55 protein-coding genes (2 of these 55 running past the window's edge) are annotated in these 55,734 nt (G+C 63.9%); 35 read left to right on the top strand and 20 right to left on the bottom strand.

Features of this window, described 5'->3' with window-relative positions:
* The 3 genes from RBA41_RS23530 to RBA41_RS23520 all read right to left on the bottom strand — a co-directional run.
* On the bottom strand, positions 1–247 hold the 5' portion of the coding sequence (locus RBA41_RS23530; RefSeq protein ID WP_306626671.1) for a hypothetical protein. 104 nt of this gene lie to the left of the window's left edge; the window shows 247 of its 351 coding nt (coding positions 1–247); it begins with the start codon at positions 245–247; its stop codon lies beyond the left edge, outside the window.
* 19 nt (positions 248–266) lie between these two features.
* Positions 267–1,244: a sensor domain-containing diguanylate cyclase gene (locus tag RBA41_RS23525; protein WP_306626670.1), complete on the bottom strand. Its 978-nt coding sequence runs from the start codon at positions 1,242–1,244 to the stop codon at positions 267–269.
* A 135-nt stretch (positions 1,245–1,379) separates the two neighbouring features.
* Entirely contained in the window at positions 1,380–3,299 is a 1,920-nt protein-coding gene (locus RBA41_RS23520) for a M61 family metallopeptidase (protein ID WP_306626669.1), read from the bottom strand.
* Positions 3,300–3,635: 336 nt separating this feature from the next.
* Here RBA41_RS23520 and RBA41_RS23515 point away from each other — a divergent pair, with 336 nt between their 5' ends.
* The 5 genes from RBA41_RS23515 to RBA41_RS23495 all read left to right on the top strand — a co-directional run bounded on the left by RBA41_RS23515 (position 3,636) and on the right by RBA41_RS23495 (position 8,998).
* Positions 3,636–4,277, top strand: a complete 642-nt coding sequence (locus RBA41_RS23515) for a hypothetical protein (protein ID WP_306626668.1) — start codon at positions 3,636–3,638, stop codon at positions 4,275–4,277.
* 342 nt (positions 4,278–4,619) lie between these two features.
* Positions 4,620–5,075, top strand: a complete 456-nt coding sequence (locus tag RBA41_RS23510; protein WP_306626667.1) for an Hsp20 family protein — start codon at positions 4,620–4,622, stop codon at positions 5,073–5,075.
* Positions 5,076–5,378: 303 nt separating this feature from the next.
* Positions 5,379–6,953, top strand: coding sequence for a DegQ family serine endoprotease (locus RBA41_RS23505; RefSeq protein WP_306626666.1), 1,575 nt, complete (start codon positions 5,379–5,381; stop codon positions 6,951–6,953).
* Between the two features lie 42 nt (positions 6,954–6,995).
* Positions 6,996–7,658: a response regulator gene (locus RBA41_RS23500; RefSeq protein WP_306626665.1), complete on the top strand. Its 663-nt coding sequence runs from the start codon at positions 6,996–6,998 to the stop codon at positions 7,656–7,658.
* On the top strand, positions 7,655–8,998 hold the full coding sequence (locus tag RBA41_RS23495) for an ATP-binding protein (RefSeq protein ID WP_306626664.1): 1,344 nt from the start codon (positions 7,655–7,657) through the stop codon (positions 8,996–8,998). The genes RBA41_RS23500 and RBA41_RS23495 overlap by 4 nt, the downstream gene beginning before the upstream one ends.
* Positions 8,999–9,069: 71 nt before the next feature.
* Here the strand turns inward: RBA41_RS23495 and RBA41_RS23490 are convergent, their stop codons facing one another.
* The 3 genes from RBA41_RS23490 to RBA41_RS23480 form a co-directional block, all read right to left on the bottom strand.
* The gene (locus RBA41_RS23490) at positions 9,070–9,624 is read right to left on the bottom strand and encodes a hypothetical protein (RefSeq protein ID WP_306626663.1); all 555 of its coding nucleotides are present in this window, start codon (positions 9,622–9,624) and stop codon (positions 9,070–9,072) included.
* 144 nt (positions 9,625–9,768) lie between these two features.
* Positions 9,769–12,153 (bottom strand): TonB-dependent receptor plug domain-containing protein, encoded by a 2,385-nt coding sequence (locus RBA41_RS23485; RefSeq protein ID WP_306626662.1) that lies wholly within the window; start codon positions 12,151–12,153, stop codon positions 9,769–9,771.
* A 95-nt stretch (positions 12,154–12,248) separates the two neighbouring features.
* Positions 12,249–13,046 (bottom strand): PhzF family protein, encoded by a 798-nt coding sequence (locus tag RBA41_RS23480; protein WP_306626661.1) that lies wholly within the window; start codon positions 13,044–13,046, stop codon positions 12,249–12,251.
* A gap of 90 nt (positions 13,047–13,136) precedes the next feature.
* Between RBA41_RS23480 and RBA41_RS23475 the strand changes: the two genes are divergently transcribed.
* Entirely contained in the window at positions 13,137–16,301 is a 3,165-nt protein-coding gene (locus RBA41_RS23475; protein ID WP_306626660.1) for an error-prone DNA polymerase, read from the top strand.
* A gap of 273 nt (positions 16,302–16,574) precedes the next feature.
* Here RBA41_RS23475 and RBA41_RS23470 read toward each other — a convergent pair whose 3' ends face one another.
* A complete protein-coding gene (locus tag RBA41_RS23470) occupies positions 16,575–16,976 on the bottom strand; it encodes a PRC-barrel domain-containing protein (protein WP_306626659.1) in 402 nt (133 codons plus the stop codon).
* A gap of 230 nt (positions 16,977–17,206) precedes the next feature.
* Here RBA41_RS23470 and pyrG point away from each other — a divergent pair, with 230 nt between their 5' ends.
* The 9 genes from pyrG (at position 17,207) to RBA41_RS23425 (ending at position 25,437) form a co-directional block, all read left to right on the top strand.
* Positions 17,207–18,886, top strand: coding sequence for a CTP synthase (pyrG, locus tag RBA41_RS23465; RefSeq protein ID WP_306626658.1), 1,680 nt, complete (start codon positions 17,207–17,209; stop codon positions 18,884–18,886).
* Complete coding sequence (gene kdsA, locus RBA41_RS23460) at positions 18,883–19,737, top strand: 3-deoxy-8-phosphooctulonate synthase (protein ID WP_099875778.1); 855 nt, start codon at positions 18,883–18,885, stop codon at positions 19,735–19,737. Before pyrG ends, kdsA begins: the two co-directional genes overlap by 4 nt.
* 103 nt (positions 19,738–19,840) lie before the next feature.
* Positions 19,841–21,124: a phosphopyruvate hydratase gene (gene eno, locus RBA41_RS23455; protein WP_306626657.1), complete on the top strand. Its 1,284-nt coding sequence runs from the start codon at positions 19,841–19,843 to the stop codon at positions 21,122–21,124.
* A gap of 49 nt (positions 21,125–21,173) precedes the next feature.
* Positions 21,174–21,512 carry a cell division protein FtsB gene (ftsB, locus tag RBA41_RS23450; RefSeq protein ID WP_306626656.1) on the top strand — a complete coding sequence of 113 codons (339 nt, stop codon included), beginning with the start codon at positions 21,174–21,176 and terminating at the stop codon, positions 21,510–21,512.
* A 449-nt stretch (positions 21,513–21,961) separates the two neighbouring features.
* Positions 21,962–22,504, top strand: a complete 543-nt coding sequence (locus RBA41_RS23445; RefSeq protein WP_306626655.1) for a GbsR/MarR family transcriptional regulator — start codon at positions 21,962–21,964, stop codon at positions 22,502–22,504.
* Positions 22,501–22,920: a thiol-disulfide oxidoreductase DCC family protein gene (locus tag RBA41_RS23440; protein WP_306626654.1), complete on the top strand. Its 420-nt coding sequence runs from the start codon at positions 22,501–22,503 to the stop codon at positions 22,918–22,920. The genes RBA41_RS23445 and RBA41_RS23440 overlap by 4 nt, the downstream gene beginning before the upstream one ends.
* A gap of 8 nt (positions 22,921–22,928) precedes the next feature.
* Complete coding sequence (locus RBA41_RS23435; RefSeq protein ID WP_306626653.1) at positions 22,929–23,381, top strand: cell division protein; 453 nt, start codon at positions 22,929–22,931, stop codon at positions 23,379–23,381.
* A complete protein-coding gene (locus tag RBA41_RS23430) occupies positions 23,378–23,995 on the top strand; it encodes a DUF4166 domain-containing protein (RefSeq protein WP_306626652.1) in 618 nt (205 codons plus the stop codon). Before RBA41_RS23435 ends, RBA41_RS23430 begins: the two co-directional genes overlap by 4 nt.
* Positions 23,992–25,437, top strand: a complete 1,446-nt coding sequence (locus tag RBA41_RS23425) for a TIGR01777 family oxidoreductase (RefSeq protein WP_306626651.1) — start codon at positions 23,992–23,994, stop codon at positions 25,435–25,437. Before RBA41_RS23430 ends, RBA41_RS23425 begins: the two co-directional genes overlap by 4 nt.
* A gap of 42 nt (positions 25,438–25,479) precedes the next feature.
* On the opposite strand, the gene RBA41_RS23420 is transcribed toward RBA41_RS23425, so the two are convergent.
* The 3 genes from RBA41_RS23420 to RBA41_RS23410 form a co-directional block, all read right to left on the bottom strand.
* A complete protein-coding gene (locus RBA41_RS23420) occupies positions 25,480–26,193 on the bottom strand; it encodes a LytR/AlgR family response regulator transcription factor (RefSeq protein WP_306626650.1) in 714 nt (237 codons plus the stop codon).
* Positions 26,190–27,284 carry a sensor histidine kinase gene (locus RBA41_RS23415; RefSeq protein WP_306626649.1) on the bottom strand — a complete coding sequence of 365 codons (1,095 nt, stop codon included), beginning with the start codon at positions 27,282–27,284 and terminating at the stop codon, positions 26,190–26,192. The genes RBA41_RS23420 and RBA41_RS23415 overlap by 4 nt, the downstream gene beginning before the upstream one ends.
* Positions 27,285–27,345: 61 nt before the next feature.
* Positions 27,346–28,341 carry a formylglycine-generating enzyme family protein gene (locus RBA41_RS23410; RefSeq protein WP_306626648.1) on the bottom strand — a complete coding sequence of 332 codons (996 nt, stop codon included), beginning with the start codon at positions 28,339–28,341 and terminating at the stop codon, positions 27,346–27,348.
* Between the two features lie 296 nt (positions 28,342–28,637).
* Between RBA41_RS23410 and RBA41_RS23405 the strand changes: the two genes are divergently transcribed.
* On the top strand, positions 28,638–29,066 hold the full coding sequence (locus RBA41_RS23405; RefSeq protein ID WP_306626647.1) for an RcnB family protein: 429 nt from the start codon (positions 28,638–28,640) through the stop codon (positions 29,064–29,066).
* Positions 29,067–29,139: 73 nt separating this feature from the next.
* Entirely contained in the window at positions 29,140–29,646 is a 507-nt protein-coding gene (locus tag RBA41_RS23400) for a MepB family protein (RefSeq protein WP_306626646.1), read from the top strand.
* On the opposite strand, the gene RBA41_RS23395 is transcribed toward RBA41_RS23400, so the two are convergent.
* Positions 29,631–30,461 (bottom strand): helix-turn-helix domain-containing protein, encoded by an 831-nt coding sequence (locus RBA41_RS23395; protein WP_306626645.1) that lies wholly within the window; start codon positions 30,459–30,461, stop codon positions 29,631–29,633. The two genes, RBA41_RS23400 and RBA41_RS23395, sit on opposite strands and share 16 nt — an antisense overlap.
* Before the next feature lie 88 nt (positions 30,462–30,549).
* Here RBA41_RS23395 and RBA41_RS23390 point away from each other — a divergent pair, with 88 nt between their 5' ends.
* On the top strand, positions 30,550–31,035 hold the full coding sequence (locus RBA41_RS23390) for a DUF3224 domain-containing protein (RefSeq protein WP_306626644.1): 486 nt from the start codon (positions 30,550–30,552) through the stop codon (positions 31,033–31,035).
* A gap of 4 nt (positions 31,036–31,039) precedes the next feature.
* Here the strand turns inward: RBA41_RS23390 and RBA41_RS23385 are convergent, their stop codons facing one another.
* Genes RBA41_RS23385 through RBA41_RS23370 form a run of 4 tightly spaced genes read right to left on the bottom strand, consistent with a single transcriptional unit; the run spans position 31,040 to position 33,503 of the window.
* Positions 31,040–31,573 (bottom strand): GNAT family N-acetyltransferase, encoded by a 534-nt coding sequence (locus RBA41_RS23385; protein WP_306626643.1) that lies wholly within the window; start codon positions 31,571–31,573, stop codon positions 31,040–31,042.
* Positions 31,574–31,579: 6 nt separating this feature from the next.
* Positions 31,580–32,017 (bottom strand): acyl-CoA thioesterase, encoded by a 438-nt coding sequence (locus RBA41_RS23380; RefSeq protein ID WP_306626642.1) that lies wholly within the window; start codon positions 32,015–32,017, stop codon positions 31,580–31,582.
* 1 nt (position 32,018) lies between these two features.
* Entirely contained in the window at positions 32,019–32,975 is a 957-nt protein-coding gene (gene hslO / locus RBA41_RS23375) for an Hsp33 family molecular chaperone HslO (protein ID WP_306626641.1), read from the bottom strand.
* A 3-nt stretch (positions 32,976–32,978) separates the two neighbouring features.
* Positions 32,979–33,503, bottom strand: coding sequence for a gamma carbonic anhydrase family protein (locus RBA41_RS23370; RefSeq protein ID WP_306626640.1), 525 nt, complete (start codon positions 33,501–33,503; stop codon positions 32,979–32,981).
* A gap of 190 nt (positions 33,504–33,693) precedes the next feature.
* Between RBA41_RS23370 and RBA41_RS23365 the strand changes: the two genes are divergently transcribed.
* The 12 genes from RBA41_RS23365 to bamC all read left to right on the top strand — a co-directional run bounded on the left by RBA41_RS23365 (position 33,694) and on the right by bamC (position 44,450).
* Positions 33,694–34,842 carry a hypothetical protein gene (locus RBA41_RS23365; protein WP_306626639.1) on the top strand — a complete coding sequence of 383 codons (1,149 nt, stop codon included), beginning with the start codon at positions 33,694–33,696 and terminating at the stop codon, positions 34,840–34,842.
* A gap of 130 nt (positions 34,843–34,972) precedes the next feature.
* Complete coding sequence (locus RBA41_RS23360) at positions 34,973–35,485, top strand: Xre family toxin-antitoxin system antitoxin (protein WP_306626638.1); 513 nt, start codon at positions 34,973–34,975, stop codon at positions 35,483–35,485.
* The gene (locus RBA41_RS23355; RefSeq protein WP_306626637.1) at positions 35,482–35,997 is read left to right on the top strand and encodes an RES family NAD+ phosphorylase; all 516 of its coding nucleotides are present in this window, start codon (positions 35,482–35,484) and stop codon (positions 35,995–35,997) included. Before RBA41_RS23360 ends, RBA41_RS23355 begins: the two co-directional genes overlap by 4 nt.
* Before the next feature lie 107 nt (positions 35,998–36,104).
* The gene (locus RBA41_RS23350; RefSeq protein WP_306626636.1) at positions 36,105–36,980 is read left to right on the top strand and encodes an alpha/beta fold hydrolase; all 876 of its coding nucleotides are present in this window, start codon (positions 36,105–36,107) and stop codon (positions 36,978–36,980) included.
* Positions 36,981–37,098: 118 nt separating this feature from the next.
* Positions 37,099–37,932, top strand: coding sequence for a 3',5'-nucleoside bisphosphate phosphatase (locus RBA41_RS23345; RefSeq protein ID WP_306626635.1), 834 nt, complete (start codon positions 37,099–37,101; stop codon positions 37,930–37,932).
* A 183-nt stretch (positions 37,933–38,115) separates the two neighbouring features.
* On the top strand, positions 38,116–39,000 hold the full coding sequence (htpX, locus tag RBA41_RS23340) for a protease HtpX (RefSeq protein WP_306626634.1): 885 nt from the start codon (positions 38,116–38,118) through the stop codon (positions 38,998–39,000).
* Complete coding sequence (locus RBA41_RS23335; RefSeq protein WP_306626633.1) at positions 38,997–39,632, top strand: L-threonylcarbamoyladenylate synthase; 636 nt, start codon at positions 38,997–38,999, stop codon at positions 39,630–39,632. Before htpX ends, RBA41_RS23335 begins: the two co-directional genes overlap by 4 nt.
* 61 nt (positions 39,633–39,693) lie before the next feature.
* On the top strand, positions 39,694–40,458 hold the full coding sequence (locus RBA41_RS23330) for a site-2 protease family protein (protein ID WP_306626632.1): 765 nt from the start codon (positions 39,694–39,696) through the stop codon (positions 40,456–40,458).
* A 3-nt stretch (positions 40,459–40,461) separates the two neighbouring features.
* Positions 40,462–41,664: a tryptophan--tRNA ligase gene (locus RBA41_RS23325; RefSeq protein WP_306626631.1), complete on the top strand. Its 1,203-nt coding sequence runs from the start codon at positions 40,462–40,464 to the stop codon at positions 41,662–41,664.
* Positions 41,665–41,678: 14 nt separating this feature from the next.
* A complete protein-coding gene (locus RBA41_RS23320) occupies positions 41,679–42,263 on the top strand; it encodes a class I SAM-dependent methyltransferase (protein ID WP_306626630.1) in 585 nt (194 codons plus the stop codon).
* A gap of 71 nt (positions 42,264–42,334) precedes the next feature.
* The gene (dapA, locus tag RBA41_RS23315) at positions 42,335–43,219 is read left to right on the top strand and encodes a 4-hydroxy-tetrahydrodipicolinate synthase (protein WP_306626629.1); all 885 of its coding nucleotides are present in this window, start codon (positions 42,335–42,337) and stop codon (positions 43,217–43,219) included.
* A gap of 61 nt (positions 43,220–43,280) precedes the next feature.
* Positions 43,281–44,450, top strand: coding sequence for an NlpB/DapX family lipoprotein (gene bamC / locus RBA41_RS23310; RefSeq protein ID WP_306626628.1), 1,170 nt, complete (start codon positions 43,281–43,283; stop codon positions 44,448–44,450).
* A 174-nt stretch (positions 44,451–44,624) separates the two neighbouring features.
* Here bamC and RBA41_RS23305 read toward each other — a convergent pair whose 3' ends face one another.
* The 3 genes from RBA41_RS23305 to RBA41_RS23295 form a co-directional block, all read right to left on the bottom strand.
* Positions 44,625–44,903 carry a hypothetical protein gene (locus tag RBA41_RS23305; protein ID WP_306626627.1) on the bottom strand — a complete coding sequence of 93 codons (279 nt, stop codon included), beginning with the start codon at positions 44,901–44,903 and terminating at the stop codon, positions 44,625–44,627.
* A 317-nt stretch (positions 44,904–45,220) separates the two neighbouring features.
* Positions 45,221–45,700, bottom strand: a complete 480-nt coding sequence (locus tag RBA41_RS23300) for a DUF7931 domain-containing protein (RefSeq protein ID WP_306626626.1) — start codon at positions 45,698–45,700, stop codon at positions 45,221–45,223.
* A 10-nt stretch (positions 45,701–45,710) separates the two neighbouring features.
* Positions 45,711–46,832 (bottom strand): cupin domain-containing protein, encoded by a 1,122-nt coding sequence (locus RBA41_RS23295; protein ID WP_306626625.1) that lies wholly within the window; start codon positions 46,830–46,832, stop codon positions 45,711–45,713.
* A 79-nt stretch (positions 46,833–46,911) separates the two neighbouring features.
* Between RBA41_RS23295 and RBA41_RS23290 the strand changes: the two genes are divergently transcribed.
* Positions 46,912–47,457 carry an FKBP-type peptidyl-prolyl cis-trans isomerase gene (locus tag RBA41_RS23290; protein ID WP_099875828.1) on the top strand — a complete coding sequence of 182 codons (546 nt, stop codon included), beginning with the start codon at positions 46,912–46,914 and terminating at the stop codon, positions 47,455–47,457.
* An 84-nt stretch (positions 47,458–47,541) separates the two neighbouring features.
* On the opposite strand, the gene RBA41_RS23285 is transcribed toward RBA41_RS23290, so the two are convergent.
* Positions 47,542–48,498 (bottom strand): hypothetical protein, encoded by a 957-nt coding sequence (locus RBA41_RS23285; protein WP_306626624.1) that lies wholly within the window; start codon positions 48,496–48,498, stop codon positions 47,542–47,544.
* A complete protein-coding gene (gene mutS, locus RBA41_RS23280; RefSeq protein WP_306626623.1) occupies positions 48,495–51,164 on the bottom strand; it encodes a DNA mismatch repair protein MutS in 2,670 nt (889 codons plus the stop codon). The genes RBA41_RS23285 and mutS overlap by 4 nt, the downstream gene beginning before the upstream one ends.
* A 561-nt stretch (positions 51,165–51,725) precedes the next feature.
* Here mutS and RBA41_RS23275 point away from each other — a divergent pair.
* The 4 genes in view from RBA41_RS23275 to RBA41_RS23260 are tightly spaced (at most 36 nt apart) and all read left to right on the top strand, a layout consistent with a single transcriptional unit that may run on beyond the window.
* Positions 51,726–53,765 carry a peptidase domain-containing ABC transporter gene (locus RBA41_RS23275; protein WP_306626622.1) on the top strand — a complete coding sequence of 680 codons (2,040 nt, stop codon included), beginning with the start codon at positions 51,726–51,728 and terminating at the stop codon, positions 53,763–53,765.
* A 6-nt stretch (positions 53,766–53,771) separates the two neighbouring features.
* Positions 53,772–55,202: an HlyD family type I secretion periplasmic adaptor subunit gene (locus RBA41_RS23270; RefSeq protein WP_306626621.1), complete on the top strand. Its 1,431-nt coding sequence runs from the start codon at positions 53,772–53,774 to the stop codon at positions 55,200–55,202.
* The gene (locus RBA41_RS23265; protein ID WP_306626620.1) at positions 55,203–55,667 is read left to right on the top strand and encodes a hypothetical protein; all 465 of its coding nucleotides are present in this window, start codon (positions 55,203–55,205) and stop codon (positions 55,665–55,667) included.
* A gap of 36 nt (positions 55,668–55,703) precedes the next feature.
* Positions 55,704–55,734, top strand: partial view of a hypothetical protein gene (locus RBA41_RS23260; protein ID WP_306626619.1) — the 5' portion only. It continues 122 nt past the right edge of the window; 31 of the gene's 153 nt are visible here — the first part of the coding sequence; the start codon lies at positions 55,704–55,706; its stop codon lies beyond the right edge, outside the window.

The raw sequence follows: 55,734 nt of genomic DNA, 5'->3' as shown, positions 1-55,734 counted from the left end.
GGCCCGGGTCGCTGTGCGAAAAGTTCGGCCCCACGTAGCCCAGCGCGCGCAGGCGGTCGATGATGTTGCCGACGAGGACCTTGTCCTTGTACAGCCCACCCTCGATCGGCGCGGCGAAGTCCACGTACACGTCAATAATTCCGTAACCCTCGTCGAAAATGCGGATCGCCTTGACGTCGTGGGAATGGCTGCTGCTGTCACTGGCCTTGAACGGGCCGCTCAGCTGGATGTCGGTATCGGTAGTCATAGGGCGCAGCATAGCACCATCAGCGCGAAACGGTATTGCGTCCCTTGTGCTTGGCCCGGTACAGCGCCTGGTCGCCCCGTTCGTACGCCGCACCTTGCGTAAGTGTATCGTCGGCCTCGTGCGGATACAGGAATGCCAGCCCGATCGACAAGGTCACCGTGCCATACGGGTCGTTGGCCAGGTGGGGGATGGCCTCGGCCGCCAGCGCCGCGCGGATGCGCTCGGCCAGCTCTTCGCTTTCCTCTTCGCCGTTGGCGGTAAACAGGCAGGCGAATTCATCGCCGCCAAGGCGGAAACTCAGGTCGCCCGGCCGGTTCAGGGTGCGCCGGATCGCCTGCGCCACGGCGCCCAGCACCACGTCACCCTGCGGATGGCCGTGCGTGTCGTTGTAACCCTTGAAACGGTCGACATCGGCCAGCAGCAAGGTCAGCAGGCGCTGGTCGCGCTGCGCGCGCCGCTGCTCCTCCACGAAACGCATATTGAAATAACGCCGGTTCTTGAGCCCGGTCAATTCGTCGGTCAGGCTGTCGGCCTGGGCCGCCCGCACGTCGGTGATGTCGGTCGACACCGCGCAGGTGGCAATCACGGCGTTGTCGTCGTCGAACAAGGGAAACTTGACCGTGGCATAGGTGTGCAGGGACTGGTCGCGGTGGTACACGGTTTCTTCTTCGTGGATGGGGCGCCGTTCGGCGGCGGCGCGCTGGTCGTTGCGCCACAGCTGCTCGGCAATGTCGGGCGGGAACAGGTCGAACACCTTGCGGCCCACGAAGGCGGCCGCATCGTAGCCGTCCAGGATCTCGAAGTGGCGGCTGGCCATGAGAATCGTGCCGTCCAGCGCCTTGGCCGAGATCAGCACCGGCGCATTGTCGAGCAGCGCGCCCAAGGTGCGCTCCGCTTCGCGCAGACGCCGCAACTCCTCGCGCAGCAGGGCGTTTTCCTCCGACAGCTGCGCCATTGTCCGCGCCTGGTCCGGCGCTACCTCGATGCTCGTACTCATAGCGACGGCTTCAGGAAGCCGTGCTCGACGGCAATGCTTCAGAATATACCAGTGTCGACCGGCATTGACAGCAATGCCGCAAACAATCTCGCGCCTGCCGCCCGGAGTGTGGTTTTCGCGTGCATCGGCGCCAGCTCAGCGCCGCGGCTGCAGGATGGCATCGAGCCGGTCCTTGCTGCCAGGAATGCGTTCCAGGCGCGGATAGCGCAAGCCGCCCTGGTAATCGAGCGCCACGGTGCGGAAATTGCTGCCTTTCTTGACAAGCAAGTTGAGCGGAGACTTGCCGTCGCGCGCGGCCTTCACGGCCGCTTTCAGCACGTCCGGCTTGTAGGCGCGGTTGTTGACGGCCACGATGCTGCTGTTGCCCGACAGCCCGGCGCGAAAACCCACGCCATCCCATTCGATCCCATCGATCGCGCCATCGTGTTTGACGGAAAAGCCAAGCGAATAGCTGAAGTCGCTCATCTTGTTGCGCTCTTCCTGACCCTTGATGATCTCGGTGGGAGTGTCGGTATAGACCAGCTTCCAGCCGGCGCGGGCCAGGCCGTCGAGCGGGGCGCCCGCGGCATTGCTGTCGAGCTTGGCGCGCAGGAAGGGCGCCCAGTCGAACGCCTGCACCGATGCCAGGGTGCGCACCACGTCGTCGAACTGGTAATAGGCGGGGCCGACGCTGCCATTGTCGACGCCGTAAAAGACGCGCGCGAAATCGTCCAGCGAACGCTGCTCGCCGGACAGTTCGCGGATGCGGGTATCGACGTCGAGCCAGATCAGCATGCCTTCGACGTAATAATCTTCGCTGCGCTGCCAGTTGCTCCAGCCCAGCGCGCGGCGCGCCTGCACGATCGGGTCGTTGACGGTGTCCTGCAAGGTGCGCCAGGCGCGGCCCTGCACGCGGTCGTAGCGCGCGGCGTAGGCGGCGATGGTGTCGCGGATGCCGGCCGCCGACACCAGTCCCGAGCGCGCCGCCAGCACGTTGCCCCAGTACTGGGTCTGGCCTTCGTACACCCACAGCAGGCTGTTTTGCAATGGCACGTTGAAGTTGGGCACATCCTGATCGGCCGGACGGCGGAACTTGCCGTTCCAGGAGTGGGTGTACTCGTGCGGCAGCAGGTCGCGTCCCGCCTCGCTCTTGGCCCAGTCGGTGAAGTAGCCGGGCCTGACCCCGTTTTCGCTGGACTGGTGGTGCTCGCGTCCGATGCCGCCGAATTCGTCCGACAGCGCAAACAGGAAATCGTAATGTTTGTAATGGTGGGATGCGAACAGCTTGGCGGCCTCCTTCACCAGCGCGCGGTGCGCGGCGATCTGTTCCGGCTTGGCATCGAGGCTTTCCGGATTGTCGGCCACGATGTTCAGGTGTACCGGCACGGCCGCGCCCGGATCGAGGTCGATGCGGCGGAAGTGGCGGCCCGCGAACACGGGCGAATCGATCAGCGTTTCCAGGTCCAGCGGCTTGAAGCTGATGTCGTTGCCGCGGCGCGCGGCGGTGTCGAGCGCGGTGCCGTACTGCCAGCCCTCGGGCAGCTTGAGCGAGGCTTGCACGGGAATGCGGCGGCTGAAGTAGCCGGCCGGATACAGGGTCATGGCTTGCCATTGCACGCCGAGAATCTCGCTCGTCATCGTGATGCGGCCCTGGGCCGGCTCGACCGGCGACAGGAACTGGTATTCAGCCTCGACCGCGGTGGCGCCCTCCGGCACGGTCAGATGGAAGGCATGCACCTGGACCGGATCGCGCGTCCATGCCAGTGGCTTGCCGCCGGCCGACAGGCGCAGGCCCGCAAGCTGGTTCAGCGGTCCGCTGGGGCCGTGATTGCCCGGCACCCATTGCGGATACAGCAGGGTCAGCGGACCCGGCGCGGCCGGAATGGTGGCGCGGATGCGGAAAATTTGCTGTCCGACATTGGTGGCGTCGACCTTGAGCACGATGGTGCCGGGGTAGGGCAGGTCGCGCGGGGCGGGCACGGCGGCGCTTGCCGGCAGGGCCAGCGCGGCCAGCAGGGTCAGGGTGCAGGCGGCAGGAATGGCGGACGGGAAAAGGCGGCGAAGCGGAAAGGGCATGGGAGCGTCAATACGATAAAGATCAGCAATTTCTGCGGGTATTCGCAGGCGAACCTGATTCTACCGAAAGCCTTGCGTCACCGGTACTTGCCGCGTCCGCCGGTAAAAAATCGGCATCCCCCACCGCGACATCCCCGTGCCGCGCGGGTGGCCGCTGTAAGTTGCAAATCGTTATGACTACGGCGGGGAGTTGTCCCTGTTCACGGCGCTCCCCCTATGGCAAACCGTCTCGTTTCGCTGTCTGGTTTTGTCTTATTTTGTCTTATTTTGTCTGGTTTGAACGAACACGCCCCGGCGCTGTCCAAATAAGACAAAATAAGACAAAACGAGACAGAAATGGACAGTCAAACGAGAACCTTTGCCGTAGGGGGCGCGCCGGTAAAAGACACAACGCTGGCACGTTTGGTTGCCTACTTGCATGCCACCGGCAGCAACGTTTCCGTCGATGAAGCCTTGGGCATGGCCATCGATGCCTGGCTGGCGGCCGAGACGGCGCGCGCGTCGAGCACTATCGCCGACGGCAGCGCAAAAGGGTATCAGTGGAAGTGCTTGTTCCTGCCGGATACAACCAAGATCCGCATGCGTGTTGAAGGGCGCACCGAGTACGCCGAGGTGGTTGGTGACACCATCATCCACCGCGGCCGCAGCGTTTCGCCGCGCGGCTTGACGCTTGCCATGGCCGGGGATGGACGCAATGCGTGGCGCGAACTGGTCGTGCGGCGCCCGGGCGATGCGGGCTGGGTACGCGCCTCGGTATTGCGGGCCCGCATCGAGCGCGCCTCGCGCCAGGCACAGCCGCAGCCGGCCACGCCCGCCGACAGCATGGCCGCCGCGGCGCGCTGCATGTCGGACGCATTGCGCAGCGCGCTGGCGGTGGTGGAGCACGTGAACGTCCAGGCGGCGCAGCAGTACGAACGGCGCGCCGAGCGCCACCGCCGCGCGGCCGACAAGATGGGTGAAGACTGCGCCTTCGACTGACGCGGCCTGGCGTCCATTGCCGCGCTGCCTGATGCGCAGGACCGCACTTGCAAGGGCGATGCCGGTGCGCTTCCTCTTGCCGCAGCCTTGCCGCATCCGCAGCCGCAGCCGCTGTCGCCGTGGCGCTTTACGCTTCCTGCCAGCGTTGCCCACGGTCAGGGCCTGGACGCTGAATCGTTTTTGCCGCAAGCCCACATTATCAAAATATTTTTTGGTGCATTGGGCAAAAAATCGTATTTTTCAAGGCCTTGAAAACCCTTGTTGGCGCCATTAGATTGGATTCAACGGATGCTCCACGGAGGTCCGTCAACTTATCGCTTAACTTCTAAAAGGATATTTATCATGCGTACATTCGACCTGACTCCTCTCTATCGTTCCGCTATCGGCTTCGACCGTCTGGCCAACATGCTGGAAACGCAACGCGCCGACGCGCAGCCCAGCTATCCACCGTACAACATCGAACTGGTGAGCGAAGACAAGTACCGGATTGTGATGGCACTGGCTGGCTTCGACCGCTCGGAAGTCGAGATCATCACCGAGCGCGACAGCCTGCAGATCACCGGCCGCAAGCAGAAAGAGGACACGCAGCGCACCTACCTGCACCGCGGCATCGCGGCACGTGATTTCGAGCAGCGCTTCCAGCTGGCGAACCACGTCAAGGTCACCACCGCATCGTTCGACAACGGCATGCTGACGATCGAACTGGTGCGCGAAGTGCCCGAGGCCCTCAAGCCGCGCAAGATCGTCATCGACGGTGGCGACAATGTGCAGGTGCTGGAGCAGCGCCAGGCGGCCTGACCAGGCCCAGCCCGGCTTGTAGCGAGCTGAGCTAAGTGACACCGGGGCGCCCGCAGCAAGGGGCGCCCCGTTCCACGTGCGGTCCGGCCGTCCCCACTGTTGGAAACGACGTGCAAACGACGTGCCGCACGCGAGGTTAAATTAAGACAACCCTAAGTCTGCTGCCGCATCATTACATCATCGGCCAGGCATCAGGTGGTCACAAGAGAGTATCTAGTACGAAGCAGAAACGAATCAGCAAACAACAACAAGCCTCATTGACCACAGTCACTGAACATATCCTTTCAAACCAGGAGTACGTCCATGCATAACGAAGGTGCCATCACTGTCATCACCGCTAAGCGTCTCACGCTTGCCCTCGCCGCCGCCGGCGCCATTGGGGGAGCGGTTGGTGCGATCGCGGTCAACCATAACAACGCAGTCGCCTCGGCCGCCGCCGCCAACGCGCCTGCGGCGCCGCTTGTCGCTTCGGCAGCACCAGCCGCGTCCGCCGCGCCGACCACGCCCGTCAATCCAGGCGCTCCCGCGCCAGTCGCGGCCGGCGTCGTGCTGCCCGATTTCACCGCGCTGGTCTCGCGCAACGGCCCGGCCGTTGTCAATATCCGCGTGATGGGCAGCACCAAGACGGCCATGGGCCAGCAGCGCGGCCGCGTTCCTCCGCAGTTTGACGAGAACGATCCGTTTTTCGAATTTTTCCGTCGCTTCCAGGGGCCGCAGATGCCTCGTGGACAACAACGCGACACGCCCGTTTTTGGCGCCGGTTCCGGGTTCATTATCAGCCCGGACGGTGTCATCCTGACCAACGCGCACGTGGTGCGCGACGCCAAGGAAGTCACGGTCAAGCTGCAGGACCGGCGCGAATACCGCGCCAAGGTGCTCGGCTCGGACCCCAAGACCGATGTGGCCGTGCTCAAGATCGACGCCAAGAACCTGCCGGTCGTGCCAATCGGCAAATCAAGCGATCTCAAGGTCGGTGAATGGGTGCTGGCGATCGGTTCGCCTTTCGGCCTGGACAGCTCGGTCACGGCCGGCGTGGTCAGCGCCAAGGGCCGCTCGCTGCCCGACGACAGCTATGTGCCCTTCATCCAGACCGACGTGGCGGTCAACCCCGGCAACTCGGGCGGCCCCCTGTTCAACACCAAGGGGGAAGTGGTCGGCATCAATTCGCAGATCTACAGCCAGACCGGCGGCTACATGGGCTTGTCGTTCGCCATTCCGATCGATGTGGCATACCGCATCAAGGATCAGATCGTTTCCACCGGCAAGGTGCAGCATGCCAAGCTCGGCATAGCGATCCAGGAAGTGAACCAGGGCTTCGCCGATTCCTTCAAGCTCGATTCGCCCGAAGGCGCGCTGGTGTCGAACGTGGAAAAAGGCGGCGCGGCCGACAAGGCGGGCCTCAAGTCGGGCGACATCATCCGCAAGCTGAACGGCCAGCCGATCATCGCCTCGGGCGACTTGCCGGCCATGCTCAGCGTGGCACAGCCGGGCGACAAGGTCACCCTCGACGTCTGGCGCGACGGCAAGATCGTGCGCATCGATGCGCGCCTGGCCAATGCCAGCGACAAGATAGCGCAGGACGAGCGCGAACCGGCCGCCGGCGCCGACCAGAGCGCGAAACTGGGCCTGGCCCTGCGTCCGCTCGACCCCAACGAGAAGCGCCAGTCCGGCATTAGCGCGGGCCTGGTGATCGAGGATGCGGCTGGCGCCGCCTCCAATGCCGGGGTGCAGCCGGGCGACGTTTTACTGTCCGTCAATGGCCGCACCGTCAATTCGGTCGAGCAGGTGCGCGATGTGGTGGGCAAGGCCAGCAAGTCGGTGGCCTTGCTGATTCAGCGCGGTAATGACAGAATCTTCATTCCGGTGCGGATCGGGTAATCGTGCCCTGTTCCGCCCGCCGGTTCGAGAAAGAAGGAAGTGATGCGGCTGCTGCTGGTGGAAGACGATACGATGATCGGCGAAGTGGTGCTCGACCTGCTCAGGGCCGAGCACTACGCGGTGGACTGGGTCAAGGATGGCGAAATGGCCGACACGGCCTTGCGCCAGTCGCAAAGCTACGACCTGGTCCTGCTCGATCTGGGGCTGCCGCGCAAGGATGGCCTGGAAGTGCTGCGCTCCATGCGCACGCGCAAGGACCGTACCCCGGTGCTGGTGGCGACCGCGCGCGACGCGGTTGAACAGCGCATTGCCGGGCTCGACGCCGGGGCCGACGACTACGTGCTCAAACCCTACGACCTCGACGAGCTGCTGGCGCGCATCCGCGCCTTGCTGCGGCGTGCCGCCGGGCGCGGCGAACCGATCTTTGAATACAATGCCATCAGCATCAACCCCGCCACCCGCGAAGTGCTGGTCGACGGCGCCGCCGTGACCCTGTCGGCGCGCGAATGGGCGGTGCTCGAAGCGCTGATCGCCCGTCCCGGGGTGGTGCTCTCGCGCGCCCAGCTGGAAGAAAAGCTGTACAGCTGGCGCGATGAAGTGAGCAGCAATGCCGTGGAAGTCTACATCCACGGCTTGCGCAAGAAGCTCGGCAGCGAACTGATCCAGAACGTGCGCGGGGTCGGCTACATGGTGCCCAAGCTATGAATCTGGCGCACTCGCTGCGCGGTCGCCTGTTGTGGTTTTTGCTCGCGGCCATCAGTATTGCCGCCGTTGCCCAAGCCTCGATCGCGTACCGCACGGCCCTGTCCGACGCCGACCAGATTTTCGATTACCACATGCAGCAGATGGCGCTATCGCTGCGTTCCAGCACGCCGCTGGCCAATACCGAAGCGGCGGCCAATGTCGAAGCGGACGCCGAAAACAACGATCTGATGGTGCAGGTCTGGACCCCGGACGGGGTGCAGGTATTCCGCACGGTATCGCGCGCGCGCCTGCCGCAGCACGCGGTGCTGGGCTTTTCCAATATCAAGGCCAACAACACCACCTACCGCGTGTTTTCGGTGCAAACCAGTACCCAGACCCTGCAGATCGCCCAGGACATGGCGGTGCGGCGCAACATGGCCGGCAACCTGGCGCTGCGCACGGTCGGGCCGATCGCGGTGATGATGCCGATCCTGATGCTGGTCGTGTGGTGGGTGGTGAGCGGCTCGCTGCAACCGGTGGCGCGCGTGCGCGCCCAGGTGGCGGCGCGCCAGGCCGACGATCTCTCGCCCGTGTCGGAAGCCGATCTGCCGGACGAAGTGTTGCCGCTGGTGCAGGAATTGAACCTCTTGTTCGGGCGCGTGAAAACCGCGTTCGACGCCCAGCAGCATTTCGTGGCCGACGCCGCGCACGAACTGCGCACGCCGCTGCAAGCGCTGAAACTGCAGGCGCTGAGCCTGGAGCGGGCCGACAGTCCGGAAGCGCGCGGGGTGGCCATCGGACGCCTGACGGCCGGCATCGAGCGCGCCACCCGGCTGGTCGAGCAATTGCTGGTGCTGGCGCGCCAGGAAGCGAGCGCGGCCAGCGGGGTCAGGACGCAGGCGGTCGACCTGGCCGAACTGGCCCGGCGCGCGCTGTCCGACCTGGCGGGCGCGGCGCAGACGCGCGGCATCGACCTGGGGCTCACGCGCGCCGATGCGGTGCAGGTGGCGGGCCAGCCGGACGCGCTCATGATCATGCTGCGCAACCTGGTCGATAACGCCTTGAAATATACCCCGGCCGGCGGCACGGTCGATATCAGCGTGAGCGGCGAGGGCAAGCTCGCCAGCCTGGTGGTGGAAGACAGCGGACCGGGCATTCCGGCGGAGGAAAGGGAGCGGGTGTTCAACCGTTTCTACCGCATCGCCGGCAGCGAGGCCAGCGGCAGCGGGCTGGGGCTGGCGATCATCAAGGCGATCGCCGAGCGCCACGGGGCGAGGCTGAGTTTGGGCGAATCGGCCAAACTGGGCGGCCTGAGCGTGCGCATCGATTTCCCGGCGGGGAGCAAGGCCGACGCGGGCTAACCGGGGTCAGACCTCCAACCTTAAAACCGTCGTTCCTGGCACTGCCAGGAACGACGGCACGGAGCCAAGGCTTACTTCTTAATAATCGCCTGCAACAACACAAACGCCTCATGCCGGATGGTCGCGTCGGCACCGGCCAGCTCCTTGCGCGCCTGCACCAGCGCGGGCCGCTTGAGCATTTTCTTTTCGGCCGCATTCGGCACCGGCGGTTCCGGCGGGAACATGCTGGCCCGGCTGTTATACGTCTGCTGCAACAAGCGCTTGCCGTAATCCGACGCATAAAATGCCGTCAATTCATTGGCCGTCTCCACCCCGATCACGCGCGCCACGGGCGTCGCCAGACGCTGATAAATCTGCTGCGGCGGCACCTTGTCGAGCTTGGCGAACACGCTGGCGCGCTGCTCTTCATTCGCATAGCGGCTCGCACCGGCCACCGAGCGCATCATTTTTTCCGACTGCATGGCAGCGAGCATGGCTTGCACGGCCTGCACCCGGGCCGCATCGGGCGCCGTCACCGGTACCGAGGCGGCCGGAGCGGCAGGAGCGGCGGGAGCCGCTGCGCCTGCACGCGTGAGCGGCACGCAGGCGAGCAGCGCGGCCAAGGCCAGCGCGTAAGTTGGTTTCATTCTTCATCCTTTTCAACAGTCACAGGGCTGCCCACCAAGGGGCCAGCCGACACAATAATGCAAAAGGGCAGACCATGTCTGCCCCTTGCCACGTAGCTACCTATACAGCTACCTGGATAGCTGCCTGCCTAGCTAGCGCTTCGCTTAAAACTTATGCCACAGGCGGGCAAAGTACGAGGCGCCATTCATGCCGAACTGGACCGACTCGTACTTGAAGCCATTGTCGGTCTCGTCCGGATTCTGCTCGGTCGGCTTGACACCGAAAATGTTCGCGCCGCCCAGGGTCAGCTTGGTCTTCTCGCTGAAATTATACGTAAAACTCAGGTCGGCCGAGGTCTTGGCCTTGTACACCTGGTTCGGGGTCGGAGCGCCGGACCAGGTACCGAGGGTTTGCTTGCCGAAGTGGATCACCTTGAAATCGGTGCCGACCTTGCCCAGCAAATACTCGAAGCCCAGGGTCGCCTTGCGCCGCGGTCCGCCCTGTTCCAGGAACAGGCGCTCGCGCTCGGACAGCAGCACGTCTTCATAGCCCTTGAACGCGGCCGGCGCATTCACGCCCGTCACTTCGGTCTTGCTGATGTTCATGGCCAGGAAGGTATTGAGCTTGCCGCCCGCCACTTCGCTGCGGTTCGACACGGTCAGGTCCAGGCCCTGCGTCTTGGTATCGATCGAATTGACGAAGAACTGGGCCGCGCCCACGCCCAGGGTGCTCAGCAGCGGCACGATCGGGGCGTAGTTATCGGCGTCGAAACGGCCGGAAAACACGATGCGGTCATCGATGGCGATGCGGTACAGGTCGGCCGTGACCGAGGTGGTCGGGGTTGGCGTCCAGGTGCCGCCCAGCGTGAAGCTGACCGATTTTTCTTCCTTCAGCTTCGGAATTCCGATCGCATTGGCCACGTTGCCGCCATTCGGCGCGAACACCGAATCGACCGGATTGCCGTTGACGAACTCGGTAAACGTCGACGAGAAGTAGCCTTGCTGCAGCGATGGCGCGCGGAAACCCGTGCTGGCCGAACCGCGCATCAGCACCGCATCGCTGATCTTGTAGGCGGCGGCCAGCTTGCCGGTCACGCTGTTGCCGAAGTCGCTGAACTTTTCGTAGCGCACGGCCGACAGCACTTTCAGGCGCTCGGTGATATCGGTCTCGACATCGATGTAGGCGGCCACGCTGTGGCGGCTGCGGTCGGTCGCGTCGGCCGGGCGGAAGCCCGGGAAGCCCTGGCTGCCCGGGTCGCCCCCGAAGCCGGGACCGTCGGCATCGTTGTAGGAACCGGCTTCGCCGGCGAAGATTTCGTAGTTTTCCTTGCGGAACTCGGCGCCGAACGCCAGGTTCATGCCGCTCAGGATGTTCGGATAGAAGCGGCTGGCGTCGGCATTGGTGGTCAGCTGCGTGGCCGCGAAACCGCCGGCGTCGAACTGCGAGGCCGACACGCCCTTGCCGCCCTTGATCAGGTCGAGGTTGGCGATCGAGGCATTGAGCGTATTGCTGATGTTGTAATGCATCTTGTTGTAGCCGTAGGTCTGCGAAAAGTCCGCATTCCACTCGCCCAGCTTGGCGCGATAGCCGATGGTGCCGTAATGGTCGTCGATGTCGGCATTGATGAATGGGGCGAAGCCGTTCGGGTACATGGCTTGCGCATTGCGCGTCGGAATCTGGTCGGCACCGCGGCCGAAGGCGGCCGAGGAAGCGTCGCGCTTCTGGGTGCCGGCCGTGAAGTACAGCTTGCCGTCGACCAGGGGAATGTCGCCGTTCAGGTACAGGGTCTGGTTCTGGACCTTGCTGTCGCCGATGGTGCGCAGGCTGCCCGCTTCGGCCCGGTTCGAGCGGTCGCGGTCGAGATACTCGCCCGTGATGCCGACCACGCCGCCGGCCACGGCCACGCCGCAGTAGGCCGACGCCAGGATATTCTCGCCGTCGCCAGCCGAATACTGGCCCGCGCCGAACACGGTTTCGCAGCCGAGCGAGCGTTTCAGTTCGATATTGATGACCCCGGCGATCGCGTCGGAGCCGTACTGGGCGGCGGCGCCATCGCGCAGCACCTGGATGTTTTTCACCGCCAAGAGCGGAATCGCATTCATGTCGGTGCCGGTATTGCCGCGGTTGCGGGCCCCGAAGATGTTCACCAGCGAGGTGCTGTGACGGCGTTTGCCGTTCATCAACACCAGGGTCTGGTCGGAACCCAAGCCGCGCAGGGCGGCCGAATCGACCAGGTCGGCGCCATCGGCTCCGCTCTGGCGCGTGGAATTGAACGAGGGCGAGATATAGGTCAGGGTCTGGGCCAGGTCGAACTGGCCGCCTTGCTCGGCCATGCGGGTCATCGGAATCAGGTCGACCGGGACCGCCGTATCGGTGGCGGAGGTGGCCGAGACGCGGCGCGAACCGACCACGCTGACGCTGGGGATGACTTCTTCCTTGGTGGCTTGCTGGCCCGACTGGGCGAAGCTGGCGGGGGCGTACACGGCAAGAGCAGCACTGCCGTACAAAGCGAGCAAGACGGACCTACGTAAAGTGGTGGGGGTGAACACGCGACAGTCTCCGGGTTTTATTATCGAAAGGTGAATGATTCTAATGCAATTTTCGCCGCACCAGTCCAGCGCGGTGTGGTGCAATGACAACGTTGTCAATTGGCGGGCACGGCCTCGGCCCGTCCGCCCACCAGAATCGCGCCATCCTCCACCCGGGTGCGGATCAGGCAGGGCGCACCCAGTGCACCACCCTGGTGCAGGGCGATGGCGCGCCCGAGGTGGGCCGTCAGGGCGCCGGCCGCCACCCCCGTGGCGCGGTCTTCCATGGCCGGATCGAGGTGGTTGAAGTTGCGTCCTTCATAGGTGTCGTCGCCGATGCGGCACACCACATAGCAGCCGCTCACGCCATGCGCGCGGCCCCAGCCGGCGATGCGATCGAGGGGAGGGCGCAAGGCGTGCAGGGTGGCGCGCTCAGGCACTTCGAGCAGCAGCTTGGGACTGCCGACCGAGGCCAGCACGGGCGCTGCCGCCAGCCTCAATTCAGGCTGGTCCAGCAGCCAGGCGGCCAGCGCGCCATCGACAGCGAGCTCGGGCACGCTCTGGGGCTGCAGCGCGACGAAAACATCCTCCCCCTGCCGGCACAGGCGCAAGGGCTGCCCGCGCATTGCCGTGGCCAGCACGATGTCCTGCGCCGCCGGCCCGGCGCGGGCGAACAGCACCTGCGCCGCGCCCAGGGTGGCGTGCAGGCACAGGGGACTCCTGGCGTGCGGATAGTAATAGTCGGCGAACCAGTATCGCTGTAATCCTGGGTCGAGAAACACGCAGGCCGGATGCGGCTGGGCCCGCGCAAACGCCTGGCGCGCCTCGGGCGTGGCCGGCCCCTCTTCAATCACCAGCGCCACATTGCCGTGGCCTGGCAGTGCACCAAAACAGCGCACCGTATGCACCTGCATAGTTATTCCCAATTGGTAAGAAAATGAAGGGAGGTATACTGTGTTTCCATACAGTAGTTTCCTCAATACATTTGATTGTAATCTTTTCGCATGAGTACCGCCGCCCCCGCCCCGAGCCTGCCCGACTACGCCGAGTTGTATTGTTTGAGCAACTTTACCTTCCTGCACGGCGCCTCGCACGCCGAGGAACTGGTGGCCCGCGCCGTCCAGCTCGGCTACGCGGCGCTGGCCATCACCGACGAATGTTCGCTGGCGGGAGTGGTGCGGGCCCACGCCGAAGCCAAAAAGGCGGCGCTGCCCCTGATCATCGGCGCCCACTTCCACCTGCGCCATGACGACGGCAGCGCGGCCCTGTCGCTGATCTTGCTGGCCACGAACCGCAACGGCTACGGCAACCTGGCCGAACTGATCACCCTGGCGCGCACGCGCACGGCCAAAGGTACTTATCTGCTCACGCCCGCCGACCTGGCGTCGCCCGCCGCGGCGCAAGCCCACCTGGCCGGCATGCCCGACTGCCTGGCGATCCTGCTGCCCGCCTATCCCGGCCACGACGCGGCCGACCTCGACCGCCTGCACGCCCAGGCCGCCTGGATGGCCGCCACCTTTCCGCAGCGCGCCTGGCTGGGCTTGACCTTGCTGCACCGCGCCTTCGACGAAGCCCATCGCGCCACGGTCGAGGAAGTCGCCTGGCAGCACGGCCTGGCCGTGGTGGCGCTGGGCCACGTCTGCATGCACGTGCGCTCGCGCAAGCCCCTGCACGACACCCTGTGCGCGATCCGCCTCAACACTCCCGTGGCCGAGTGCGGCTATGCGCTGGCGCAAAATGCCGAACAGCACCTGCGCGCGCGCCTGCGCCTGGCCAATCTGTACAGTCCCGACGCCCTGGCTGAAACGCTGCGCATCGCGCGCCTGTGCACCTTTTCGCTCGACCAGCTGCGCTACGAATACCCGGACGAACTGGTGCCGCCCGGGCAGACGGCGTCCGCCTACCTGCGCGCCGAAACCTATATCGGCGCGCACCATCGCTTTCCGCTCGGGATACCGGCAAAAGTGCAGGAACAGCTCGAAATCGAACTCCAGCTGATCGGCGAACTGCGCTACGAACCCTACTTTCTGACCGTGTACGACATCGTGCGCCATGCGCGCTCGATCGGGATCTTGTGCCAGGGGCGCGGCTCGGCCGCCAATTCGGCCGTGTGCTATTGCCTCGGCATCACCGAAGTCGACCCCGCGCGCGGCAACCTGCTGTTCGGGCGCTTCATTTCCAGGGAACGCGACGAACCGCCCGACATCGACGTCGACTTCGAGCACCAGCGGCGCGAAGAAGTCATCCAGTACATCTACAACAAATACGGACGCGCGCGCGCCGCCCTGGCCGCCGTGGTGATCAGCTACCGCCCCAAGAGCGCCCTGCGCGACAGCGGCAAGGCGCTCGGCGTCGACCTGGCCATCGTCGACAAGGTCGCCAAGACCCACCACTGGTTCGACAGCAAGGACGACCTCGTCAAGCGCCTGGCCGAATGCGGGCTCGACCCCGATTCCCCGCTGGCCCAGCAATGGGCCACCCTGGCCCAGCGCCTGCTTGGCTTTCCGCGCCACTTGTCGCAGCACCCGGGCGGCTTCGTGATCGCCGCCGGCAAGCTCTCGCGCCTGGTGCCGATCGAAAACGCCACCATGCCCGAGCGCAGCGTGATCCAGTGGGACAAGGACGACCTCGAAGAACTGGGTTTATTGAAGGTTGATGTGCTGGCGCTCGGCATGCTCTCGGTGCTGCGGCGCGCGTTCGACCTGGTGGGCGAACTGCGCGGCACGGTGTTTTCGATGCAGGACATCCCCGCCGAAGACAGCGCCACCTACGACATGATTTGCGCGGCCGACACGGTGGGCGTATTCCAGATCGAATCGCGCGCGCAGATGAGCATGCTACCGCGCATGCTGCCGCGCACCTTTTACGACCTGGTGGTCGAAGTGGCCGTGGTGCGGCCCGGGCCGATCCAGGGCGGCATGGTCCATCCTTACCTGCGCCGGCGCCAGAATCTGGAAAAGCCCGTGTACCCGAAGGAAGAACTGAAGCAGGCGCTGGAACGCACCCTGGGCGTGCCGATCTTCCAGGAACAGGTGATGCAGGTGGCGATGATTGCCGCCGGCTTCAGCGCCGGCGAGGCCGACCAGCTGCGGCGCGCCATGGCCGCCTGGAAGCGCAAGGGCGGGCTGGAAAAATACTACGACAAGATCATCAACGGCATGCTGGGGCGCGGCTACACCCGCGATTTTGCCGAATCGATCTTCAACCAGATCAAGGGCTTCGGCGAATACGGCTTTCCCGAATCGCACGCCGCCAGTTTTGCCTTGCTGGCCTACGCCAGTTCCTGGCTCAAGTGCCACGAACCGGCCGCCTTCCTGTGCGCCTTGCTCAACAGCCAGCCGATGGGTTTCTACAGCCCCTCGCAACTGGTGCAGGACGCGCGCCGCCACGGCATCGAGGTGCGCGCGGTGGACGTGGCCATCAGCGGCTGGGATTGCAGCCTGGAAGCGGGGGAGGGCGCGCAGCCGGCGGTGCGGCTGGGACTGTCGCTGCAGCGCGGCATGCGTCCCGAGTCGGCGGCGCGCATCGAAGACGCGCGCGCCGTGCGCGCTTTCGACAGCGTGGCCGACCTCGCGCGCCGGGCCGCTCTGGACCGGCACGACCTGCAGGTGCTGGCCGGCGCCAACGCCCTGCATGGGCTGGCCGGCAACCGGCGCCAGGCGCTGTGGCAAGCGGTGGGCGCGGTGCCCGACAAGGACTTGCTGCGCCCCACCACGCCCGAGGAAGACGTGCCGCTGCTGCATGCCCCGAGCGAAGGCGAAGAGATTGTGGGCGACTACCGCGCACAGGGATTGACCCTGGGGCGGCACCCGCTGGCGCTGCTGCGCGCGCGCCTGCTTGACCAGCGTTTTTTACCGGCAGCGCAGCTCAACGACTTCAAGCAAGGGCAACTGGCGCGCGCCTGCGGCATCGTCACGGTAAGGCAGCGACCGGCGACGGCCAAGGGCGTGCTGTTCGTCACCATCGAAGACGAGACCGGCAACGTGAACGTGATCGTCTGGCCGACCCTGGTGGAACAACAGCGGCGCGAAGTGCTGGGAGCGAGCTTGCTGGGCGTGTACGGCGTGTGGCAGAGGGAAGGCGAAGTGCGGCATCTGGTGGCCAAGCGCCTGGTCGACATGAGCCACTTGATGGGCCGCCTCGACACCAGCAGCCGCGACTTCTGCTAGTTCCCATTCGAAATATTTCCTAACCGGGGTCAGACCTCCGATTCGAAAGATTTCTTAACCGAGGTCAGACCTTCGATTTGAGACCTCGATTTGCTGGCTCGTCTAAGAACCGTTAACTGCAAAACCGTCATTCCCGCCTGCGCGGGAATGACGGTTTTGAGGGCTGCGACAGGATCAGCGCTTGCCGAACGTCAGCATCTGCGGAAAGTCAGCGTCTGCCGACGTCCCACGTCCGCCCCTGCCTCGCGCAACTTAATGCGCGCTGGTGCCGTATTAATGCGCGCTGGTGCCGTAATAGCTGTGAATCTGGCTCGACCATTGCTGGTTGGCCATGTCCGGCCAGTGATCGGTATCGAAACCTGGCGCGTTGTCGATGCGCTCTTTCTCGATGTCGAGCGTAAAGCGCTTGTTGGCGGTGTCGAGAGTCAATGCTTCCCAAGGCACGGCGAACAGCCTTTCGCCAATGGTCAGCACGCCGCCACTCGACATGACTGCATATGCAATCTTACCGGTGCGCATGTCGAGCATGATTTCCTTGATTTCACCCAGATGCTCATTCTTGAGATTGTGCACGTGGTCACCGATCAGGGTATCCGCACCCATCAGTTCTGGACCCGGGCCTTTCGAGCCCTTGTCGACATACATGCCATAAGCATCGCGTTCTTCGTAGGACATTTTGACCTCCTGTGGTAAAAGTTCAATCCTGAGGCTTGAGCAAGATCATGTCTGTTCGCTGGCGCACACGGAATAGACAATTTGCAATCTTTCAAATTGATCAATGCGCCATCCCCGGCGTAGCCGCCCGGCCCGCCGTTGTTGGTGTTTTTTACCTTGTTTTGCGGAAGCATTGGCCGGTTTAAGGTATAATTTCAATTTCCCGCACGTGCCGTTCGGCACCATCTGCAATGACCAAATTTGTCTTCGTCACCGGTGGCGTTGTGTCTTCCCTTGGAAAAGGGATTGCCGCCGCCTCTCTCGCCGCGATCCTCGAATCGCGCGGCCTTAAAGTCACCATGCTCAAGCTCGACCCGTACATCAACGTCGATCCCGGCACGATGAGCCCGATGCAGCATGGCGAAGTTTTCGTCACCGACGACGGCGCCGAAACCGATCTCGATCTGGGTCACTACGAACGCTTCATCAGCACCCGCATGCGCAAGGTGAACAACTTCACCACCGGCCAGATCTACGAATCGGTGATCCGCAAGGAACGGCGCGGCGAATACCTCGGCAAGACCGTGCAGGTGATCCCGCACATCACCAACGAGATCCAGGATTACATCTATCGCGGCGCCGAAGGCGTGGACGTGGCGCTGGTTGAAATCGGCGGCACCGTGGGCGACATCGAATCGCTGCCGTTCCTGGAAGCGGCGCGCCAGCTGTCGCTGCGCGCCGGCCGCAAGTCGGCCGCCTTCGTGCACCTGACGCTGGTGCCGTACATCGCCTCGGCGGGCGAACTGAAAACCAAACCGACCCAGCACAGCGTGCAAAAGCTGCGTGAAATCGGCATCACCCCGACCGCGCTGCTGTGCCGCGCCGACCGCCCGATTCCGGACGACGAACGCGCCAAGATCTCGCTGTTCTCGAACGTCGAAGAGCAGGCCGTCATCTCCGTGTGGGACGCCGACACCATCTACAAGGTGCCGCAGATGCTGCACGACCAGGGCCTCGACGCCATCATCCTCGAAGCGCTCGGCCTGGAAGCGCCGCCGGCCGACCTGTCGATGTGGACCAAGCTGATCTACGCGCTGGAAAACCCGAAAGCGTCGGTCACCATCGGCATGGTCGGCAAGTACGTCGACCTGACCGAATCGTACAAGTCGCTCACCGAAGCGCTGCGCCACGCCGGCATCCACACCGAAAGCCGGGTCAATATCGAATACCTGGACTCGGAAGACATCGAAACCAAGGGTTGCGACCACCTGGCCAAGTACGATGCGATCCTGGTGCCGGGCGGCTTCGGCAAGCGCGGCGTGGAAGGCAAGATCATGGCGGCGCGCTACGCCCGCGAAAAGCAGATTCCTTACCTGGGCATTTGCCTGGGCATGCAAGTGGCCCTGATCGAATACGCGCGCCACAAGGCGGGCCTGACCAACGCCAACTCGACCGAATTCGACACCGACACCGACCAGCCGGTCGTGGCCCTCATCAACGAGTGGCAAAACCATGACGGCAAGGTCGAAAAGCGCGACGAAAAATCCGACCTGGGCGGCACCATGCGCCTGGGCGCGCAAACCTGCGCGGTCAATCCGGGCACCCTGGCTGCCGAAATCTACGGCAGCGTGGTCACCGAACGCCATCGTCACCGGTATGAGGCGAACAATCACTACCTGGCGCGGGTCGAAGCGGCAGGCATGATCGTGTCGGCGCGCACCCCGACCGAAGACTTGTGCGAGATCATGGAACTGCCGCGCACCGGAGAGAACGCGCACCCGTGGTACATGGGCGTGCAGTACCATCCCGAGTTCAAGTCGACCCCGCGCACCGGTCACCCGTTGTTTACGTCGTTCATCAAGGCAGCGCTGGCGCACAAGGCGGCCAACGGCCAGGCCGCGGCGGGCGCACCCACAGGAGATGCAGCATGAAGCTTTGCGGTTTTGACGTCGGCCTCGAGCACCCGATCTTTCTCATCGCCGGCACCTGCGTGATCGAATCGCGCCAGATGGCGATGGACACCGCCGGCACGCTCAAGGAAATCACCTCGGCGCTGGGTATCCCGTTCATCTACAAGTCGTCCTTCGACAAGGCCAACCGCTCCTCGGGCACCTCGTTTCGCGGTCCCGGCATGGACAAGGGCCTCGAGATCCTGGCCGACGTGCGCCGCGAAATCGGCGTGCCGGTCCTGACCGACATCCACACGATCGAAGAAATCGCCGCCGTCTCGAGCGTGGTCGACGTGCTGCAAACGCCCGCCTTCCTGTGCCGCCAGACCGACTTCATCATCGCCTGCGCCCAGTCGGGCAAACCGGTCAACATCAAGAAGGGCCAGTTCCTCGCGCCCGGCGACATGAAGAACGTGATCGACAAGGCGCGCCAGGCCGCGCGCGACGCCGGCCTCAATGAAGACAACTTCATGGCCTGCGAGCGCGGTGCCTCGTTCGGCTACAACAACCTCGTATCCGACATGCGCTCGCTGGCGATCATGCGCGAATCGAACTGCCCGGTCGTGTTCGACGCGACCCACTCGGTACAACTGCCGGGCGGACAGGGCACCACATCCGGTGGCCAGCGCGAGCACATTCCCGTGCTCTCGCGCGCAGCCGTGGCAGCCGGTATCGCCGGCCTGTTCATGGAAACGCACCCGAACCCCGCCCAGGCGCTCTCGGACGGTCCGAACGCCGTGCCGCTCGGACGCATGAAGGAACTGCTCACGACTCTCGTCGAGCTCGACCGCGTGGTCAAGAAAGCCGGCTTCCTCGAATCGAGCTTTGCGTAAGTTTGCGTAGTGCGGCACTTGCCGCCGTCCCGATCGCCCTGACAGATGCAGGCGGACCGTTCGCGGTCCGCCCACCTTTTTCTTACCCTTTGGAGATTGAAATATGAGTGCTATCGTTGACATTATCGGCCGCGAAATTATCGATTCGCGCGGCAATCCGACCGTCGAATGCGACGTGCTTCTGGAGTCGGGCGTGATGGGCCGCGCGGCGGTGCCATCGGGCGCCTCGACCGGTTCGCGCGAAGCGATCGAACTGCGCGACGGCGACCAGAACCGTTACTTCGGCAAGGGCGTGCTGCAAGCCTGCGAAAACATCAATACCGAAATCTCCGAAGCCATCATGGGCCTGGACGCGAACGAACAAGCGTTCCTCGACCGCACCCTGATCGACCTCGACGGCACCGAAAACAAGAGCCGCCTGGGCGCCAACGCCATGCTGGCCGTCTCGATGGCCGTGGCCAAGGCCGCCGCTGAAGAAGCCGGCCTGCCGCTGTACCGCTACTTCGGCGGTTCGGGCGCGATGCAGATGCCGGTGCCGATGATGAACGTCATCAACGGCGGCGCGCATGCCGACAACAACCTGGACATCCAGGAATTCATGATCATCCCGGTCGGCGCACCGAGCTTCAAGGAAGCGATCCGCTACGGCGCCGAGATTTTCCACACGCTGAAAAAGATCCTGCACGAGAAAAAGCTGGCGACCTCGGTCGGCGACGAAGGCGGTTTCGCGCCGAACGTGGCCAACCACGAAGAAGCCATCAAGCTGATCATGCAAGCGATCGAGCAGGCTGGCTACGAGCCGGGCACGCAGATCTGCCTGGGCCTCGATTGCGCCGCGTCCGAATTCTACAAGGATGGCAAATACCACCTTGAAGGCGAAGGCATGCAGCTGACCGCGACCGAATTCACCAACATGCTCGCGACCTGGTGCGACAAGTACCCGATCATCTCGATCGAAGACGCGATGGCGGAAAACGACTGGGATGGCTGGAAGATCCTGACCGAAGCGCTGGGCAAGAAGGTGCAGCTGGTGGGCGACGACCTGTACGTCACCAACACCAAGATCCTGAAAGAAGGCATCGAGAAAGGCATCGCCAACTCGATCCTGATCAAGATCAACCAGATCGGCACCCTGACCGAAACGTTCGCCGCCATCGAAATGGCCAAGCGCGCCGGTTATACTGCCGTCATCTCGCACCGTTCCGGCGAGACCGAAGACTCGACGATCGCCGACATCGCCGTTGGTACCAATGCCCTGCAGATCAAGACCGGCTCGATGTCGCGTTCGGACCGCATGGCCAAGTACAACCAGCTGCTGCGCATCGAAGAAGACCTGGGCGACATCGCCAGCTACCCTGGCCGCAGCGCCTTCTACAACCTGAAGTAAGCCGAACCGCACCGGCTGGCCGCGTGGCGGCCGGTGCATCCTCCCTGTCATGCGCCTCATTACGCTCGTTCTCGCGACCCTCCTGATCCTGATCCAACTGCCGCTCTGGCTGGGCAAGGGTGGCTGGCTGCGCGTGGGCGAACTGGAAAACCAGGTGCTCCTGGCGCAGCGCAAGACAGTGGAACTGAAGGCGCGCAACGCCAAGCTCGACTCCGAAGTCCACGACCTGACCAATGGCACGGGCGCGGTGGAAGAGCGCGCGCGTTTCGAGCTGGGCATGATCAAGAAAAACGAGATCTTCATCCAGATCCTCGACGCCAACGGCCATCCCAAGGAATCGGCCACCCCGCTGCCGCCTCCCAAGCCCGACGCCAAGACTACCCCCTGAAGCAAGCTCCTAACACCGGGGTCAGACCTCTGATTCGAAATTAGTTGGTTTCTGGCATGCTTACGCCACACCGGGTCAGAGCTCTGACTTGAAATAGTTTCTGCCTGGGTAAGACTTTCCAGGAAAATTGCGCGGCAACAAGCGAATATCGCCCTGCCATTGGCCGAGAAGGCATCGCTCCCGCTATGGCGAAACGGCTCGCGCGTCAACAGTGCGGTGCCGTGGCTCGCCGGTTAGCGACAAATCTCGTCGCTGCCTATACAAAAATTGCTAATCAGAGGTCTGACCCCGGTTGTAGGGTGTTCACTCGTCCGCTTATAGGCAGTTTCGCCCGATTCTGTCCAGATTCCTGGGCCGTCATTCGCGTGTTTCTCTGATTAAGGTTGACAAGCGGCGCCAATCGGCATTTAATTTCTGTAACGACAGAAATTAACGAAATTGGAGAAATGATGGCATTGGGACCGACCGAACAGAAATTCGTCCTGCACTGGGGCGAGATGGGCACGCGCTGGGGCGTCAACCGTACCGTTGCGCAGATTCATGCGCTGCTGTTCCTGGCCAACCGTCCGCTGGCGGCCGAGGAGATCGCCGATGCGCTGTCGGTGGCGCGCTCGAACGTGAGCAACAGCCTCAAGGAACTGCAAAGCTGGAACCTGATCCGCGTCACCCATCTGATGGGCGACCGGCGCGATCACTTCGTCGCCCTTCAGGATGTGTGGGAGATCTTCCGCGTCATCGTCGAGGAGCGCAAACGGCGCGAGATCGATCCGACCCTGACCGTGCTGCGCGAATGCGCCATCGAGGGCGATACCGATAGCGCGCTCGAACCAGCGTCGCTGGCGCGCATGAACGAAGTGCTGACCTTCCTCGACATGCTCGGCACGACCTACGACGATTACAAGCACCTGCCGCCCGCGACCCTGCAGCGCTTCCTGAAAATGGGCGGCAAGGTGGCGCGCCTTCTCGGCCCCGACGACAAGGACGCGTCATGAGCAGCGCCGAACTGACCCTCTACTTCGACGGCAAATGCCCGTTCTGCCGCGCCGGCATGGCCAGGCTGGCGCACTGGGACAAAGCCGGGCGTCTGGCGTTTGTCGATATCGCCGCTCCCGGCTTCGATCCGGCCCACCTCGGCGTCGACATGGCCGCCCTGAACCGCGAGCTGCACAGCCGGACGCGCGACGGCCGCGTGCTGGTGGGGATCGACAGCATGCTGCGCGCCTACCCGCTGGCCGGCCAGGCCTGGCGCGTGCTGCCGCTGCGCGTGCCCGGCCTGCGCACCCTGTGCAGCTGGTCGTACCGGCTGTTCGCGCGCCACCGCTACCTGATGTCGCGCGTGCTCGGTTACCGCGCCCCGGCTTGCCTTGACGGTGTGTGCGAGCGTCCCAATCCCTTCTTCAAACGATGAAAGCACGTATGCACTCTCCATTTCTGCGCCGCTGGGCCATCCGCTGGATGTACGCGGCCATCGCCACCCACCTGGTGGTCGGCATGCTGCTGCCATGGTTCGCCGACGCCGCCATCTTCAGCGGCTACCACCGCGGCATCGAAACGGCGTTCTGGGGCGCCACCGTGCCGGCGCCGGCCCACGCGCAGCAAATCTGGTGGATCTCGCTGTTCGGCCCCACCGTGCAAAGCGCGGCCCTGTGGATGGGCGCCCTGGCGTGGATCGGCGAGCGCCAGCGCAGCGCCTTCGCCTGGGGCGCGCTGATCGCCGGCATGCTGCTATGGGCGCCGCAGGACATGATGGTGTCGCTGCGCGCGGGCTGCTGGGATAACATCTGGATCGATACCTTCGCGCTGGCCACGATGCTGCCGCCGCTGGTGTACCTTTACTGCGTCGACCGCGCGCAAGCGGTGCGCACATGATCGCGTCCGAAGGCGAGTTATTCAAGAAGATCCTCGGCCCCGCATGGCGCGGCCTCCATCCCGACATCCAGGCACGCTTCGACCATAACCCGATGCCCGGTAAACCCTTGCACTACACGGGCCGCATGACGGAACTGACCTGCTCAGGCGTCGGCCGCGTGCTGGGCTACCTGAGCATGCCGCTGATCCAGGGCGCGCTGATGCCGTTTAACGATGCCGACTTCCCGGTCGATATCGAGGTGTATTCGAAACAGGGCAGCGCGGCCATTTTCAAGCAGCGCATCTATCGCCTCAACGGACGCAAGCCGGTGCAGTTCACGTCCTACATGCTGGAGAGCGCGCGCGGCGAGGTGCTCGAATACGTCGGCATGGGCATGGGCATGAAGCTGGTGCTGGCGGTACGCGACGGGAACCTGCACTTCGAGAGCGATGGCTACTTCTGGCAGGTGCTGGGCGTGCGCATTCCCATACCGGCCTGGTTCACGCCGGGTAAAACCTATCTGTGCCACCGCAATAACGACAGCGCGCAATTCGATATCCGTATCGAGATCCGCCACGCGCTGTTCGGTACAACCTTCACGCAGGCGGGCGTGTTTCGCGAGGTACGTGCATGAATACCCATTTGCTGGCGCTGCAGTTGATGGCCGTCCAGGGCTGCCTGGGCGCCTTCGACACCCTGTATCACCATGAATTGACCGAGGCCTTGCCCGGCCGCGCGAGCGCGCGTCTGGAATTGCGGATCCATGCGCTGCGCTCCCTGATTTACTGCGCCATGTATGTCGGCCTGGCGTGCTGGCGCTTCAACGGCCTGTGGGCGGTGGCGCTGCTGCTGGTGTTCGCGGTCGAGATCGCTCTGACCTTGTGGGATTTCGTGGTCGAGGACCGGACCCGCCTGCTGCCCGCCACCGAACGGGTCACGCATACCGTGCTGACGCTCAATGGCGGCGCCTTCATCGCGCTGCTGGCCCTGAACGCAGGGCAGAGCATGACGCTGCCGACCGCGCTGGTGTGGGAGCCGCATGGCGCCCTGAGCGCGTTCCTGCTGCTGTGCGGCGCGGGGGTCGGGCTGTCCGGCGTGCGCGATGCGTTCGCGGCGCGCGCCATCGACCGCCAGGAGGCCCGGCCGCAGCGGCCCGCATTGCGCTTCGGCGCGACCGGGTGCGCGGTGCTGGTGACCGGCGCCACGGGCTTCATCGGCCAGAAGCTGGTGCGCGCGCTGCTGGCCGACGGCCATCGCGTTACGCTGCTGTCGCGCCAGCCGCGCGCGGCGGCCTGGCTGTTCGACGGCCGGGTGGAGTGCGTCAGCGACCTGGCGCAGCTGCCCCCGGCGCGCCGCATCGATGTGGTCATCAATCTGGCGGGCGCGCGCATTCTCGGCTGGCGCTGGAGCGAAGCACGCCAGGCGGCCTTGCGCGTCAGCCGCATCGGCCTCACGCGCAAGGTGGTGTCCTGGATCGCGGCCGCCGATCACAAGCCGGCGCTGATGCTGTCGGCGTCGGCCATCGGTTACTACGGCATCCAGGCGCGCGGTGACGATACCGTACTGACAGAAAGCGATGCGCCGCAGCCGATGTTCATGTCGGACCTGTGCCGCGAGTGGGAAGAAGCGGCCGGCACCGCCGCGGCGTACGGCGTGCGCGTGGCGTGCATGCGTTTCGGTTTGGTGCTCGGCACCCAGGGTGCGCTGCCGATGATGCTGCTGCCGGTCAAACTGGGCATGGGCGGTCCGCTCGGCGACGGACGCCAGTGGCTGTCGTGGATTCATGTGGACGACGTCATCGCCGGTATCGCCCATCTGTGGACCAGCGGGGAGGGCGGGGCCTACAACTTCACCGCGCCGGAGAGCCTGCCGCAGGCGGGCTTCAACCGGGTGGCGGCCAAGGTATTGAAGCGCCCGTACTGGCTGCCTACACCGGGCTGGCCGATGCGCCTGGCCCTGGGCGAACAGGCCGACCTGCTGCTCGAAGGCCAGCGCGTGGCGCCCGCCAGGCTGCAGGCGAGCGGTTTCGCCTTCAATCATCCGACCCTGGCCGGTGCGCTGGCGAGTCTGTCGTGACAACCCGGCCGATCGGGGTCCCGGCCGCCAACCTTGCCGTCGTTAGAAACTCAACAGGTCCTTCAATTGCTGGGCATTGCGGCGCGAGATGTCGAGCACTTTGCCGTCGCTCATCGTCACTTCGTAGCCGAGCGAGATCGATTCTTCGATGGCGCGGATCTCCTGCAGGTTGATGATGCACTGGCGGTTGGCGCGGAAGAAGAACTTGACCGGCAGCCGCTCCTCGATGCTGTTCAGCGATTTCTTGACGTAGGCTTTTTCGCTGCCGAAGAAGATGCGCACGTAGTTCTTGCAGCTTTCGATATACCGGATCGTCTCCAGGCTCACCAGGTGGCAGCGTTCGCCGTCCTTCACGAAAATCTTGCTGTTGATGTCCAGCGGCGGCCGTGGCGCCGCTGCCGGCGCGGCGTCGGCGGCGGCCAGCTTGGCGATCGCGGTGGCCAGCCGTTCGTGGCTGACTGGCTTGAGCAGGTAGTCGACGGTGTTGTAGTCGAACGAGCGGATGGCGTATTCGGAATAGGCGGTCGTGAAGACAATGCGCGGAAGGTAGTCGAGCATTTCGAGCAGGTCGAATCCGCTCGCGCCAGGCATGTGGATGTCGAGGAACAGCACGTCCGGCCGCAGTTCGGCGATCAGCGGCGCCGCCGTCGCCGGATGGTCGGCCTGGCCGATCACGTCGACCCCGTCGAACTGGCCGAGCATGCGCACCAGCCCTTCGCGCGCCAGGCGCGAGTCTTCGATCACCATCACCCTCATGCCGCCCGCTCCAGCGGCAGCGTGATGCCGACCTTGAAGACGCCACCCGCGTGGGTGGTGTTCAGCGCGGCCAGGTCGCCGTACAGGAGGTGCAGGCGCTGCCCGATATTGAGCAGGCCAATGCCGGTGCACCCGAGCGCCTGCAGCGGCGCGCTCGGGGCGTCGTTGTCTACCTCCAGCAGCAGGCACTGGCCTTGCCGGGATGCGCTCACGGTCAAGGTGCCGCCGCCCTGAAGCTGGTCGAGGCCATGCTTGACCGCGTTCTCGACCAGCATCTGCAAGACCATCGGCGGCATCAGCGCGTCGTCCAGGCCGGGCGCGATGTGAAGGGAAAAGGCCAGGCGTTCTTCCAGCTGCGTCTTGACGATGGCAAGGTACTTGGTGATGATGCCCACTTCATGGTGCAGGCTGACTTTTTCGTGCTGGCTGCTTTCGAGCGAATAGCGCAGGATGTCGGAGAACGAGGTAATCATCGCGTCGGCGCGCTGCGCATCTTCGTGGATCATGAAGCGAATGTTATTGAGTGAATTGAACAGGAAGTGCGGGTTGAGCTGGTTCGACAGGCTGCTCAACTGCGCTTCCTTCAGGTTGTTTTGCAGGCGCAGGTTGAACACTTCGGCCTTCTTGATGCGGCGGCTGCTGCTCACGCTGATGTAGATGAAGCCCCACACCGCCACGAACAGCTGGCTCTTGGGCGCTTCGTCGATGAACTTGTTCAGTATGATTTCGGACGGGATCACCGGGACCTTGAGCCGTTTGTATTTGGCACTGATGGTTTCCAAGTGCAGCGGCATGACCGCGGCTGTGACGCAGGCGCCGATCAACATGCCGGCCACCGCGCTGTACAGCACCACGATGGCAATGAGCCTGGCGATCGGCACGGAGTCGCCGCCGCGCCGCTTGTACAGCCAGCGCAACACGAGTACCGCCAGCGTGTAGAACGGAATCCACGCCAGGCTGGAGTAGACCTGCAGCCTGACCATGAAACCCCACGCGACGGCGATGGCGGTACTGGCCATCACGCCCACCGCGACGGCGCTGCAGTGGTAAGCCCAGAAGTCGCGGTCGCGCGGGAAGAAGTGCAGTGGCATGCGGTCGGGTTATCGAGTGAATGATCGGAGAGCGCATTCTAGCAAGGCGGCACGCCCGGCTTTATTTGGCCATCTTGCGCCGCTCGCGTTCCGCTGCACGCGCCGTGGCCAACTCCGCTTCGAAGCGCGCCACCGCCGGCGCCTGGGGCAGCACCGGCCCGCCCAGCGCAAGGCGGAAGCCTTCGCCGATGCTGCTCGGGTTTTCATCGCCCGCATGCCCGCGCACCGCCGTGCGCGCGTCGCGCGCCCCGTAGCTGCCGCCCCGGTGCATCTTCATGGGCGAATCGCGCTTGTGGCAGTCGGCGGTCCATGCGGAACCGTCCGCCGGTGCGCCTTCGTAGTTCAGGTGCTCGCAATCGGCCACGTACTCGCCCACGTTGCCGATCATGTCGTACAGGCCGAAGGCGTTGGGCTCGTACATGCCGACCACCGTGGTGAATGCGGCGCCGTCTTCGCAGATGGCGGGCTTGCCGGTGCGGCCGATGAGCGCGGCGATCGCCTTGTTGCCCGAGAAATCGCGGATGTTCGCATGGCGGCACACCTGGCTGGCGTCGTCGCCGAACGGGTAGTCGGTCTTGCTGCCGGCGCGCGCGGCGTATTCCCATTCCGCTTCCGACGGCAGGCGGTACGGCTTGCCGGTTTGGGCCGACAGCCATGCGGCGTAGGCGGTGGCGTCCTTCCAGGTGACGCACATGACCGGATGGTAGTCGCCCGGTGCGTAGGCCGGCGTATTCCAGGCGCCCGGTGCCATTTCGATGCCCCATTCGGTGCTGCCGAATTTCCAGCATTCTTTCGACGTCTTGTGGCCGGTCGCTTCGACGAACTGGCGGAACTGGCCGACGGTGACTTCGTACTTCGCCATCTGGAAGCTGGCCACGCGCACGTCGTGGACCGGCTGGTCGGTCGGATAGTCCTTGCTCGTACCCGGGATGGTGCCGCCCATCGCAAACGTGCCGCCCTTGATGGCGACCATCGGGGGTTCGGTCACGCTGCCGGCGGCTGCCGCCGCGCTGGTGGATGCCATCAGGGCCAGTGAGAACAGGAGGGTGCTTTGCATGTCGTGCCTTCGTCAGGTGGGGTGGTGAGAATGACCGCATTCTGTGCGAAGCGGGGGCCATTGGCGGGAAAAGGTGCCGACCGGTGCCATGCGGGGATGAGCGGCGCGATCGGCCCGATCGGGGCACCCGCAGACACGTCCGGTAACACTTCTTACCGGACCATGCTGGTTGCAAGAGGCAAAGCGGGGTGTAATGGCTACATGGACGACACGCAGTAGTCGCCCTGGTCCCCGGAGAGGCGGCATTTTCCGGACGGTCCATCTTGCTGCAGGCAGTATCTACGACAGGAGTTCATATGCACAAGAAAGCCCTCATCATCGCCCTCATGGCTGTTTGCATGGGCACCGGCAGCGCAGCCTTCGCTCAATCGCGCGACTACCGCGGCGAGCATGGCCAGCGCAGCGAGCACTATGAACGCAATGACCGTTACGCGCGCAGCGACCGCCATGAGCGCGACCGTCACCACGATCGCCGCGGCGACCGTTACGACAGCCCGCGCGGCGGCTACCAGGCTTACGATCATGGCCCATCCCGGCGTCACCACTTCCGCCGCGGCGCGTATCTCGATCACCAGTACCGCGGCAGCAGTTACGTGGTCAGCGACTGGCGCAGCCGCCGCCTGAGCGCGCCGCCGCGCGGCGCGCACTGGGTACAGGCCAATGGCGACTATGCGCTGGTGGCAATCGCCACGGGCCTGATCACCCAGGTGCTGTTGAACCAGTGATCGTGGCGCCAGGCGCGCAGCCCGTGCGGGCGGCTACAATGCCGCTTTCACCACAGCTGCGCTGCCTGATCCCATGACACTGAAAGAAAACCCCTTCCATCCCGACCTGCACGTGCTCCAGCGCGCGTACGACACGCACGGCATGGCCTGGAGCGCGCCGCTGCACGAGGCGGAAAGCGCCGAGTACGCGGCCAGCAGTTTCGCGGTCGAGGGCATGCAGGTGCGCTTTCGCGTCGCCAAAATCACCCCGACCAAGGTTGGCCAGTTCGTCACGCTGTGGAAGCGCATCGGCAGCGGGCCGATCCAGCCGTTCGACGAGACCGACCCGGTGGACCTGTTCGTGGTCAGTACCCGCGAGGGGGGCCAGTTCGGGCAGTTTGTCTTTCCCAGGGCGGTGCTGGCGAGACGCGATATCGTGGCGCGCGCGGGGCAGGGCGGCAAGCGCGCGATCCGCGTGTATCCGCCATGGGTGCTCACGACCAGCAAACAGGCGCAGGCCACGCAGCGCTGGCAACTGCAGTATTTTCTCCCCGATGGCGCCGATGCGGCTGCCGTGCGCAGGCTTTATGGGCCGCTCTGACGCGGCGCCTGCTGCGACTTCCAGTATTCCAGCGGCGACGTGCCCACCAGCCTGGTGAAGTCGCGCGTGAAATGGGCCTGGTCGAAAAAGCCGAGGTCACTGGCCAGCGCCGCCAGGTCCGCCGGCGCCGGCCTGGCCAGGCGCCAGCTTGCTTCCTGCAGCCGGTAGCGCTGGATCACCCACTTGGGCGACACCCCCACATAATTACTGAACAGCCTTTGCAGTGCGCGTTCTTCGATTCCCACCTGTGCGCACAGGGCGGCCACGCTGGCCGGTCCGTCGACGGCTGCGGCGGCGTTGACGGCTTGTTCGGCGAGCAGCGCGCGTGGGTCTGACGCCGGCAGCACGGCGAGCAGCATCGCTTCGGCCGCGCCGACCATGTCGGCATCGCTGGCGCCGTCCAGCACGCGCTGTTCGGCAGCGGCGGTGGGCATGCGCAGGACTTCGTCGAACGGCATGGTGCGGTCGGCCAGGCGCGAGACCGGATGCGCGATGAATGGACGCAGTCCGCCCGGCTTGAAGCGCACGCCGAGCACGCGCCCCGCTCCCGCCACGCTGCGCTCGAACGCGCCGCGCACCACGCCGTGAATGGCGCTCTGGCCGCGCTCGAACACCAGGTGCGCATTCGGATACGGCAGCACACGCTGGATTTCGGGTGCGCGCTCGCCCATGTTCCATTCGACGATCCAGAAGTAGTCGACAAAGTGCGCCAGCGGCGCCGATGGCGGGTAGGTGGCCAGGCGGATGCGGCGCGCCATGCCGAGCGGATCGATGACGCCTTTCGGCGTCGCTGGCGTGGTGTCGGGTTTATCCAAGATGTTTTTCGTCCTTGCGCTTAGTGTGGAGCTTCCAGCGAGCGCGCCATTGTGCCGTCGCCGCCCACTCTTGAATCGAAAGCCTGCCATGTCCTTGTTCCGCTTCAGCGCTGTCGCGCTCTCCCTGCTCGCCTTCCTGCAACCGGCTGCCGCACAACCGTCGCCGGCCGCGCCGCCCATGCTGCGCGCCAGCGGGCCGTTCGAGATAGCGATCATACCCGCTGGCGCTCCCGAGAAGGAAGGCCGTACCGCCATCGCCCGCATGGCGCTCGACAAGCAGTATGGCGGCGCGCTGGCGGCCACCGGCAAGGGCACCATGCTCACGGCGGTGAGCGACACCAAAGGTTCGGCCGCTTACGTCGCCATTGAACGCGTCAGCGGTACGCTGGGGGGCAGGAAGGGCAGCTTCGTGCTGCAGCATGCGGGCACGATGCAGGGCGGGACGAGCCAGGCGGCCATCACGATCGTTCCCGATTCGGGCACGGAGGAGTTAAGCGGCATCACCGGCACACTGGCGCTCACGGTGGTCGACGGCAAGCACTTCTACGCGCTCGATTACGCGCTGGGGCAATAGCGCGCTAAGACGGCCGCAGGTCCAGCAGATAGCGGGCGCCGTCGGCCCAGGCGTTGTCGATCATGGCCAGGCGCGGCAGCTCGCCCGCGTGGACGAAGCCGCATTTGCGCAGCACCGCCGCCGAACCCTGGTTGGCGAGGGTGATCTCGGCGCGCAGCTCCCTCAGTTGCCAGGTCGAGCGGGCCAGCGCGATCAGGTTTTGCAGGGCGAACGTGGCCAGACCCTTGCCGGTCTGGTCATGGGCGATGCGGTAGCCCACTTCAGCCGAACCTTTGGAACGGTCGATGTCCTTCAGATTGGCGCGTCCGGCGATCCGGCCTTCCTCATCGAGAAGCACGCACGGATGCCAGGTGCCGGCCGCATGGCCTTCCAGGTAGTGCGCGATGTGGCGCGCCACGCCGTGCGGGGAATAGAACGCCGGGTCGCGCGCTTCGACGTTGCGCTCGAACCAGGCGCGGTTGGCCAGTTCGAATGCCAGCAAGGCGCCGGCATCGTCATGCGCGAGGGTGCGCATGGTGTGGGTCGATGCCGCCTGCATGCCGGCTTATGCCGGCGGCGCGCTGGCGATGCTGGCCAGCACGGCGCGCACGGCGTCGGGTACGGGTACCGAACGGTTGCTCGCGCGCTCGACGTACACATGAACGAAATGCCCGGCCGCCGCAGGCAGCGCTTCATCGTTGCGGTACAGCGCCAGCTCGTAGCGCACGCTGGAGTTACCCAGCTTGGCCACGCGCACGCCCACGTGCACCGTGTCCGGAAAGGCGATCGAACTAAAGTACGAACAGCCCGTGTCGACCACCAGCCCGACCACGCTGTCGGCGTGGATATCGAGCACGCCGCGCGCGATCAGGAACTGATTCACGGCGGTGTCGAAAAAGCTGTAGTAGACGACGTTGTTGACGTGCTGGTAGGCGTCGTTGTCCATCCAGCGCGTCGGTATCGCCAGAAAATGCGGGAAGGCGGAGCGTGGCGACTCGCGCATGTCAGTGCTTCACGTCGCTGGCGGGAAGCAGCACTTCGACCGGCGTGTCGCCCACGAACAGCTGCGCGCAGTCGACCTTGTCGAACGAGTAGTGCTTGCCGCAGAAGTCGCAGTCGATCGCCAGCTGGCCCAGTTCATCGAGGGCGCCGTCGACTTCCTCGCGGCCCAGCATCTTGAGCATGTTGCCGACTTTTTCGCGCGTGCAGCTGCAGTGGAACTGGGGATGGGCCGGCTCGAATACGCGGATCGTCTCTTCCCAGAACAGGCGGTTCATCAGGGTCTGGATATCGGTCGAGAGCAGCTCTTCCTGCTTCAGGGTCGAGGCGAGCATGACGGCGCGGTTCCAGGTTTCCAGTTCGTCGGCTTCGCTGCCTTGCTTGATCTGGTCATCCTTGCCGCTGTGGCGCGGCAGCTTTTGCAGCAGCAGGCCGCGCGAGACGCTGTCGTCGGCCGCCAGCCACAGGCGCGTGTCGAGCTGCTCGGAGCGCAGCATGTAGTTTTCGATGACGGTCGCCATGTCGTCGCCGTCGAGCGGCACGATGCCCTGGTAGGGCTGCTGGCCGGGCATCTTGTCGGCCGGGTCGAGCGTGATGACGAAGCGCGCCTTGCCGCCGGCGTTGAGCAGCTCGCCCAGGCTGGCGTCGTCGGCCACGGTCACGCCTTCCGCCAGCTTGGCGGTGGCGCGCATGCGCAGGTCGGAATCGCATTCGACCACCAGCAGGCGCACCGGCCCGTCGCCGTGGATCTGCATGACGATGGCGCCGTTGAACTTGAGGTTGGCCGACAGCAGGGCCGCCGCCGCCACCATTTCGCCGAGCACCGTCCTGACGGCCGGCGGGTAGTTGTGGCGCTGCTGGATCTCGCGCCAGGTGCTTGAGATTTCAACGAACTCGCCGCGCACGGCGGCATTGTCGAAGATGAATTTTTGCAGGGTGTCGCTGTTATTGTCTGTAGTCATTGTTTATCCAATCTTTTTCAGTTGCGTCTTGAATAGCTGGGCGCGTGCAACATAGCTGGCGGCGCTGCCTTCGAGACGCGCGATGTCTTCCGCGCTCAGGGTGCGCACGGCCTTGGCCGGTGCGCCGATGATGAGCGAGTGGTCAGGGAATTCTTTTCCTTCGGTCACCAGCGCACCGGCGCCGACCAGGCAACCCTTGCCGATCCTGGCGCCATTGAGGATCACGGCCTGGATGCCGATCAGCGAGCCATCGCCCACCGTGCAGCCGTGCAGCATGGCCTGGTGGCCGACCGTCACATTGCTGCCGATGGTAAGCGGATAGCCCATGTCGGTATGCATGACCGTGCCTTCCTGCACGTTACTGTTGGCGCCGATCGTGATGCGCTCGTTGTCGCCGCGAATGGTCACGCCGGACCAGACCGAGGTATTGGCCTCCAGCGTCACTTTGCCGATCAGGCTGGCCGAATCGGCGACGTAGGCGGACGCGTGAATCTCGGGCGCATGCTCGCCCAGTTGGTAGATAGCCATAATTAGTGTCAGGAAGCGTTGGAATGGCGCTATTTTACGCCGCCCCGGCGCTTTCGACGCGGCATGGCCGTTTACCGCCGCGTCCGGGGAAGGTTGGGGGTTTTCTTCTAATCACAAGGCGGGGCGGCGCAAGACTATTTGTTTCGCGTAGGATAGCTTTCTTTTATGACACGTTTATAGCGGAGGCTTCATGCGACTTTCCCCTGTTTCGCGCCTGGCCGGTGCGCTGGCCCTGGCCGCCGCCATGGCGGCTCCGGCGGCACGCGCTGCCGATTTCACCACCACCGACGGCTACCACGCCGCCTGCCGCGAGGTGGCCAAGGGCGCCGTGCCCAAGGATGACGATGCGCGCATTGCCGCCGTCATCTGCCGCGATACGGCGCTGGTGCGCCAGATCGTCACCTGGGGCACGCGTGGCTTCGAGCGGATGCATAAAGACCGTACGTCGAATGACGCCATCGTGGTCGAGGTGACCAAGGAAATCGACTACGTGATCGCGGAACTGGGCGCCACGCGCAAGCTGCTGTCCCAGATCAAGCTCGGCAAGCGCAAGTCGCTGCGCCTGGCGCCGGCGCAGTGGGAGCTGGACCTCGACAGCGACGGCCAGGTCAAGCTGTGGGAAAAATACCTGTTCGCCCTGCCCAAGCGCGGGCACCAGGCGTTCCGCATGAGCGGCCCGAGTAACGATCAGGAATATTACGACCGCGAATACAATCTCGGCGCCGTGATCCGGGTCGACCAGAGCGATATTTTATGGTCGCTGGCCTACCATCATTTCATCGAGGGCTTGCTGACCAATGTGCGCGCGTTCGACCTGGCCAAGGACTATAACGGTGTGATCCTGGCGCGGCCGGCCTTGCTCAAGGCGGCGCACCAGCTGATCGGCAACGGCTTCCTGGTCTCGGGCAAGATGCGCCGGGAAGTGCTGGCCGAGACCGATGACGACGAAGAGTGGATCGGCAACCCAAAGCAGGCCAACACCGTCTTCCCGGTGCCGCTCGACACGGCCGATTTCGCCAGTTGGGACATGATGATCAAGGAAATGTCGGCGCTGTGGCAAGGCCGCAGCTTGTTGCCGGCCGCGCAGGGCGGAAACGGGATGCTGGCGGCGATGGCGCCCTTGTGTCCGGAGGGGACCGGCTTGAATGTGGCCAGGGTGTATCTGCAGCCGCCGGCGGCCGGTACCCTGTACGCTTTCCGCCGCACCAAGCTGCCGACCAGCCATTGCCAGCGCATCGACAAGACCCACCCGGTCTCGCCGCTGCCCGAGATGGCCGAACAGGCCAGCAAGACCAATACCGGCATGGGTTTTCTGCGGTATTTGTACTGGACCAATTAAGCGGTCACCCTATTTTTCGCTACAACTGAAGCTGGAAGGACATCGCCCATGAAAGCAGCGTTGTCCGGTTGACTTCCGCGTGACACGTGACATACTTTGAAATGACATGTGTCGGGGGAAGGGGGCAACAATGAAGGCAGCATCAGCGCGAGACACGCCGGGGCGCATCGTCGTTGAATCATCCATCGCTACCGGCGAGTTGGCGAAGTTCCCACAGACCGTCATGTTTCTGGGCGGCGAAGAGGCGATGAAGCGGAAAATTGAAACCAAGCTCGACGTTCATGTACTCATCATGGAAGGATTTCCCAACGCTGTCATGACTTTTCTGATCGAGAGTATTCCTGAATTAAAGAATCCCGAGTTTCTTCAAAAAACTGTCGGCATGAGCAAAAGGACGTCGCAGCGCAGGCACGCTGCGGACAAGCTCCTCACCAGCGAACAAAGCAGCAAAGCGTGGAACTTTGCCGAGGTAATGACCCAGGCTAGCGCGGTGTTCGGATCGAAGGAGGAGGGTGTTCGGTGGCTTGGTGAACCTGCGCTGGCGCTTGAAGGACGGCGGCCGCTTGATTTGTTGTCGACGAGTGCGGGTTACGATCTGGTTAAGGACTTGCTCACCAGACTGGAATACGGCGTTTACGCGTGACACCTTTACCGGACATCTCGGGTCATGCAAGCCTGGTTGCCTGGCGCCTGGATCAAGCCGTGCACGCGTCCGCATGGGACAGTGGCGAAGGTGCCTTCCGCGTCGGCGGCCGCTGGAATGTCAAGGGTTCCAAATACGTTGTTTACTGCTCTCTCGACCCTGCGACAGCCATACTCGAGGTGGCGGTTCACAAAGGATTTAAAACCTTGGACACGGTTGCGCACGTACTGACGTCGTTGCGGCTCGATCCGACTGTCGGTCCTCGTATATATGTTGTCAATCCATTGGATCTGCCGAACCCAAACTGGCTCGCCCCAGGCGTGCCGAGTATTGGCCAGCAGCAGTTTGGCGACGCTTTGCTTGATAGACATGAGTTTGTACTCCTGCCGAGTGTGGTTTCAAAACATAGCTGGAACCTCATCTTCGATCGCAAGCGAGGCGGCAAGATGGTCGCCAAGGCGTTCCAAGAGGCCTTTGCACTTGACACCCGCTTGCATCCACCCGCTACCTGACCCTGCTCGTGGTAGCTGACCGCGGCCCCGGTCGAGGCCGGCGGCACCTCGGGAAAAGTTCTCCGGTATAATTCGAACGGTCGTTCTTTTTTATTGCCGAGTGTCCCATGAAACCATCCCGTTCCGAATTTCTGACCGTACGCGGCTTGCGTACCCACGTGCGCCACTGGGGCAGGGAGGGTGCGCCCAAGCTGTTCATGGTGCACGGCTGGATGGATGTGTCCGCCTCGTTCCAGTTCGTGGTCGATTGCCTTAAAAACGATTGGCACGTCATCTCGCCCGACTGGCGCGGCTTCGGGCTGACCGAGCGCAGCCATTCGGACACCTACTGGTTCCCCGACTACGTGGCCGATCTCGATGCCATCGTCGACCATTATGCGCCGGGCGAGGCAATCAACCTGCTCGGCCACAGCATGGGCGGCAACGTGGTCGGCATTTACGCCGGTGCGCGTCCGGCCCGGGTGCGCCGCCTGATCAATCTGGAAGGCTTCGGCATGCCCGCGTCGAACCCGGAAAAGGCGCCGCGGCGCTATGCCAAGTGGCTCGATGAAATGCGCGAGCCGCCCTCGCTGCGCACCTATCCGAGCCAGGCGGCGGTGGCGGCAAGGCTGCAAAAGACCAATCCGCGCCTGTCGGACGCACGCGCGCAGTTTTTGTCGCAGCACTGGTCGGCCCGCAACGATGGCGGCGAGTGGGAAATCCTGGGCGACCCGAATCACAAGAAGCCGACGCCGCTCGGCTACCAGGTGGAAGAAGTGATGGCGTGCTGGTCGGCCATCACGGCGCCGGTGCTGTGGGTCGAGGCGGAGGATACCAATATGTGGCAATGGATGGGGCCGCGCGAGGAAGCGCGCATCGAGGTCGACCGCCGCCTGGGGCACTTGAAAACGGTGACGACGCGCATGATGGCCGACGCCGGACATATGCTGCACCACGACCAGCCGGAGGCGCTGGCCGCGATGGTGGAGGCGTTCCTGGCCTAAGGCATGGCGGCGGCGGAGGCGCAATCGGCCACACTCCGCCACACTCCGCGCCAATCGCTCAGTCAGCGTACAATAAAGCCTGTCCCCACTCTGTTGCCGATCCGAGCATTGCCTGCGTATGCTGAATGTAGATCTCCATTGTCACTCGACCGTGTCCGACGGCGTCCTGGCGCCGGCCGCCGTCGCCAAATACGCGCATAAAGCGGGGGTGAACGTGTGGGCCCTGACCGACCACGATGAAGTCGGCGGCGTGCCCGCGGCGCGCGCGGCGGCCGGCGAACTGGGCATGCACTTCGTCTCCGGCGTCGAAATTTCGATCACCTGGGCCAACCACACGGTGCACATCGTCGGCCTGCAGATCGATGCCGACAATCCCGGCCTGGTGCAGGGCCTGGCCGATACCCGCAGCGGACGCGATGCGCGCGGGCGCGAAATGGCCGACCAGCTGGCCCGGGCCGGCATTCCCGGCGCCTACGAGGGCGCGCTCAAGTTCGTCGACAATCCCGACCTGATGTCGCGCACCCATTTCGCGCGCTATCTGGTCGAGTCCGGCGTATGCGCGAATATTCCGGAAGTGTTCCGTAAATACCTGATCGAAGGCAAACCGGGCTACGTCCCGCACCGCTGGGCCAGCCTGACGCAGGCGGTCGGCTGGATTCGCGGCGCCGGCGGCATTCCGGTGATTGCCCATCCGGGCCGCTACAAGCTGGGCATGGTGGGGCAGGGCGCGCTGTTCGATGAATTCAAGCAACTGGGCGGCACGGCGATCGAGGTAGTCACGGGCAGCCACACGCCCGATCAATATCACCTGTACGCCGAGGAAGCGCGGCGTTATGGCTTCCTGGCCTCGCGCGGCACCGATTTTCATGCGCCGGGCGAATCGCGCGTGGATTTCGCGGCCTTGCCGCCGCTGCCGTCAAGCGTCAAGCCGGTCTGGCACGACTGGTTCTAAGCCGTGGCGTAAGGCTCGCCGTAAGGCTCGCCGCGAGGCTGGCCGTATCCCTGGCAGCAGTGCTTAGCGCAGGCTTAAAACGCGCCGCTGCTGCCATGGCGGCAGCGGCGCGGCTCTTGTATTTGCCCCGGTCAGCCTTATCTTAATTTCCTGTTTATTAATGTCGACGCCGGGAGGCTTGCCATGAAGCGTGTTTTGCTGTTCCTTGCCACTAACCTTGCCGTGATCCTCGTCCTGACGCTGGTGCTGAACCTGTTCGGCATTGCGCGCGGGGTCAGTGCGTCCGGCATCGACATCGGCCAGCTGCTGGTGTTTTCGGCCGTGGTCGGCTTCACCGGATCGTTCATTTCCTTGCTGATGAGCAAAACGATGGCGAAATGGTCGACCGGCGCGCGCGTCATCGACAACCCGGTCACGCCCCATGAAGTGTGGCTGGTCAATACCGTGCGCAAGCTGGCCGAACGGGCCGGCATCGCCATGCCCGAGGTCGCCGTCTACGAAGGCGAGCCGAATGCCTTTGCCACCGGCGCCTTTAAAAATTCCGCCTTGGTCGCCGTTTCCACCGGCTTGTTGGAAAGCATGGACCGCGACGAAGTCGAAGCCGTGCTCGGGCACGAAGTGGCCCACGTCGCCAATGGCGACATGGTGACGCTGACCCTGATCCAGGGCGTGGTCAATACCTTCGTGGTGTTCCTGGCGCGCGTGGTCGGCTTTTTCGTCGACAAGGTTTTGCTGCGTGGTAACAGCGACCGCGGCCCCGGCATCGGCTATATAGCCACCGTGTTCGTGTGCGAACTGGTGTTCGGCCTGGTCGCGTCGATCATCGTCGCCTGGTTTTCGCGCCAGCGCGAATTCCGCGCCGACGCCGGCTCGGCCAAGTTGCTGGGCAGCCCGCGTCCCATGCAGCAAGCCCTGATGCGTCTGGGCGGCCTGGCGCCCGGCGCCTTGCCGTCGCAAATGTCGGCGTTCGGCATTTCCGGCCACAGCAATGGCTGGGGTGCGCTGTTCTCGACCCACCCGCCGATGGAAGAGCGTATCGCCGCCCTCAACAACCTGCCGCCCGCATGAGCCAATTCTTTCAAATCCATCCCGACAATCCGCAGGCGCGCCTGATCAAGCAGGCCGCCCAGATCATCCACGGCGGCGGCATTGTCGCGCTGCCGACCGACTCGTGCTACGCCCTGGTGTGCCACCTGGACGACAAGGGGGCGGTGGAAAAGTTGCGCCGCATCCGCGGCATCGATGAAAAACACCACCTCACTTTGCTGTGCCGCGACCTGTCCGAGATCGCGGTCTACGCGCGGGTCGACAACCGCCAGTTCCGCCTGTTGAAAGCCGCCACGCCGGGCCCGTACACGGTGATCCTGGAAGCGACCCGGATCGTGCCGCGCCGCCTGTCGCACCCGTCGCGCAAGACCATCGGCCTGCGCGTGCCCGAAAACGCCATCGCCCAGGCGCTGCTGGCCGAGCTGGGCCAGCCGCTGCTGGGCACCACCCTGATCCTGCCCGACCCGGACGGCGAAGGCAGCGAACTGCTGACCGACGCCGACAGCATCCGCGCGCGCATCGACAAGCAGGTCGACCTGATCGTCGACGGCGGCGCCTGCTCGCTCGAACCGACCACCGTGATCGACCTGACCGGCGACGATGTCGTGCTGGTGCGCCAGGGCCGCGGCGACGCCGCCGTGTTCGGCCTTTGACCGGCCCCGCGGCCCCCGGGGCAGCGCCAGGGCCGTGCGCCCGCTCTGCTAGAATCGTGCGATGAATAGCACTCACCAGACCGTCCAGGCACTGCTAGTGTTCGCGATTCCGGTCCTGTTCGCCATTTCGCTGCATGAAGTGGGGCACGGCTACGTGGCCCGGTATTTCGGCGATCCGACTGCGGCCAACGAAGGCCGCCTGAGCATCAATCCGCTGCGTCATATCGATCCTTTCGGCACCGTGGTGTTGCCGCTGGTGCTGTACTGGCTGATCCAGTTGCCCTTCGGTTACGCCAAGCCGGTCCCGGTCGAGTTCGACCGCCTGCGCAATCCCAAAAAACACATGGCCTTCGTGGCCCTGGCCGGCCCGGCGGCCAATTTCGCCATGGGCGTGGCCTGGAGCATCATCGGCATCCTGCTGGCGGTGGCCGGCATCGGCGAGCGCTTCTGGTTCGACATGGTGCGCGCCGGGGTGAGCGTGAACGCGGTCATGATGGTATTTAACCTGCTGCCGATCCCGCCGCTCGACGGCAGCCACGTGCTGGCCAGCGTGCTGCCCGAGCGCGTGCTGCGCTGGCTGCCGACCGTGCCGCCGGACGGCGGACGGTCCCTGGCATCGCTGCTGCCGTCCGGCATGCTGGCAGCTTTGCCCAAGCGTACGTTCAAGCTCGTCAACGATATCGCCGTGATCGACGTGCTCATTTTCGCGTCCTTCATCCTGCTGATGCGCCTGCATGTGCTCGACAGCTTCCTGTCCAGGGCGATGACGATCGCGATTGCCGCCTTTGCCAAGGTCGCCTCTCCCTTTTATTTTCTCCTGAGTTAATTCATGTACCCAGATCGTGTTGTTTCCGGCATGCGCCCGACAGGCACCATGCACCTTGGCCATTACCACGGCGCCCTGAAAAACTGGATCAGGATGCAGTCGCAACAGCCCTGCCTGTTCTTCGTGGCCGACTGGCACGCCCTGACCACGCATTACGACGACCCCACGGTCATCGAGCGCAGCACCTGGGACATGCTGGTCGACTGGCTGGCGGCCGGGATCGACCCCTCGCAGGCGACCCTGTTCATCCAGTCGCGCGTGCCCGAGCATGCCGAACTGCACCTGCTGCTGTCGATGGCCACGCCGCTCGGCTGGCTCGAACGGGTGCCGACCTACAAGGACCAGATCGATAACCTCAGCAATAAGGATCTGGCCACCTATGGCTTCCTGGGCTACCCGCTGCTGCAGGCGGCCGACGTGCTGATCTACCGCGCGACCCAGGTGCCGGTGGGCGACGACCAGGTGCCGCACATCGAAATGATGCGCGAGATCGCGCGCCGCTTCAATCATATGTACGGCAAGGAAAAAGGCTTCGAGGAAAAGGCCATGGACGCGGTCAAGAAGCTCGGCAGCAAGCGCGCCCGGCTGTACCTGGAACTGCGCACCGCGTACCAGCAGGAAGGCAAGGACGATGCGTTGGAGCAAGCCCATGCCATGCTCAACGATGCCCAAAGCCTGTCGATGATCGACCGCGAGCGCCTGTTCGGCTACCTGGAAGGCAGCCGCAAGCTGATCCTGGTCGAGCCGCAGGCCAAGCTGACGGTGGCATCGCGCCTGCCCGGGCTGGACGGGCGCAAGATGTCCAAAAGTTACGGCAACGCCATTTCCCTGCGCGAAGACAAGGAGTCGGTAGCCAAGAAGGTGCGCACCATGCCGACCGACCCGGCGCGCGTGCGCCGTACCGACCCCGGCGATCCGCGCACATGCCCGGTGTGGCAATTGCACGAAGTCTATTCCGACGAAGCGACCCGCGACTGGGTGGTCCAGGGCTGCACCACGGCCGGCATCGGCTGCATCGAATGCAAGCAGCCGGTGATCGACGCCATCGTCAAGGAACAGGAACCGATGCACGAACGTGCCCAGCAATACCTGGACGACCCCTCGCTGGTGCGCGCCATCGTCGCCGACGGCTGCGAAACGGCGCGCAAGCTGGCGCAGGAAACGATGCGCGATGTGCGCGAAGCGATGGGCCTGGCTTACACTTGATAAAGGAATTCCCGATGACCGACACATTCCACTCCGACCCATCCGCCTGGATCGCCCGCTTCGCGCCGCTGGCGCCGCGCGGCGAGGCGCTCGACCTGGCCTGCGGCACCGGCCGCCACGCGCGCCTGCTGGCCGCGCTCGGCCACCCGGTGCTCGCGCTCGACCGCGACCCCGAGGCACTGGCCGCCGCGGCGGGCGAGGGCATCGCCACGCTGCAATTCGACCTCGAAGACGGCACCCTGGCCTGGCCGTTCGAGGAAGGGCGCTTTGCCGTGATCGTGGTGACCAATTACCTGCACCGGCCGCTCATTCCCGCGCTGGTGCGCAGCCTGGCCGCGGGCGGTTTGCTGATCTACGAAACGTTTGCATGCGGAAATGAAGAATTCGGCCGGCCGAGCAATCCAGCCTTTTTGCTGCACGAAGGCGAGCTGCTGCGCCAGGCGGCGGCCCATCAGCTGCGCGTGCTGGCCTTCGAGGACGGTTTTACCAGCGTGCCCAAGGCGGCCATGGTGCAGCGCCTGTGCGCCGCCGGGCCCGATTTTGCGCGCGCCGATGCCCGTCTGGACGGCGGCGCGGCGCCGACCGAAGCGCGATTCTAGTCAACAATGAACCATTCCGGCGGACGATCCGCTACAATCAGGCTTTTACTTACCAGCATAGTTACCTACATATGATCAAGGGCAGCATAGTAGCAATCGTCACCCCGATGCATGCAGACGGCAGTCTGGACCATCCGGGCCTGCGCAAGCTGATCGACTGGCACATCGCCGAGGGTACCGATGGCATCGTCATCGTCGGCACCACGGGCGAATCGGCCACCGTCAGCGTCGAGGAACACTGCGAACTGGTCAAGCTGGCCGTCGAACACGCCAAGGGCCGCATTCCGATCATTGCCGGCACCGGTGGCAATTCGACCGCCGAGGCGATCAAGCTGACCGAATTTGCCAGGGATGTCGGGGCCGATGCCGCGCTGGTGGTGGTGCCTTACTACAACCGTCCGACCCAGGAAGGCATGTACCGCCACTTCAAGGCGATCGCCGAAGCGGTCGACCTGCCGATCATTTTGTACAACGTGCCGGGCCGTACCGTGGCCGACATGAGCAACGACACCGTGGTGCGCCTGTCCGCCATCCCGAACATCGTCGGCCTCAAGGATGCGACCGGCAACATCGGGCGCGGCCTGGAATTGCTGCGCAGCGTAGACAAATCGTTCGCCGTGTATTCGGGGGACGACCCGACCGCGATCGCACTGATGCTGTGCGGTGGCGCCGGCAACATTTCGGTCACGGCCAACGTGGCGCCGCGCGCGATGCACGAACTGTGCGTGGCCGCGATGGGGGGCGACATCGCCCGCGCCGTCGAGATCAACGACAAGGTCATGCCGCTGCACCAGAAACTGTTTATCGAGCCGAACCCGGTCCCGGTCAAATGGGCGCTGGCGGAAATGGGCCTGATGCCTGCCGGCATCCGCCTGCCCCTGGCGCCGCTGGGGCAAGACTGCCACGACGCGGTCCGCGGCGCCCTGCGCGAAGCCGGCGTCCTACCACAGCCCTGACCCGCAAGGGTCGGATCATCCCAGACACCAGCTGCCTTTCAGCTTCTCATCCAGTAACGACATGACTATTCGCAAGACAATTAACAAGGCCTCGGCCACGGCAATCCCCCCGGCGGCAACGCGCACCCTGGTGCTTTCGGCGCTGATGGTCAGCCTGTCCGGCTGCGGCATGATCAGTTCCGTCATCGAACAGGACAAGCTCGATTACCGCGGCGCCAAGAAAGCGGCGTCGCTGGACGTGCCGCCCGACCTGACCCAGCTCGAGCGCGACAACCGCTACAGCATTCCCGAAACGCGCGGCGTGGCCAGCGCCTCGACCTACCAGCAGCCCAAGGGCGCGACGGCGATGCCGGCGCCAGGCGGGCAGGCGGTGGCGCTGGCCGGCGGCGACGGCATCAAGGTCGAGCGCAGCGGCAACCAGCGCTGGCTGGTGGTGAACCAGACGCCGGAGCAGCTGTGGCCGCAGCTCAAGCAGTTCTGGGCCGATGCGGGCTTTACCGTCATCAGCGAGTCGGCCACCACCGGCACCATGGAGACCGACTGGGCCGAGAACCGCTCGAAGATCCCGCAAGACTTCATCCGCCAGTCGATCGGCAAGGTGTTCGATTCGCTGTACTCGACAGGCGAGCGCGACAAGTTCCGCACGCGCCTGGAGCGCACCCCGAACGGCACCGAAATCTACATCAGCCACCGCGGCGCCGAAGAAGTGCTGGTCGGTTCGCAAAAGGATTCGACCACCTGGACCGTGCGTCCGAACGATCCGGGCCTGGAAGCGCAATTCCTGAGCCGCCTGCTGGCCAAGCTGTCGGGCATCGCCGACGTCAAGCCGGCCGAAGCGGCCGTGGCGGCGGCGGTCGCCGTTCCCCAGAACGCCAAGCTGATCGGCGATACGGTGGAAGTGGCCGAAGGTTTCGACCGCGCCTGGCGCCGGGTTGGCCTGGCGCTGGACCGGGTCGGCTTCACGGTGGAAGACCGCGACCGCGTGCAGGGCGTCTATTTCGTGCGCTATGTCGATCCGGACCTGGCCGATAAGGACGGTTTCTTGAGCAAGCTGTTCAGCTTTGGCGCATCTTCCGACAAAGCCAAGGAAGCGCAGCGCTACCGCGTGACGGTCAAGTCCGAAGCGGGTGCGACGGTGAGCAAGGTGGCGGTACAGAGCAACGACGGCAAGGCGGAAACATCGCCGACCGGTGCCAAGATCCTGAAACTGCTGAGCGACGAATTGAAGTAAGCTTCGACGCAGCAATAAAAAAACCGGCCTCGGCCGGTTTTTTTACGTCCATGCGGCTTTGCAGCGCGATGTCGGCCTGGCCCGCGACCGACGGGCCGCAGGCACAGCCCCGGCATACAAATCTCTGGGCGAAAAAAAACCGGCCCGCAGGCCGGCCTTTCCAACTCGTGCTGATTACTTGGCAGCCGATGCAGCAGCCGAGGCTGCAGCCGATGCGGCAACCGAAGCGGCAGCAGCAGCGTCAGCTGCTACGGAAGCGGCCGAAGCGGCGGTAGCCGCTGCGTCAGCGGCTTCGGTTGCTGCTGGAGCAACTGGAGCAACTGGAGCGTCAGCTGCCGGGGCCACAACTGCTGGGGTTTCCACAACTGGGGTAGGAACTGCTTCTGGTTCTTTTTTGGTGCAAGCAGCCAGGGCAACAGCCAACAGGGAGACGATCAGCAAAGATTTTTTCATGGGTTTTCCTTAATTAATTCACTAAATTATGACGACGTGTGTTGCGATGAATAATTACCGGTAATTATCGCTCGTTAGGGAATTCTCGTTAGCTTTCGTACCTGTAATGGTGCTTGACAGACAACGGAAACTTCCTAACCCGATATTATAGCTAAATTTGGTGCTTCGCAATAGCGGGAAGATGCTTTTATGGAAGCTTTTTGCGAACTGGCAACATTCATGTTGTGATAAAAGGCATCTTTATGCTCATTTCATCGGCCAACTTGGCTCATCTCCGATTTATATTCTGAGGCGGCCGTTTCGGGCCTTACAAACCCTTACAAACCAGTGGTGGTCGGATGTAACGTTGAAACCGCCTCCATCCAGATTCCCGAAAATCTTTCCTGGCTCAGTTCGGTCGCCTGCGGTAGTTCGAAGGCGGCTTCACCGCGCATGTGGTCGCTGTGAAAGCGGCGCACGATATGCGTGCCGTCCGCGATGCAGAAGGAATCGGTCAGGTGATGCAGCGAGCGCGGCGTGGCGCGGGCCTCGATCTTGTGGTTGAACTCGCGCAGCAGGCGCAGGAAGCGCGGATAGTGGCGTTCAATATAGTCGCTCTTATGCATGGCGATCTGGATGGCGCCACCGCCGGCCAGGAAATGCCGCAGTGCGGCATCGGTCTCGCTGCTGCCAAGCGGAAAGACCGAAAAATCCGGATCGAACAATTGCAAGGTGGAGCGCGCCCGCCCCAGGCAGTCGCGCAGCTGCGCCTCGAATTCGGCGTGCGAGTTGAACGGCAGTGCGGTGGCGTCGGTCATGGCAATTCCTTTAGGCGAGTTCAATCCATCCATCCTGGTACCAGGTGTACAGCGCTTCCATCACGTCGTCGGAGGCCCCGGCCAGGGCGGCGCCGGGCAGGGCGCGCTCGTTGGCCAGCACATCGAGCACGGCCTTGTCGGCGCGGCCCACGGCGAACGATTCGCCATTGATGAAGACGTGCTTGCCACGATACAGCATCTGCGACTTGAGCGAGAGCGCCACGCCGCGCTTGGCGGCAGTCTCGGCGAAGCGTCCCATCGTCAACGGCTTGGCCGGGCCGGTGAAGAACACATTGTGCTTCGGTTCGGACATGTGCTCGCCGACGAAGATCGTCACGTCTTCCTCGGTGAAGCGCACCTTGTTCATTTCCTCGGTAATCGCGGCGAGCATGTTGCGCGGGATTTCGGCCGGGTTCCTTGCCACTTCCAGGTCCGGATCGGCATAGCGGCCCGGCAGGTCGATCGAGTCGGCCATGAACTGCAGGAATGCTTCGCCCAGTTCCTGGTAGGACGGCGAACGGAAGCCGATCGAGTACGTCATGCACTCGCCCTCGGCCACGCCATCGTGCGCGTAATGGGGCGGCAGGTACAGCATGTCGCCCGGTTCGAGCAGAAATTCTTCCTGCGGCTTGAAATTCTTGAGGATCTTGAGCGGCTTGCCTTCGACCAGCGACAAGTCCTTTTGCGCGCCGATGCGCCAGCGCCGCTTGCCGTGCGCCTGCAGCAGGAACACATCGTAGGAGTCGAAGTGCGGACCGACGCCGCCGCCATCGGTGGCGTAGCTGATCATCAGGTCGTCCAGGCGCGCATCCGGAATGAAACGGAACTGGCGCAGCAGCGCGTCGGCGCCCTTGTCGGCCAGGTTGGCGCCCTGCACCAGCATGGTCCATTCGCGTTGCGTGCGTGGCGGCAATTCGGTCAGCGGACCGTGCTGCATGCTCCAGTCGCCGTCGACCTGGGTGATCAGGCGCGATTCGACATGGTTCAGCTTGGCGAGCGCGGCCAGGGCATCGAGCTTGAGCAGCGGCTTGAAGCCGGGAATCGCCTGGCGGATCAGGAGCGGTTTCTTGTGCCAGTAATCGCGTAAAAACTGGGCGGGCGTGATATCGCCCAAGAGCGTTAATTTTTTCATGCGACATTATAACCAAGTCCGAAACTGGGCAAGGCGGCGGGGAGGTATAATCGGCCAGTACACACTGAAAGGAAGCACTATGAAGATTGCCAAAAACACGGTCGTAACGGTCAAATACAAATTGTCCGACGCGCAGAACAATCTGATCGAAGACGGCAGCAAGCCGATGGTCTATCTTCACGGCGGCTATGAGAATACCCTGCCGAAGATTGAAGAAGAACTCGATGGCAAGGAAACGGGCTATGCCTGCGTCCTGCAGATCGAGCCGGACGATGCGTTCGGCGATTACGACTCCTCGCTGGTCAAGGTCGAAGCGCGCGAGCGCCTGCCGGAGCCGCTCGAAGTCGGCATGCAGTTCGAAGGCATGCCCGATGGCCCGGATGGCACCGAAGAAGCAATGATCTTCACCGTCACCGACATCGCCGACGACAAGGTTGTCCTCGACGGCAATCACCCGCTGGCCGGCATGGCGCTGCGTTTCGAACTGGAAGTGACCGATGTGCGCGACGCACTCGATGTCGAGATCGCGCACGGCCACGTGCATGGCGCGCATGGCCACGACCACGATGACGAGGATGATGACGGCGAAGAGGGCGACCACTTCCGCAGCCACCCCGTGCATTAAACCCCGGTATGCAGGGCGGCCCCGCGGCCGCCCTGCATCCGTATCTGCGCGGTGCCGCGGCCCAGGCCCGGCACCGCGTCCGCTTTACGGTTTTTGAAGCAGGAACATCTTCTCGCTGCCTGGCGCCACGCGCATGCGCAGCACGCTCGAGCCCACGCTCACATGTCCCAGGTTGCCACGCCAGGCAATCGCCGGCGCCGGTCCCGCTGGCGCGGCGGTATCGACCAGCAGCACCTTCCCCGCGAATTTTTGCGCCAGCGTCACCACCTGCTGGCGCGCCGCCGCATAGCCGTCCTGGCGGCTGTCGCTCGACCCCAGCATCGCCAGCAGCCCCGGCTTATCGCTGTGCGCCTTCAGGTTCCCTTCGGTAAACAGCACCACCGCGTCGAGCTTTTTGCGCTGGGCCGTGCCGAACACGCGCTTGAGCCAGAAGCGGTTGGCCACGGCGCGGTCCTCGAATTCGCTGTTGCGGCCCGCCTCGGGGCGGTAGTGATTGTTATCCGACGGCAGGTTCATGGTCGCATACAGCACGTTCCCGACAATCCAGTGCGCGTTCTCGGCGTAGCTGCGGAACTGCGAACTGCTCGACAGGCGCAGCAAGGGCAAGGTGCGCTTGCCGAGCGATTCGGCGTCGGGATAGAACAATTCGCGCATGCGGTTCAGGCGGTCCACCGCCAGCTGGCTGCCGGCGGCATTCATGCAGTCGCTCCAGTCGCTGGCGGCCGGCGCCACGATCATCGGCCGGCGCGCCTGCGCGAACAGGTCGCGCCGCTGCGTGTACAACTCGTCGCTGCACGGCTCGCGCTCGCCCTTGATGCCGGTGGCGACCACGAAGGCCACGGCGCCATCGTCGCTGGCGGCAATCGCCTGTTCGAGCTGGGCGTCGCCGCCGCCATCGGTGAAGCGGTGCCCGATGATGGCGAACTGGTAGGGCGCCGGTCCTTTCACCGCGGCGGCGCGGCCCTGCGCGGCGGCGGCATCGGCCGGCACCGCCAGCAGGGCGGCGCACAGGAGCGCGGCAAGTGGTGCGCTACGCATCATGGCGTGGCCAGGCGCTTGAGCTGGTACAACTGCTCAAGTGCTTCGCGCGGGGTCAGGGCGTCCGGGTCGATGGCGGCCAGGGCCTCGTGCAGCGCATCGGCCGCAGCATCGGGTCCGCTGGCCGGCGCCGCGTCGTCCGGTTCCACGCAGGGCAGCGCGAACAGGTCGAGCTGCGGCGTGGTGTCGAGTGCCTGCGATTCGAGCCGCGCCAGGTGCTTGCGCGCGGCCTTGATCACCGTCTGCGGCACGCCGGCCAGTTGCGCCACCTGCAGGCCGTAGCTCTGCGACGCCGGTCCGGCCTGCACCGCGTGCAGGAACACGATGCTGTCCTTGTGTTCGACCGCCGACAGGTGCACGTTGGCCGCGCTCGGGTGGCTTTCGGGCAGCTGGGTCAGTTCGAAATAATGGGTCGCGAACAGGGTGAAGCTGCGGCTCGTGTCGATCAGGTGGCGCGCGATGGCCCAGGCCAGTGCCAGGCCGTCGAAGGTCGAGGTGCCGCGCCCCACTTCATCCATCAGTACCAGCGACTGCGCGGTGGCGCCGTTGAGGATCGCGGCCGATTCGGTCATCTCCACCATGAAGGTCGAGCGTCCGCCGGCCAGGTCGTCGGTGGCGCCGATGCGGGTGAAGATGCGGTCGATCGGGCCGATGGTCGCGCTGGCGGCCGGCACGTAGCTGCCGATGTAGGCCAGCAGCGTGATCAAGGCCACCTGGCGCATGAAGGTCGATTTACCGCCCATGTTGGGGCCTGTGATCAGCAGCAGGCGGCGTTCGTCGTTGAACTTGCAGTCGTTGGCGATGAAGCGCTCGATCTGCTTTTCCACCACCGGATGGCGGCCTTCGCAGATCACCAGGCAGGGTTCGCCCACCAGTTGCGGCGCGCACCAGTTGTGCTGCAGCGCGTGGGTGGTCAGCGCGGTCAGGGTGTCGAGCTGCGCCAGGCCCTGCGAAATGGTTTGCAGGGTGCCGATGTGCGGCGCCAGGTCGGCCAGCAGCTGCTCGTACAGGATTTTTTCGCGCACCAGCGCCTTGTCCTGCGCCGACAGGGCCTTGTCCTCGAAGACCTTCAGTTCCGGCGTGATATAGCGCTCGGCGTTTTTCAGGGTCTGGCGGCGGCGGTAATCGTCCGGCACCTTGTCGGTCTGGCCGTGCGTGACCTCGATGTAGAAGCCGTGCACCTTGTTGTACTCGACGCGCAGGTTGGCGATGCCGGTGCGGGCGCGCTCGCGTGTTTCAAGGTCGACCAGGAACTGGCCGGCGTTTTCGGACAGGCCGCGCAGTTCGTCGAGTTCGGCGTCGAAGCCGCGCGCGAACACGCCACCGTCGCGCACCATGGCCGCCGGTTCCGGGGCGACCGCGCGCTCTAACAGGTCGAGGCAGATGGCGGGCGTGGCCAGCGCGTCGTGGATGGTCGAGAGCAGGCTTTCCTCGCCCGCGGTGAAGGCTTGCTGCACCGAGCGGCGCAAGGCCGGCAGCTGGCGCAGGCCGTCGCGCAGGCTGGCCAGGTCGCGCGGGCGCGCCGAGAGCAGCGCGATGCGCGTGGTGATGCGTTCGATATCCGGCACCTCGGCCAGGGTGGCCGAGAGCGCGCCGGCGGCGTCGCTCTGGGCCAGGGCGGCAATGGCCGCATGGCGCGCGCGCGCCACGTTCTGGTCGCGCCGCGCATGGTGCAGCCAGTGGCGCAGCAGGCGCGAACCCATCGCCGTGCGGCAGTGGTCGAGCAGCGAGAACAGGGTCGGCGACTCCTGGCCGCGGATGGTTTCGGTCAGCTCCAGGTTGCGGCGGGTGGCGGCATCGAGGCCGATGAATTCGTTCTCGGTTTCGGTCGACAGGCTGCGCACGTGCTGCAGGCCGCGGCCCTGGGTCGACTGGGCGTAGCGCAGCAGCGCGCCGGCCGCGCCGAACGCGGCGCCCAGGCCATCGGCGCCGAAACCGGTGAGGGTGGCCACGCCCAGCTGGTCGAGCAGGGCCTTGTGGCCGCCGACGACATCGAAATGCCAGTCAGGTACGCGCTGGGTGTGGGCGGTGCCGTCGTCTTCGAACAGCTCGGCGCCGCTACCGTCACTGCGCAGGATTTCGGCCGGGGCGATGCGTTCGAGTTCCTGCCGCAGGCGCAGGCCGACGGTGCGGCTGTCGCCCGAGAATTCCATCAGTTTCAGGCCGCCGCTGGCCAGGGACAGCCACGCCAGGCCCGTGGTGACGACCTTGCGCTGGCTGATCATGCACATGGCCAGCAGGGGGCGTTCGGCTTTTTCGGGCAGCAGGTCGGCGTCGGTCAGGGTGCCGGGAGTGACCACGCGCATGACCTTGCGCTCGACCGGGCCCTTGCTGGTGGCCGGATCGCCAATCTGTTCGCAGATCGCGCACGATTCGCCCAGCTTGACCAGTTTTGCCAGGTACGGGTCGAGCGAGTGGAACGGGATGCCGCACATCTTGATCGGGTTGCCGTTCGAGGCGCCGCGCGCGGTCAGGGTGATGCCGAGGATGCGCGCCGCTTTTTCGGCGTCGTCGTGGAACAGCTCATAGAAGTCGCCCATGCGGTAGAAGACCAGCATGGTCGGGTACTCGGCCTTGATGCGTAGATATTGCTGCATCATCGGCGTGTGTTTTTCCGTCGGGCCATTTTTGACGGCGGCAGCGTTGATCTCTGAAGGGGTGGTGGTCATCGTTACTTTCAATCCGGTGCAGGCGCGGCGTTTTCTCGGCCGCGTCGTGAGGCCGCCATTTTACCGCCTCGGCGCGCTGGCGAGGCAAAGCGATCGAACGGGCAGCGGATGAGCCGCGTCGCCATGTCTGAGCGTCTTGCGGTGGAGATTGATCGGGCTTCGCCAAGGATTTTTGGGACATTCGTAATGGTATTGAAATTTAATACTTGTGGTTATGAAAACTCTACAGGTAAAAAATAATAATCTAAATATAAGGTTAAAGGTCTCGCACGGTGTTTACAATGCTACTTAGCAATTGTTAGTTGGTTTATGAAACGGATTGATTGTCGTCATTCGGCCTCCCGCGCCTTCCTCATCCGCCTTCCAGACGAGTCGTAGAGGGCGTCGTCCGGTTCTTCCACAGCAGGTTTTTGGTTCAATATGAAACACACCGGTATCACCAATGCGTCTTTCTTCTGGGTTTTACAGGGCCTATGTGCCCTTCACAGAAAACCATACTCTCCTGATATAGCCCAGCAACAATTGGCCGCACCGCACTCGATTGCGTCGCTTGCAACTGCCATGGAGTCATTCGGGTTCAAGGCTGGTGTGGCCTCGGCCAAGCCGGCAAAGCTGTACAGGGAGTCTTTCCCGCTGGTCGCGTTTTTACGCGATAGCGAGGAAACGGCTGGTACGGGGGCTGAGGCCACTTGCGTCGTCGCTCTTGTCCTCCAGGCCGACCGCGATAGTCTCCTTATCGTCGAGCCCGGCGATGCCGCACCCCGCACCGTTCCCTTGGCCGAGTTTGGTGAGCGTTTTCTGGGAAACGTCCTGCGCGTGGCGCCTGCAAACGTGGATGCCAGCGACCCCGACAGCGAGGAACTGGCGCGCCAGTCGCGCCGTTTCGGCTTTAGCTGGTTTGTCCCGGAATTGCTGAAACATAAAAAACTGTGGCAGGAAGTGTTGCTTGCCTCACTGGTGATCCAGCTGATCGCCCTTGCCACGCCGCTGTTCACGCAAGCGATCATTGACAAGGTCGTTGTCCATCACAGCCAGAGCACGCTGATCGTGATTGCCATCGGCATGGCCGTGTTCATGCTGTTTTCGGCGGCGCTGTCGTGGATGCGCCAGTATCTGGTGCTGCATACCGGTAACCGGGTCGATGCCGCCCTCGGCGCCTCCGTATTCGGGCGCCTGTTCAAGCTGCCGCCGATGTACTTCCAGCATCGGCCTACCGGTGTCATCGCCGCGCGCCTGCAGGGCGTTGAAACGATCCGCGAATTCATTTCCAGCGCCGCCGTGACATTGGTGCTGGATCTACCGTTCCTGCTGATCTTTGTGGCGATCATGTTTTACTACAGCGTCACCCTGACCCTGGTGGTGCTGGCGATTCTGGCAGTCATCGTTTTGCTGAGTATGATTGTGGCGCCGATTTTCCAGGACCGTTTGCAACAGCAATTCCTGCTGGGGGCGCGCAACCAGGCCTTCCTGACCGAGTACATCGGCGGGCTGGAAACGGTCAAGTCCTTGCAGATGGAACCCCAGCTCGACGCACGCTACAGCAATTACCTGGGCAGCTATCTTGACGCCAGCCTGTCGACCAAGCAACTGGCGAATGGCTACAACACCTTGTCGAACCTGCTGGAGCAGGTGATGAGCCTTCTCATCCTCGGTATTGGCGCGTATACCGTGATGAATAGCACCGATTTTACGATAGGCATGTTGATCGCGTTCCAGATGTTTTCCGGCCGCCTGTCGCAGCCGATGCTGCGCCTGGTCGGGCTGTGGCAGCAATTTCAGCAAGCCAGCTTGTCTGTCGACCGTCTGGGCGATTTGATGAACGCGCCGGTGGAACCGTATTCCCTGGTTCCCGCGCGCGCCAATGCGCGCGCCGGCAAGATCGAGATCGATACGGTTGCCTTCAAATACGCCGAGCACTTGCCGCTGGTGTATCAAAACCTGTCGCTGACGGTGCAGCCAGGGCAGACCATCGGCATCATGGGCGCTTCCGGTTGCGGCAAGAGCACGCTGGCCAAGCTGCTGCAAGGGTTTTACCAGCCGAGCGCCGGGCGCATTCTGGTCGACGGCGTCGATATCCGCTATCTGTCGGCCAATGAACTGCGCAGCCACTTCGGGGTTGTGCCGCAGGAAACGGTGCTGTTCTCGGGAACGATCTTCGAAAACCTGCAGATGGCCAGCCCGGATGCCAGTTTCGAGCAGGTGACGGCGGCCTGCCAGATGGCGGAAATCCACAGCGCGATTGAAGCGCTGCCGAAGGGCTATCAGACCGAGATTGGCGAGCGCGGGGCAGGCCTTTCTGGCGGGCAGAAGCAACGCATCGCGATTGCGCGCGCCCTGCTCAAGCGGCCGAGCATTCTTGTGTTCGACGAAGCGACCAGTGCGCTCGACCAGCCGACCGCCGAACAATTCGCCCGCACCATCAACGCCCTGCGCGGCAAGGTCACGATGCTGTTCATTACACACGGCCTGCCCAAGGGCTTGCAGTTGGACGCGGTCTATCGCCTGAGTCCGCAGGGCGCGCAGCGCGTTGTCCTTGCGCCGGTTGCGGCCTCGCTCGGCAGCCCTGGCCCGAACGCGGAATCGTCTGTTACCACCGACTGAACGAAGATGAAAACCATGAACCCGAGTCAAACGTCCGCCGCTGCGGCCACGCCATCGTCCCCCGCCGACCCAACCGGGGCAACAGTGATTCCACTACGTCCACCCAAGCGCTGGCACGACCCCCTCAGCCGTATCGAACGGCAGGATCCCAGCACGGCAGGCCGCATGGTGCTGCGTGCGGTGTCGGTACTGGTGCTGGTCCTGATCGTGTGGGCTGCGTTTGGGAAGCTTGACATCATCGCCAGCGCCGATGGGAAGCTGGCGCCGCAGACCCTGGTCAAGATCGTGCAGCCGTCCGAGGCGGGCGTGGTCAAGGAACTGCTGGTGCGTGAAGGCGACACGGTCAAGGCCGGGCAGGTGCTGGCGCGCTTGGATGCGACCCTGGCCAGCGCCGACAAGACCGGCGTCAGTAGCGACCTGGGGACCCAAAAAATGCAGGCACGCCGCATCGAGGCTGAACTGTCCGGCAAACCGATGCTGGCGCGTGCGGATGACGACGTGCTGTTGTTCGCGCAGGTGCAGCGCCAGTACCAGGCGCGCCGCAGCGCTTTCAACGACAGCCTGGAGCAAGAAAAGGCCGTGCTGCAGAAGATGGCATTTGAAAAGAAAAGCGCGGGTGAAACGCTCGCCAAGCTGGAGCAGACCTTGCCCACCTACCAGGCGGCCGCCAAAAGTCTGGCCGACCTGTCGCGCGAGGGCTATGTGCCGGTGCGCCAGAGTGCGGACAAGGAGCGCGAGGCGATTGAAAAGGCCAAGGACCTCGATGCACAGCGTTCGACGGTCGCCGCGTTGAATTCGGCGATGACGGCCCAGCGTCAAAAACTTAGCCAGCTGCACAGCACGTACAAGAGCGAGCTGGAGCGCGAACTGGCGGATATTCGTGCCAAGGTCGGTCAATTGCAGCCCAGCCTGGACAAGACCAGCTATCGCGAAGGACAAATGGTGCTGCGCGCGCCGCAGGATGGCGTTATCAAGGACCTGGCGACGACCACGGCCGGCGCGGTGGTACAACCCGGCGCTGTTGTGCTGACCTTGGTGCCGAAAGATGAGCTGCTGTTTGCCGATGTGAACATCAAGAACGAGGATGTGGGATTTGTCGCGGTGGGGCAGAGCGCCAAGGTGAAGCTGGCGGCGTATCCGTTTCAGCGGCATGGCATGTTAAGCGGGACGGTCATTCACATCAGCGCTGATGCCAGTGAACCGTCGCGGGGGGAAGCAGGCGGAGGCGGGCGTAATGGAGATGCGAGCGGTAGCGCAAGTTACAAGGCGCGTATCCGCTTGGATCAGCAAGCGCTGAAAGATCCACAAGGCAAGCGCCTTCATATCACGCCGGGGATGCAGGTGGTGGTCGAGATAAATCAGGGTCAACGGACGGTGTTGGAGTACCTGCTGTCGCCGGTGCAGAAAGCGGTTTCTGAAGCGGCGCGCGAACGATGAGTGCTTGACAAGTTACTTCTTTTCCTCAGTCGGGACGTTCCCGCCGTTCGCTTCGGAGTTTGCAAAGGGATCACAGCGCAGCAATTTCAGTTTGAAATATTTTCTATTATCGGAGTAATGCATATAAGGCGCAGTGACGATAAATTTTTCGTGTCAAAAATAGAAAATCGATTGATCAGCACGCTGATTTTATCGTTGAGTTTGACATTGGCAGCGTGCCATTATTATCCAGTCGCGGCGGACGATTTTAGCGTTCTGGATAACGACGTCTTATCAGATCTCGTGCGAAATTCACACGGCAGTGGAAATCAAACCGGTGGAAGCTATGGCGTGAACGGACCAGGGCGGCTTGATAAATCGAAACTCGAGTTATTGGTCAAGAATCTATTCGCGGAGCAAGAGTTAATTAAAATTGAAACGACTTTTGTTACGAACGGTGGGGCATGCCTTACTGGTCAGGTGTAAAAAGAGCTACGATGCAATTTTGTCAGGAAGTGGAGAGTGAAAAATATTGGAGCGCCGTTTGATACAT

It is taken from the genome of Massilia scottii (genome assembly GCF_030846495.1).
GTDB classification, from domain to species: Bacteria; Pseudomonadota; Gammaproteobacteria; order Burkholderiales; family Burkholderiaceae_D; genus Telluria_A; species Telluria_A violaceinigra.
The sequence above is the reverse complement of the archived record's forward strand: the minus strand, read 5'-3'. Positions and strand labels throughout refer to the sequence as shown.

What these genes read in the sequence shown, in the direction of transcription:
- RBA41_RS23385 (WP_306626643.1), bottom strand. Translation starts at nt 31,573, where the DNA reads ATGCAGGCGGCATCGACCCACACCATGCGCACCCTCGCGCATGACGAT.
- RBA41_RS23495 (WP_306626664.1), top strand. Translation starts at nt 7,655, where the DNA reads ATGAATCTGGCGCACTCGCTGCGCGGTCGCCTGTTGTGGTTTTTGCTC.
- RBA41_RS23330 (WP_306626632.1), top strand. Translation starts at nt 39,694, where the DNA reads ATGAATAGCACTCACCAGACCGTCCAGGCACTGCTAGTGTTCGCGATT.
- RBA41_RS23520 (WP_306626669.1), bottom strand. Translation starts at nt 3,299, where the DNA reads ATGCCCTTTCCGCTTCGCCGCCTTTTCCCGTCCGCCATTCCTGCCGCC.
- RBA41_RS23510 (WP_306626667.1), top strand. Translation starts at nt 4,620, where the DNA reads ATGCGTACATTCGACCTGACTCCTCTCTATCGTTCCGCTATCGGCTTC.
- RBA41_RS23365 (WP_306626639.1), top strand. Translation starts at nt 33,694, where the DNA reads ATGCGACTTTCCCCTGTTTCGCGCCTGGCCGGTGCGCTGGCCCTGGCC.
- RBA41_RS23420 (WP_306626650.1), bottom strand. Translation starts at nt 26,193, where the DNA reads ATGAGGGTGATGGTGATCGAAGACTCGCGCCTGGCGCGCGAAGGGCTG.
- htpX (WP_306626634.1), top strand. Translation starts at nt 38,116, where the DNA reads ATGAAGCGTGTTTTGCTGTTCCTTGCCACTAACCTTGCCGTGATCCTC.
- RBA41_RS23515 (WP_306626668.1), top strand. Translation starts at nt 3,636, where the DNA reads ATGGACAGTCAAACGAGAACCTTTGCCGTAGGGGGCGCGCCGGTAAAA.
- RBA41_RS23290 (WP_099875828.1), top strand. Translation starts at nt 46,912, where the DNA reads ATGAAGATTGCCAAAAACACGGTCGTAACGGTCAAATACAAATTGTCC.
- RBA41_RS23425 (WP_306626651.1), top strand. Translation starts at nt 23,992, where the DNA reads ATGAATACCCATTTGCTGGCGCTGCAGTTGATGGCCGTCCAGGGCTGC.
- RBA41_RS23435 (WP_306626653.1), top strand. Translation starts at nt 22,929, where the DNA reads ATGCACTCTCCATTTCTGCGCCGCTGGGCCATCCGCTGGATGTACGCG.
- RBA41_RS23350 (WP_306626636.1), top strand. Translation starts at nt 36,105, where the DNA reads ATGAAACCATCCCGTTCCGAATTTCTGACCGTACGCGGCTTGCGTACC.
- RBA41_RS23335 (WP_306626633.1), top strand. Translation starts at nt 38,997, where the DNA reads ATGAGCCAATTCTTTCAAATCCATCCCGACAATCCGCAGGCGCGCCTG.
- RBA41_RS23380 (WP_306626642.1), bottom strand. Translation starts at nt 32,017, where the DNA reads ATGCGCGAGTCGCCACGCTCCGCCTTCCCGCATTTTCTGGCGATACCG.
- RBA41_RS23410 (WP_306626648.1), bottom strand. Translation starts at nt 28,341, where the DNA reads ATGCAAAGCACCCTCCTGTTCTCACTGGCCCTGATGGCATCCACCAGC.
- RBA41_RS23505 (WP_306626666.1), top strand. Translation starts at nt 5,379, where the DNA reads ATGCATAACGAAGGTGCCATCACTGTCATCACCGCTAAGCGTCTCACG.
- RBA41_RS23500 (WP_306626665.1), top strand. Translation starts at nt 6,996, where the DNA reads ATGCGGCTGCTGCTGGTGGAAGACGATACGATGATCGGCGAAGTGGTG.
- RBA41_RS23325 (WP_306626631.1), top strand. Translation starts at nt 40,462, where the DNA reads ATGTACCCAGATCGTGTTGTTTCCGGCATGCGCCCGACAGGCACCATG.
- RBA41_RS23295 (WP_306626625.1), bottom strand. Translation starts at nt 46,832, where the DNA reads ATGAAAAAATTAACGCTCTTGGGCGATATCACGCCCGCCCAGTTTTTA.
- RBA41_RS23370 (WP_306626640.1), bottom strand. Translation starts at nt 33,503, where the DNA reads ATGGCTATCTACCAACTGGGCGAGCATGCGCCCGAGATTCACGCGTCC.
- hslO (WP_306626641.1), bottom strand. Translation starts at nt 32,975, where the DNA reads ATGACTACAGACAATAACAGCGACACCCTGCAAAAATTCATCTTCGAC.
- ftsB (WP_306626656.1), top strand. Translation starts at nt 21,174, where the DNA reads ATGCGCCTCATTACGCTCGTTCTCGCGACCCTCCTGATCCTGATCCAA.
- RBA41_RS23405 (WP_306626647.1), top strand. Translation starts at nt 28,638, where the DNA reads ATGCACAAGAAAGCCCTCATCATCGCCCTCATGGCTGTTTGCATGGGC.
- RBA41_RS23475 (WP_306626660.1), top strand. Translation starts at nt 13,137, where the DNA reads ATGAGTACCGCCGCCCCCGCCCCGAGCCTGCCCGACTACGCCGAGTTG.
- RBA41_RS23445 (WP_306626655.1), top strand. Translation starts at nt 21,962, where the DNA reads ATGGCATTGGGACCGACCGAACAGAAATTCGTCCTGCACTGGGGCGAG.
- RBA41_RS23390 (WP_306626644.1), top strand. Translation starts at nt 30,550, where the DNA reads ATGTCCTTGTTCCGCTTCAGCGCTGTCGCGCTCTCCCTGCTCGCCTTC.
- RBA41_RS23360 (WP_306626638.1), top strand. Translation starts at nt 34,973, where the DNA reads ATGAAGGCAGCATCAGCGCGAGACACGCCGGGGCGCATCGTCGTTGAA.
- pyrG (WP_306626658.1), top strand. Translation starts at nt 17,207, where the DNA reads ATGACCAAATTTGTCTTCGTCACCGGTGGCGTTGTGTCTTCCCTTGGA.
- RBA41_RS23320 (WP_306626630.1), top strand. Translation starts at nt 41,679, where the DNA reads ATGACCGACACATTCCACTCCGACCCATCCGCCTGGATCGCCCGCTTC.
- RBA41_RS23305 (WP_306626627.1), bottom strand. Translation starts at nt 44,903, where the DNA reads ATGAAAAAATCTTTGCTGATCGTCTCCCTGTTGGCTGTTGCCCTGGCT.
- RBA41_RS23470 (WP_306626659.1), bottom strand. Translation starts at nt 16,976, where the DNA reads ATGTCCTACGAAGAACGCGATGCTTATGGCATGTATGTCGACAAGGGC.
- RBA41_RS23270 (WP_306626621.1), top strand. Translation starts at nt 53,772, where the DNA reads ATGAAAACCATGAACCCGAGTCAAACGTCCGCCGCTGCGGCCACGCCA.
- RBA41_RS23480 (WP_306626661.1), bottom strand. Translation starts at nt 13,046, where the DNA reads ATGCAGGTGCATACGGTGCGCTGTTTTGGTGCACTGCCAGGCCACGGC.
- RBA41_RS23345 (WP_306626635.1), top strand. Translation starts at nt 37,099, where the DNA reads ATGCTGAATGTAGATCTCCATTGTCACTCGACCGTGTCCGACGGCGTC.
- RBA41_RS23300 (WP_306626626.1), bottom strand. Translation starts at nt 45,700, where the DNA reads ATGACCGACGCCACCGCACTGCCGTTCAACTCGCACGCCGAATTCGAG.
- dapA (WP_306626629.1), top strand. Translation starts at nt 42,335, where the DNA reads ATGATCAAGGGCAGCATAGTAGCAATCGTCACCCCGATGCATGCAGAC.
- eno (WP_306626657.1), top strand. Translation starts at nt 19,841, where the DNA reads ATGAGTGCTATCGTTGACATTATCGGCCGCGAAATTATCGATTCGCGC.
- mutS (WP_306626623.1), bottom strand. Translation starts at nt 51,164, where the DNA reads ATGACCACCACCCCTTCAGAGATCAACGCTGCCGCCGTCAAAAATGGC.
- RBA41_RS23285 (WP_306626624.1), bottom strand. Translation starts at nt 48,498, where the DNA reads ATGATGCGTAGCGCACCACTTGCCGCGCTCCTGTGCGCCGCCCTGCTG.
- bamC (WP_306626628.1), top strand. Translation starts at nt 43,281, where the DNA reads ATGACTATTCGCAAGACAATTAACAAGGCCTCGGCCACGGCAATCCCC.
- RBA41_RS23415 (WP_306626649.1), bottom strand. Translation starts at nt 27,284, where the DNA reads ATGCCACTGCACTTCTTCCCGCGCGACCGCGACTTCTGGGCTTACCAC.
- RBA41_RS23440 (WP_306626654.1), top strand. Translation starts at nt 22,501, where the DNA reads ATGAGCAGCGCCGAACTGACCCTCTACTTCGACGGCAAATGCCCGTTC.
- RBA41_RS23525 (WP_306626670.1), bottom strand. Translation starts at nt 1,244, where the DNA reads ATGAGTACGAGCATCGAGGTAGCGCCGGACCAGGCGCGGACAATGGCG.
- RBA41_RS23400 (WP_306626646.1), top strand. Translation starts at nt 29,140, where the DNA reads ATGACACTGAAAGAAAACCCCTTCCATCCCGACCTGCACGTGCTCCAG.
- kdsA (WP_099875778.1), top strand. Translation starts at nt 18,883, where the DNA reads ATGAAGCTTTGCGGTTTTGACGTCGGCCTCGAGCACCCGATCTTTCTC.
- RBA41_RS23275 (WP_306626622.1), top strand. Translation starts at nt 51,726, where the DNA reads ATGGAGTCATTCGGGTTCAAGGCTGGTGTGGCCTCGGCCAAGCCGGCA.
- RBA41_RS23430 (WP_306626652.1), top strand. Translation starts at nt 23,378, where the DNA reads ATGATCGCGTCCGAAGGCGAGTTATTCAAGAAGATCCTCGGCCCCGCA.
- RBA41_RS23490 (WP_306626663.1), bottom strand. Translation starts at nt 9,624, where the DNA reads ATGAAACCAACTTACGCGCTGGCCTTGGCCGCGCTGCTCGCCTGCGTG.